At 70.5% G+C, this 43,799-nt stretch carries 40 protein-coding genes, 2 rRNA genes and 1 pseudogene (1 of these 43 cut by a window edge); 29 read left to right on the forward strand and 14 right to left on the reverse strand.

Annotation, left to right across the window (positions count from 1 at the left end):
* Together ASD33_RS04755 and ASD33_RS04760 are read right to left on the reverse strand one after the other, a co-directional pair.
* Positions 1-158, reverse strand: the 5' portion of a protein-coding gene (locus ASD33_RS04755; RefSeq protein ID WP_056553551.1) for a MoaD/ThiS family protein. It extends 97 nt beyond the left edge of the window; only the first 158 of its 255 coding nucleotides appear in the window; its start codon is at positions 156-158; the stop codon falls past the left edge of the window.
* Positions 159-203: 45 nt separating this feature from the next.
* Complete coding sequence (locus ASD33_RS04760; protein ID WP_056553554.1) at positions 204-1,013, reverse strand: alpha/beta fold hydrolase; 810 nt, start codon at positions 1,011-1,013, stop codon at positions 204-206.
* Positions 1,014-1,242: 229 nt separating this feature from the next.
* Between ASD33_RS04760 and ASD33_RS04765 the strand changes: the two genes are divergently transcribed.
* From ASD33_RS04765 to ASD33_RS04790, 6 genes are all read left to right on the forward strand, one after another.
* The gene (locus ASD33_RS04765; protein WP_056553557.1) at positions 1,243-2,070 is read left to right on the forward strand and encodes a response regulator transcription factor; all 828 of its coding nucleotides are present in this window, start codon (positions 1,243-1,245) and stop codon (positions 2,068-2,070) included.
* Positions 2,071-2,094: 24 nt separating this feature from the next.
* Positions 2,095-3,120: a LacI family DNA-binding transcriptional regulator gene (locus ASD33_RS04770; protein WP_056553560.1), complete on the forward strand. Its 1,026-nt coding sequence runs from the start codon at positions 2,095-2,097 to the stop codon at positions 3,118-3,120.
* Positions 3,121-3,313: 193 nt separating this feature from the next.
* Entirely contained in the window at positions 3,314-4,381 is a 1,068-nt protein-coding gene (locus tag ASD33_RS04775) for a trypsin-like peptidase domain-containing protein (protein WP_056553564.1), read from the forward strand.
* 44 nt (positions 4,382-4,425) lie between these two features.
* Entirely contained in the window at positions 4,426-5,154 is a 729-nt protein-coding gene (locus ASD33_RS04780) for a response regulator transcription factor (RefSeq protein WP_056553567.1), read from the forward strand.
* Positions 5,151-6,542, forward strand: a complete 1,392-nt coding sequence (locus ASD33_RS04785) for a HAMP domain-containing sensor histidine kinase (RefSeq protein WP_056553569.1) — start codon at positions 5,151-5,153, stop codon at positions 6,540-6,542. The genes ASD33_RS04780 and ASD33_RS04785 overlap by 4 nt, the downstream gene beginning before the upstream one ends.
* 59 nt (positions 6,543-6,601) lie before the next feature.
* The gene (locus ASD33_RS04790; RefSeq protein WP_056553572.1) at positions 6,602-7,411 is read left to right on the forward strand and encodes a hypothetical protein; all 810 of its coding nucleotides are present in this window, start codon (positions 6,602-6,604) and stop codon (positions 7,409-7,411) included.
* 17 nt (positions 7,412-7,428) lie between these two features.
* Here ASD33_RS04790 and ASD33_RS04795 read toward each other — a convergent pair whose 3' ends face one another.
* Together ASD33_RS04795 and ASD33_RS04800 are read right to left on the reverse strand one after the other, a co-directional pair.
* Positions 7,429-8,286 carry a phosphatidylinositol-specific phospholipase C domain-containing protein gene (locus tag ASD33_RS04795; protein WP_056553923.1) on the reverse strand — a complete coding sequence of 286 codons (858 nt, stop codon included), beginning with the start codon at positions 8,284-8,286 and terminating at the stop codon, positions 7,429-7,431.
* Between the two features lie 134 nt (positions 8,287-8,420).
* Positions 8,421-10,247, reverse strand: coding sequence for a bifunctional metallophosphatase/5'-nucleotidase (locus ASD33_RS04800; RefSeq protein WP_056553575.1), 1,827 nt, complete (start codon positions 10,245-10,247; stop codon positions 8,421-8,423).
* A gap of 164 nt (positions 10,248-10,411) precedes the next feature.
* Between ASD33_RS04800 and mshD the strand changes: the two genes are divergently transcribed.
* The 11 genes from mshD to pstB all read left to right on the forward strand — a co-directional run bounded on the left by mshD (position 10,412) and on the right by pstB (position 22,003).
* Positions 10,412-11,338, forward strand: coding sequence for a mycothiol synthase (gene mshD / locus ASD33_RS04805; RefSeq protein ID WP_056553579.1), 927 nt, complete (start codon positions 10,412-10,414; stop codon positions 11,336-11,338).
* Between the two features lie 97 nt (positions 11,339-11,435).
* On the forward strand, positions 11,436-11,822 hold the full coding sequence (locus ASD33_RS04810) for a GntR family transcriptional regulator (RefSeq protein WP_056553925.1): 387 nt from the start codon (positions 11,436-11,438) through the stop codon (positions 11,820-11,822).
* Positions 11,819-12,664: an ABC transporter ATP-binding protein gene (locus tag ASD33_RS04815; RefSeq protein ID WP_056553582.1), complete on the forward strand. Its 846-nt coding sequence runs from the start codon at positions 11,819-11,821 to the stop codon at positions 12,662-12,664. Before ASD33_RS04810 ends, ASD33_RS04815 begins: the two co-directional genes overlap by 4 nt.
* Complete coding sequence (locus ASD33_RS04820) at positions 12,661-13,611, forward strand: ABC transporter permease subunit (RefSeq protein WP_056553585.1); 951 nt, start codon at positions 12,661-12,663, stop codon at positions 13,609-13,611. Before ASD33_RS04815 ends, ASD33_RS04820 begins: the two co-directional genes overlap by 4 nt.
* Before the next feature lie 199 nt (positions 13,612-13,810).
* Positions 13,811-16,078, forward strand: a complete 2,268-nt coding sequence (locus tag ASD33_RS04825; RefSeq protein WP_056553588.1) for an RNA degradosome polyphosphate kinase — start codon at positions 13,811-13,813, stop codon at positions 16,076-16,078.
* The gene (locus ASD33_RS04830) at positions 16,065-17,147 is read left to right on the forward strand and encodes a CHAD domain-containing protein (protein WP_056553590.1); all 1,083 of its coding nucleotides are present in this window, start codon (positions 16,065-16,067) and stop codon (positions 17,145-17,147) included. The genes ASD33_RS04825 and ASD33_RS04830 overlap by 14 nt, the downstream gene beginning before the upstream one ends.
* Positions 17,144-17,563, forward strand: a complete 420-nt coding sequence (locus ASD33_RS04835; protein WP_056553594.1) for an NUDIX hydrolase — start codon at positions 17,144-17,146, stop codon at positions 17,561-17,563. The genes ASD33_RS04830 and ASD33_RS04835 overlap by 4 nt, the downstream gene beginning before the upstream one ends.
* Positions 17,564-17,896: 333 nt before the next feature.
* Complete coding sequence (gene pstS, locus ASD33_RS04840) at positions 17,897-19,039, forward strand: phosphate ABC transporter substrate-binding protein PstS (protein WP_056553597.1); 1,143 nt, start codon at positions 17,897-17,899, stop codon at positions 19,037-19,039.
* A gap of 104 nt (positions 19,040-19,143) precedes the next feature.
* Positions 19,144-20,127 carry a phosphate ABC transporter permease subunit PstC gene (pstC, locus tag ASD33_RS04845; RefSeq protein WP_056553599.1) on the forward strand — a complete coding sequence of 328 codons (984 nt, stop codon included), beginning with the start codon at positions 19,144-19,146 and terminating at the stop codon, positions 20,125-20,127.
* A complete protein-coding gene (gene pstA, locus ASD33_RS04850; protein ID WP_056553602.1) occupies positions 20,124-21,197 on the forward strand; it encodes a phosphate ABC transporter permease PstA in 1,074 nt (357 codons plus the stop codon). The genes pstC and pstA overlap by 4 nt, the downstream gene beginning before the upstream one ends.
* 29 nt (positions 21,198-21,226) lie before the next feature.
* Positions 21,227-22,003: a phosphate ABC transporter ATP-binding protein PstB gene (gene pstB / locus ASD33_RS04855; protein ID WP_056553606.1), complete on the forward strand. Its 777-nt coding sequence runs from the start codon at positions 21,227-21,229 to the stop codon at positions 22,001-22,003.
* A gap of 96 nt (positions 22,004-22,099) precedes the next feature.
* Here the strand turns inward: pstB and ASD33_RS04860 are convergent, their stop codons facing one another.
* Both ASD33_RS04860 and ASD33_RS04865 read right to left on the reverse strand, forming a co-directional pair.
* Positions 22,100-23,098 carry an inorganic phosphate transporter gene (locus ASD33_RS04860; protein ID WP_056553609.1) on the reverse strand — a complete coding sequence of 333 codons (999 nt, stop codon included), beginning with the start codon at positions 23,096-23,098 and terminating at the stop codon, positions 22,100-22,102.
* Positions 23,099-23,104: 6 nt separating this feature from the next.
* On the reverse strand, positions 23,105-23,725 hold the full coding sequence (locus tag ASD33_RS04865; RefSeq protein ID WP_015035093.1) for a DUF47 family protein: 621 nt from the start codon (positions 23,723-23,725) through the stop codon (positions 23,105-23,107).
* A 192-nt stretch (positions 23,726-23,917) separates the two neighbouring features.
* On the opposite strand from ASD33_RS04865, the gene ASD33_RS04870 reads away from it, so the two are divergent.
* Positions 23,918-24,274, forward strand: coding sequence for a metal-sensitive transcriptional regulator (locus ASD33_RS04870; protein WP_056553612.1), 357 nt, complete (start codon positions 23,918-23,920; stop codon positions 24,272-24,274).
* Positions 24,275-24,342: 68 nt separating this feature from the next.
* Here ASD33_RS04870 and ASD33_RS04875 read toward each other — a convergent pair whose 3' ends face one another.
* Positions 24,343-24,531, reverse strand: a complete 189-nt coding sequence (locus ASD33_RS04875) for a hypothetical protein (protein WP_107103622.1) — start codon at positions 24,529-24,531, stop codon at positions 24,343-24,345.
* Positions 24,532-24,648: 117 nt separating this feature from the next.
* Positions 24,649-25,491, reverse strand: coding sequence for a hypothetical protein (locus ASD33_RS04880; RefSeq protein WP_056553615.1), 843 nt, complete (start codon positions 25,489-25,491; stop codon positions 24,649-24,651).
* A 131-nt stretch (positions 25,492-25,622) separates the two neighbouring features.
* Between ASD33_RS04880 and ASD33_RS33850 the strand changes: the two genes are divergently transcribed.
* Entirely contained in the window at positions 25,623-25,781 is a 159-nt protein-coding gene (locus tag ASD33_RS33850) for a hypothetical protein (protein ID WP_199863440.1), read from the forward strand.
* An 89-nt stretch (positions 25,782-25,870) separates the two neighbouring features.
* Here ASD33_RS33850 and ASD33_RS04885 read toward each other — a convergent pair whose 3' ends face one another.
* Together ASD33_RS04885 and ASD33_RS04890 are read right to left on the reverse strand one after the other, a co-directional pair.
* On the reverse strand, positions 25,871-26,599 hold the full coding sequence (locus ASD33_RS04885) for a phosphatase PAP2 family protein (protein ID WP_056553618.1): 729 nt from the start codon (positions 26,597-26,599) through the stop codon (positions 25,871-25,873).
* Between the two features lie 220 nt (positions 26,600-26,819).
* Entirely contained in the window at positions 26,820-27,848 is a 1,029-nt protein-coding gene (locus ASD33_RS04890; RefSeq protein WP_107103634.1) for a bifunctional lytic transglycosylase/C40 family peptidase, read from the reverse strand.
* 367 nt (positions 27,849-28,215) lie between these two features.
* Between ASD33_RS04890 and ASD33_RS04895 the strand changes: the two genes are divergently transcribed.
* The 6 genes from ASD33_RS04895 to ASD33_RS04920 all read left to right on the forward strand — a co-directional run bounded on the left by ASD33_RS04895 (position 28,216) and on the right by ASD33_RS04920 (position 35,311).
* Entirely contained in the window at positions 28,216-28,524 is a 309-nt protein-coding gene (locus ASD33_RS04895) for a hypothetical protein (RefSeq protein ID WP_024757447.1), read from the forward strand.
* Positions 28,525-28,622: 98 nt separating this feature from the next.
* Positions 28,623-29,459, forward strand: a complete 837-nt coding sequence (locus tag ASD33_RS04900) for a hypothetical protein (RefSeq protein WP_056553621.1) — start codon at positions 28,623-28,625, stop codon at positions 29,457-29,459.
* A complete protein-coding gene (locus ASD33_RS04905; protein WP_056553624.1) occupies positions 29,449-30,765 on the forward strand; it encodes a hypothetical protein in 1,317 nt (438 codons plus the stop codon). The genes ASD33_RS04900 and ASD33_RS04905 overlap by 11 nt, the downstream gene beginning before the upstream one ends.
* Positions 30,762-32,315 carry an SCO6880 family protein gene (locus ASD33_RS04910; protein ID WP_056553627.1) on the forward strand — a complete coding sequence of 518 codons (1,554 nt, stop codon included), beginning with the start codon at positions 30,762-30,764 and terminating at the stop codon, positions 32,313-32,315. Before ASD33_RS04905 ends, ASD33_RS04910 begins: the two co-directional genes overlap by 4 nt.
* Positions 32,316-32,335: 20 nt before the next feature.
* Positions 32,336-33,730 carry an ATP-binding protein gene (locus ASD33_RS04915; RefSeq protein WP_056553630.1) on the forward strand — a complete coding sequence of 465 codons (1,395 nt, stop codon included), beginning with the start codon at positions 32,336-32,338 and terminating at the stop codon, positions 33,728-33,730.
* Positions 33,731-35,311 (forward strand): type IV secretory system conjugative DNA transfer family protein, encoded by a 1,581-nt coding sequence (locus ASD33_RS04920; RefSeq protein ID WP_056553632.1) that lies wholly within the window; start codon positions 33,731-33,733, stop codon positions 35,309-35,311.
* Between the two features lie 42 nt (positions 35,312-35,353).
* Here the strand turns inward: ASD33_RS04920 and ASD33_RS33855 are convergent, their stop codons facing one another.
* Positions 35,354-35,959: a GNAT family N-acetyltransferase gene (locus tag ASD33_RS33855; protein WP_107103635.1), complete on the reverse strand. Its 606-nt coding sequence runs from the start codon at positions 35,957-35,959 to the stop codon at positions 35,354-35,356.
* A pseudogene (locus ASD33_RS35690) lies at positions 35,933-36,481 on the reverse strand (GNAT family N-acetyltransferase); the annotation flags it as partial. The pseudogene ASD33_RS35690 and the gene ASD33_RS33855, both read right to left, overlap by 27 nt.
* Before the next feature lie 135 nt (positions 36,482-36,616).
* Here ASD33_RS35690 and ASD33_RS04930 point away from each other — a divergent pair.
* The 4 genes from ASD33_RS04930 to ASD33_RS04945 are packed head-to-tail and all read left to right on the forward strand — an operon-like array spanning position 36,617 to position 40,251.
* Positions 36,617-37,519, forward strand: coding sequence for an ATP-binding cassette domain-containing protein (locus ASD33_RS04930; RefSeq protein WP_056553635.1), 903 nt, complete (start codon positions 36,617-36,619; stop codon positions 37,517-37,519).
* A complete protein-coding gene (locus ASD33_RS04935) occupies positions 37,516-38,337 on the forward strand; it encodes an ABC transporter permease (RefSeq protein WP_056553638.1) in 822 nt (273 codons plus the stop codon). Before ASD33_RS04930 ends, ASD33_RS04935 begins: the two co-directional genes overlap by 4 nt.
* 13 nt (positions 38,338-38,350) lie before the next feature.
* Positions 38,351-39,586: a histidine kinase gene (locus tag ASD33_RS04940; protein WP_056553641.1), complete on the forward strand. Its 1,236-nt coding sequence runs from the start codon at positions 38,351-38,353 to the stop codon at positions 39,584-39,586.
* Positions 39,583-40,251, forward strand: a complete 669-nt coding sequence (locus tag ASD33_RS04945) for a response regulator transcription factor (protein ID WP_056553644.1) — start codon at positions 39,583-39,585, stop codon at positions 40,249-40,251. The genes ASD33_RS04940 and ASD33_RS04945 overlap by 4 nt, the downstream gene beginning before the upstream one ends.
* A 192-nt stretch (positions 40,252-40,443) precedes the next feature.
* Here the strand turns inward: ASD33_RS04945 and rrf are convergent.
* Positions 40,444-40,540 (reverse strand): 5S ribosomal RNA (gene rrf, locus ASD33_RS04950).
* Positions 40,541-40,623: 83 nt separating this feature from the next.
* Positions 40,624-43,747 (reverse strand): 23S ribosomal RNA (locus ASD33_RS04955).
* Between the last annotated feature and the right edge of the window lie 52 nt (positions 43,748-43,799).

The raw sequence follows: 43,799 nt of genomic DNA on the forward strand, positions 1-43,799 counted from the left end.
AGGAACGAGCACCGCCGGAGGACCTGGACCAGCTCGCCCGGGTGCTTCGCGCGGACCGCGTCGAGCGCCTCCGCCAGGTGCTCGGCGGTGTACGGCTCCTCCGCGACACCGGCGGCGGCCTTGGCCGCGGCCCAGTAGCGGATGGTTCCCGCTGCCATAGCGGCGCTCCCTTCGTTCGTGTGCGCGCCGCCCCCCATGATGGGCTATGCGCGCGTGAGCCAGTCCCCGAGCCGGGCGAGCAGCTCGTCCCCGGCCGCGTTCTCGGCGTGGCCCATGCCCCGCTCCAGCCACAGTTCCGCGTCGGAGGCCCCGGCGAGCATCCGCGGGTGGTCGAGCGGGAAGTACGGGTCCCGGTCGCCGTGCACGACCAGCAGCGGCGTCGGCGCGATCAGCGGCGCCGCGGCCACCGGCGAGAGCGGTACGGGGTCCCAGGCGCGGCTGTCGATCCGGGTGCGGAGCCCGTACCGCCCGACGAGGCGGCCCGCCGGGCGGGTGACCACCCAGTGGAGGCGGCGCATCGGGGCCGTCCCCCGGTAGTACCAGCGGGCCGGCGCGGAGACGGCGGCCACCCGGTCGGCGCGCCCCGGCCCCTCCCGGTCCAGCGCGGCGTGGCGCAGGACCACGGACCCGCCCATGGAGAAGCCGACCGTCGCCACGCGCGCGTGGCCGAGCTCACGGGCCCAGCGGACGGCGGCGGACAGGTCGAGGACCTCCCGGTCGCCGACGGTCGAACGGCCGCCGGAGCCGCCGTGGCCGCGGAAGGAGAAGGTCACGACCGCGGCGGCGCCCCGCTCCGCGAAGGCGCGCGCGGCACGCCGGACGGCGGGCCGGTCGGCCGACCCGGTGAACCCGTGGGCGACGACGACGGCCGTATCGGTGACACTGGCCCGGGACGGTTCGTAAACCGCCTCGATCCGGACATCGTCATCCGTACGCAACATGGCCCGCCGGGAGCCGGAAGTGATCAGAGAGACATCCGCCATATGAAATCCGCCCTCTCCCTCTGAACTCATGTGGGCTATTCTCCTGTGCAGAGGATCCGGGCGACGCAGCCCCCGGGTCCTTTTGCGTTTTCCGACCGTTGTTACGGACGGATGAACAAAAGCTCTCAGGGCGCGAGAGCCGGCAAAGAGCTGTACGGAACGACGTACGAAGCAGTGCCACGTCCTCGCAGGGACCGAGGAGGAACCGAACGATGAGCGAGCGAACGAAGCACGACCGACCGGTGGCAGGAGGAGCACGATGAGCTCCCTGCTGCTCCTGACCAACGCCCTCCAGCCTTCCACCGAGGTGCTCCCCGCCCTCGGTCTGCTGCTCCACAGCGTCCGGGTCGCCCCGGCGGAGGGCCCCGCCCTCGTGGACACCCCCGGCGCGGACGTGATCCTCGTGGACGGGCGGCGCGACCTCCCGCAGGTGCGCTCCCTCTGTCAGCTGCTGCGCTCCACCGGGCTCGGCAGTCCGCTGATCCTCGTCGTCACCGAGGGCGGCCTCGCCGCCGTCACCGCCGACTGGGGCATCGACGACGTCCTCCTCGACACCGCGGGTCCGGCCGAGGTCGAGGCGCGGCTGCGGCTCGCGACCGGCCGCCGGCAGATCGTCGCGGACGACTCCCCCATGGAGATCCGCAACGGCGACCTGTCGGTCGACGAGGCGACGTACAGCGCGAAGCTCAAGGGCAGGGTCCTCGACCTGACCTTCAAGGAGTTCGAGCTCCTGAAGTACCTGGCGCAGCACCCCGGGCGGGTCTTCACCCGCGCGCAGCTCCTCCAGGAGGTGTGGGGGTACGACTACTTCGGCGGCACCCGGACGGTGGACGTCCACGTACGGCGGCTGCGGGCCAAGCTGGGCCCGGAGCACGAGTCGCTCATCGGCACCGTCCGTAACGTCGGCTACCGCTTCGTCACCCCCGAGAAGGTCGAGCGGGCCGCCGAGGAGGCCCGTGCGAAGGAGGAGGCCCGCGCGAAGGAAGGGGCCAGGGCGGGCGCCGGCGTCAAGGACGCCACGGTCGACCCCACCCGTTCGGAGGACAGGAACGTGGCGGATGCCACAGTGCGACCTGCCGGTAGGTAGGTCACCCCGCGTAGACTGCCGCGCGTGGCCAAGGTGACGCGGGATGACGTAGCTCGACTGGCAGGTACATCGACCGCGGTCGTGAGCTACGTCATCAACAACGGACCCCGGCCGGTCGCCCCGGCCACGCGCGAGCGTGTCCTCGCCGCGATCAAGGAACTGGGCTACCGCCCCGACCGGGTCGCCCAGGCCATGGCGTCACGGCGCACGGACCTCATAGGCATGATCGTCCCCGACGCCCGGCAGCCGTTCTTCGCCGAGATGGCGCACGCCGTCGAACAGGCCGCCGCCGAGCGCGGGAAGATGGTCCTCGTCGGGAACTCCGACTACCGCACCGAGCGCGAGGTCCACTACCTGCGCGCGTTCCTCGGCATGCGGGTGTCCGGACTGATCCTGGTCAGCCAGGGCATGAGCGAGCAGGCCGCGAGCGAGATCGAGGCCTGGGACGCGCGCGTGGTGCTGCTCCACGAGCGGCCCGAGGCGATGGACGACGTCGCCGTCGTCACCGACGACATCGGCGGCGCCCAGCTCGCCACCCGTCACCTCCTGGAGCACGGTCACCCGTACGTGGCGTGCCTCGGCGGCGTCCCGAACACCCCGGCCGTCGGCGACCCCGTCGCCGACCACGTCGAGGGCTGGCGGCGCGCCATGCTGGAGGCGGGCCGGTCGGTCGAGGGACGGCTCTTCGAGGCCCCGTACAACCGTTACGACGCCTACCAGGTGGCCCTGAAGCTGCTCTCCGGGCCCGACCGACCGCCGGCCATCTTCTGCTCCACCGACGACCAGGCCTTCGGTGTGCTCAGGGCGGCGCGCGAGCTGCGCATCGAGGTGCCCTCGGAGCTGGCGGTCGCGGGCTTCGACGACGTCAAGGAGGCGGCGCTCACCGACCCGCCGCTGACGACGATCTCCTCGGACCGGCCGGCGATGGCGCGGGCGGCCGTGGACCTGGTCCTGGACGACTCGCTCCGGGTGGCGGGCTCGCGCCGCGAGCGCGTGAAGCTGTTCCCCTCGGGTCTGGTCGTCCGCCGCTCGTGCGGCTGCCACGAGTAGCGGCACGCGAGGGCTGCCCCGGGCAGCCGCGCGGGACCCGTCCGCATCAGCCGCGCGGCTCCCGTCTTCACCGCCGCGGCTCCCGTCTTCACCGCCGCGCGGCACCCGCCTTTACATCGGGCATACAGGGTTCTGTCGGGCTTCTCACCCGGTCCTCAGACGGCTCTCATCTACGGATCCGAGAGTCGTACCCATGACGGACTTCCAGCAGCAGCCGCAGCAGCCTCACCACCCGCCGAGGCCGCCGTACGATCCGACGCAGCCGATCACGACCGAGCCGGGCACCACGGTGTGGCCGTCCGGCGGGCACGTGCCGCCGCCGGTGGGACCCCCCGTCGCCGCCCCGGCAGGCGGCGCCCCCGGTGCCCGGCGCCGCGCCAAGCGCGGGGTCGGCCTCCTGGTCGCCGTGGCCATCGCGGCCGCCGCGGTCGGCGGCGGTACGGCGACGCTGGTCCAGCAGCTCACCTCCGACACCCCCGCCACCGCCTCCACCGCCGTGAGCGGCACCAACGTCTCTGCCCGCGACACCGGCACGGTCGCCGGGGTCGCCCAGGCGGTCTCCCCGTCGATCGTCGAGATCTCCGCGGCCTCGAACGCCGGCAAGTCCACCGGCTCGGGCGTGATCATCACCTCCGACGGCGAGATCGTCACCAACAACCACGTGATCTCCGGGGCCTCCGAGATCACCGTGCAGCTCAGCGACGGGAAGTCCTACCCGGCCTCGGTCGTCGGCACCGACCCCGACAAGGACCTGGCGCTGATCAAACTGCGGGGCGCCTCCGGCCTCAAGACCGCCACCCTCGGCTCCTCGAAGGACGTCAGGGTCGGCGACGAGGTCGTCGCCATCGGCTCCCCCGAGGGCCTGACCGGGACCGTCACCAGCGGCATCGTCTCCGCCCTCGACCGGGACGTGACCGTCGCCAAGGACGAGAGCGGCCAGGACCAGCAGCAGGGGCAGGGGCAGCAGTACGACCCGCGGCAGGGCTGGCCGTTCGAGTTCGGCGGCCGGCAGTTCAACGGCGACACCGGCTCGTCGAAGACGACGTACAAGGCGATCCAGACCGACGCCTCGCTCAATCCGGGGAATTCCGGCGGCGCGCTGATCAATATGAACGGCGAGATCATCGGAATCAATTCGGCCATGTATTCGCCCAGTTCTTCGAGCGGTTCGACGGCCGGCAGCGTCGGTCTCGGATTCGCGATCCCGGTCGACACCGTGAAGGCCGACCTGGACGGTCTGCGGGCGGGCGGCGGCAACTGAACGCCGTACCCGCCGGTGAACGGGCCGCGTGCGACGCTGAGCCCATGACCGACCAGCGACACGAAGCCGAACGCATCCTCATCGTCGACGACGAGCCCGCCGTACGGGAGGCCCTGCGCCGCAGCCTCGCCTTCGAGGGGTACGGGACGCAGGACGCCGTCGACGGCCTGGACGCGCTCGCCCGGATGGAGTCGTACGCCCCCGACCTCGTCGTCCTCGACGTCCAGATGCCCCGGATGGACGGGCTGACGGCGGCCCGCCGCATCCGGGCCTCCGGCTCCACCGTGCCGATCCTGATGCTGACCGCCCGCGACACCGTCGGCGACCGCGTCACCGGACTCGACGCGGGCGCGGACGACTACCTCGTGAAGCCCTTCGAGCTGGACGAGCTGTTCGCCCGGATCAGGGCGCTGCTGCGGCGCAGCTCGTACGCCTCCGCCCGGTCCGGCGGCCCGGCCGACGCCGACGTGCTGTCCTTCGAGGACCTGCGGATGGACCTGGCCACCCGCGAGGTGACCCGGGGCGGGCGGACGGTCGAGCTGACCCGGACCGAGTTCACGCTCCTGGAGATGTTCCTCGCGCACCCGCGCCAGGTCCTCACCCGCGAGCAGATCCTCAAGGCGGTGTGGGGCTTCGACTTCGAACCGAGCTCGAACTCGCTGGACGTGTACGTGATGTACCTGCGGCGCAAGACGGAGGCCGGCGGCGAGCCGCGCCTCGTGCACACGGTGCGGGGCGTCGGGTACGCGCTGCGCGGAGGAGGCGGGGAGTGACCGGTCCCCTGACGTGGTTCCGTTCCCGGCCGCTGCGCTCGCGGCTCGCGCTGCTCACGGCGGTCGCGGTGGCGGTCGCGGTGGCGGCGGTGTCGCTGGCCTGCTGGTTCGTCACCCGGGCGCAGCTGGAAGCCGAGATGGACTCCTCGCTGCGCGGCACCCGGCTCGACCCGAACGGGGTGCAGAGCCTCCTCTCGCTGTGCCGGCAGGGCACGACGCCGCCGCCGGTGGCGGGCTCGTACACCGTGCAGGTGATCCTCGCCAACGGCAGCGTGTGCACCTCCGGCAAGGCCGCGATCCCGGCCGGAGCCGGTGACCTCGCGGTGGCGCGGGGGCAGCTGGAGTACGTCCTGCACACCGTCAAGGACGACGCCGGGCGGGAGATGCGGGTCTACACCTACCCGCAGGAGGGACCGATCGGGCTCGCGGTCTCCGTCGCCCGGCCCCTCGACGAGATCGACAACTCGATGTCCACCCTGCGCTGGGTGCTGTTCCTGGTCTCCGGGATCGGCGTCGTCGGCGCGGGCGCGGCCGGGCTCTGGGTCGCGCGGACCGGTCTGGAGCCGGTGAACCGGCTGACCGGGGCCGTCGAGCACGTGGCCGCGACCGAGGACCTGACCGTCCGCATCCCGGTGGAGGGCGAGGACGAGATCGCCCGGCTGTCCCGCTCGTTCAACGCGATGACGGCGGCGCTCGCGACCTCCCGGGACCGGCAGGCGCAGCTCATCGCGGACGCCGGCCACGAACTCCGTACGCCCCTCACCTCGCTGCGCACCAACGTCGAGCTGCTCGCGCGCAGCGAGGAGACCGGCCGGGCGATCCCGCCGGAGGACCGGCGGGCCCTGATGGCCTCGGTGAAGGCGCAGATGACGGAGCTGGCCGCGCTGATCGGCGACCTCCAGGAACTGGCCCGCCCGGACACGGCCGAACCGGGGCCGCTCGCCGTGGTCCCCTTCCACACGATCCTGCGGACGGCCCTGGACCGGGCGCGGCTGCGCGGCCCGGAGCTGACCTTCGTCACGGACCTGGCGCCCTGGTACGTACGGGCGGACGCGGCGGCCCTGGAACGGGCGCTGGTCAACGTCCTGGACAACGCGGTGAAGTTCTCGCCGCCCCGGGGCACGGTCGAGGTGACCCTGATGCGCGGCGAACTCACGGTCCGCGACGAGGGCCCCGGCATCCCCCCGGACGAACTCCCGCACGTCTTCGAACGCTTCTGGCGCTCCCCCTCGGCCCGCAGCCTCCCGGGCTCGGGCCTGGGCCTGTCGATCGTGGCCCGCACGATCCACCACGCGGGCGGCACGGTGACCCTGGCCCCGGCGACGTCCGGCGGGACGGTGGCGACGGTACGACTGCCGGGGGCACCGACACCGCCACCGGAGCACTGAGGCGCCGGCGGGGGCGGATATCGGGGGCGCCCGGCGGCCGTACCGGGGAGGGTGTCGGCATGGACGAACGCGGCCTCGCCCCCGACGGAACGATCGCGCGCGAAGGCGCCCTGGAGCGGGTGGCCCCGGCGTTCGCGCCGGCCGTCGAGGCCGCCCGCGCACGGATCGCGGCGGTGTTCGGGCCGGACCGCCTGCACAGCGCCTATCTGTACGGCAGTGTTCCGCGCGGCACCGCGATCCCCGGCGTCTCCGACCTCGACCTGCAGCTGGCCCTCCACCGGGAGCCCACGGCGGCCGACCGCGCCGACGCGCGCGCCGTCGAGGCGGGGCTCGACCGCGACTTCCCCGAGGTCGACGGCGTCGGCTTCCTGCTGTCCGGCACCGGGTCGCTGCTCAGCGAGGCCGAACGCCATGACGCGGGCTTCTTCCTCGCCTGCCTCTGCACCCCGCTGCTCGGCCCCGACCTCGCCGCCGGGCTGCCCCCGTACCGGCCGACCTCGCTCCTCGCCCGTGAGACCAACGGCGACCTCGCCCGGCTGCTCCCGGGCTGGCGGGCCCGCGCCGACGTGGGCACCGACCCGCGCGCCCTGGGGCGGAGGGTCGGCCGCCGCCTGGTCCGTACCGGCTTCACCCTGGTCATGCCGCGCTGGGGCGGCTGGACCAGCGATCTCGACCGGTCGGCGGAGGTGTTCGGCGGCTACTACCCGGAGCGCGCGGCGCAGATGCGGCTCGCGGTGACGACGGGCCGGGCGACCGCGCCCGATCCGGCCGTCCTGGACGTGCTCGTCGACGAGCTGGGGCCCTGGCTGGCGGCCGAGTACACGGCGGTGCACGGCGAGAAGACGCCGAGGGCCGGGCAGCCGGCCTGAGCCGGGCGCGGCTCCCCCTAGTTGTGCCGGAGAAGCGCCTCCACCAGCCCCGTGCGGGTGTTGGGGAAGTCCATCGGGACGATTCCCAGGCCCGTCCGGCCGGACATCTCCGCGCCGTCGAGGAAGCCGTGGACGCGGGGGTTGAGGCGGTCGGAGTTCCAGCGGGGCGGCAGGGAGGCCGAGGTGCTGACGAAGTTCACGTAGAGGCGGCCGGGCTGGGCGACGGCCGTGCGGAAGTGTGCCTCGATCTTGGGGTACTTGGCGTCGGGCAGGGCGTTCCAGTCGTCCTGGATGGCGAGGGTGGAGCCGTCCCCCCAGCGCAGTCCGCCGGGCAGGCCGCCGTTGTCGGCGATCAGGACGACCTTGCCGCGGGCCTCTCCGAGCAGCGGCACCCCGTTGCCGATCCGGAAGAGGGAGCGCCAGCCACGTCCGTCGAGGTAGTCGTCGAAGACCGCGCGGAAGGTGGCGTCGGACTCCTCCGAGTACTCCTGCTTGACCCGCATGAGGACGGTCTCGGAGGGGTGGGCGGCGAGGAAGTCCCGGCAGGCGACGAGGACGTCGCCGAACATCATGTTCTGGTACGAGGGTCCGTGGTGGATGGCGAAGGAGCCGCTTGTCACCCGGCATCTGACGTCCAGGAACCGGATGCCGCTGTCCAGCTGCTGCCCGATGGTGGTGTTCTGGCACTCCGACCAGGGCCCGCCGAACCGGGCGCCGGAGTCGTGCGTGCCGGGGATCGTGAGCCGCTGGAGCGGGATGCCGTCGCCGTGCGCCCCCATCCACGCGCGTACGTCCACGGCCGAGGCGGCGGGCGCCCCGAGCATCACTCCGGCCCCTGCGGCGAGGGCCCCCACGAGAAAGCTACGTCGCTCCATGCGCCGCAGCATGACAGGTCCATATCAAAACAGGGAAGGGGGCGACGGACCGCCGAATCCGGCGGTCCGCCACCCCCTTCCCCGGGGCGCCCCTCAGGCCGTGCCCGGGGTGCCCCTCGGGCTGCGCCCGGGTACTACTGCACGACGGTGATGCGGTTCGCCGCCGGGACCGGCAGCGGGGCGGACGCCGAGGAGCGGCTCGCCAGGTAGGCGTTGAAGACGTCCAGGTCCGAGGCGCCGACCAGCTTGTTCGTGCCGGTGGCCAGAGCCGCGAAGCCGTCGCCGCCGCCCGCGAGGAACTCGTTCATCGCGACGCGGTAGGTCTTCGACGGGTCGATCGCCTCACCGTTCAGCTTGATCGTGCCGTCGACGACGCGGTCCGCGCCCGTCTTCGTCATGTCGAGCGTGTACGTGAGGCCCTTCGAGATCTGAAGGATCTTGACGGAGTTCAGGTTGGAGCCGCTGACCTGCTGCTTCAGCGCGGTGATCAGGTTCGCGCCGGTCAGGTCGACCACGTTCATCATGTTGGTGAAGGGCTGCACGGTGAAGGACTCGCCGTACGTCACCACGCCGTCGCCCTCGGCGCCGGACGCCTTGAAGACGAGGTCGGAGCGGATGCCGCCCGGGTTCATCAGGGCCAGCTGCGCGCCGCCCTTGTCCGCGGGGGCCAGGCCCTCCAGCTGCGCGTCGGCGATCAGGTCGCCGAGCGGCTTCTCGTACGCCGTGGAGCCGCGGCCGTTGATGTCGGCGGCGATGAAGCCCTGCGGGCGGTTCGCGACCGGGGCCGCGATCGTCCGCCAGTCCTCGATCAGCTTCGTGACGTCCGCGGCCTTCGGCACGTCACGCGTGACGATGTGGTTGGCCGACGCGACGGCCGTCCGCACGATGTCCTTGGTGGCGCGGTCGTACGTCAGCGTCGTGTCGGTGTACAGCTTGCCGAACGAGGACGCCGAGGTGACCAGGCGCGGCTTGCCCGCCGGGTCCGGGATGCTGCACACGTACGCCTGGTGGGTGTGGCCGGTGACCAGCGCGTCGACCTGCGGCGAGACCTTCTTCGCGATGTCCACGATCGCGCCGGAGACGCCCTCGCCCTCACCGTCGCCATTGCCGTCGCAGTTGTAGTCGACGGCCTGCGAGGCCGGCATGCCGCCCTCGTGGACCAGTGCGACGATGGACTTGACGCCCTTGCGCTCCAGGACCTTCGTGTACTTGTTGATCGTCTCGACCTCGTCACCGAACTTGAGGCCCTTGACGCCCTCGGCGGTGACGACGTTCGGGGTGCCCTCCAGGGTCACGCCGATGAAACCGATCCGGACGCCGTCCTTCTCCCAGATGAAGTACGGGTCGAGCAGCGGCTTGCCGGTCTTCTCGTTCGTCACGTTGGCCGCGAGGTACGGGAAGTCGGCACCCTCGAACTCCTCGCCCTTGACGAAGCAGCCGGCGGTCGGGTGACAGCCGCCGTTCTGCATCCGGGCCAGCTCGACGGCACCCTCGTCGAACTCGTGGTTGCCCACCGAGGTGACGTCCAGGTCCAGCTGGTTCAGCGCACCGATGGTCGGCTCGTCGTGGAAGAGCCCGGACAGCAGGGGCGAGGCACCGATGAGGTCACCGGCCGCCGCCGTCACGGAGTAACGGTTCCCCTGACGCGCCTGACGCAGGTGCGTGGCCAGGTACTCGACACCGCCGGCGTCGATCTTCTCGGCGGTGCCGTCCGCCTTGGTCCGGGTGACCTGCCCGGACGAACCGGCCGGCGGCTCCAGGTTGCCGTGCAGGTCGTTGAAGGACAGCAGCTGGACGTCGACCATCCGGCCCCAGCCCTTGCCGTTGCCCTGCCCGGCGGCGAACACGTCGCCGCTCGCCCCGGCCGACGGCATCGCGGCGACGAGCGCCCCGACCGTCGCAAGTCCCGCCCCAGCGGCCAGAACACGCCGCGCGGTCTTGTTCTTCCTCGGTGTCGCCATCTCTCCCACTCGTCCCCTTGCCCCTTTTGTGGCGTTGACATACGCCCCCGTCTGCCGGTGCAGCCTAGAGTCAACGCGCGTAGCGCAACAGGGGGTAGCGGGTTACAAGACAGTTGCCGCCGCCTTTCCCCGGCGCGGCGGCGTGTCGCCGTAAGGTCGTGCCCATGACTTCCGACGCGGCGCCGGCCCTCGAACCGGGACGGCAGATCCACACGTATGACGAGCTCACGCCCGAGCAGATCCAGGACGTACTGGACCTGCTGGAGGCCGCCGACAGCGCCGACGGCGTCCACGCGGTCTCCGAACAGGGACGGCTCTACCTCCGCCACGGCAGCCGCGAAGGCGTCCGCCACTTCCTGCTCACCGTCGGCGCCCACCTCTACGGCTACGCCCAGCTGGAGGAGACCGACCCCATCGAGGCCCCCGCCGCCGAGCTGGTCGTCCACCCCTCCCACCGGGGCCGCGGCCACGGCCGGGCGCTCGGCACCGCCCTGCTCGCCGCCTCCGGCAAGCGGCTGCGCGTCTGGGCGCACGGCGGCAAGTCGGCCGCCCGGCACCTCGCGCAGGTCCTCGGGCTGACGCTCTTCCGCGAACTGCGCCAGCTGCGGCGCCCGCTCGCCCCGCTCGACATCCCCGAGCCGGCGCTCCCCGAGGGCGTCACCGTCCGTACCTTCGTGCCCGGCCAGGACGACACGGCCTGGCTCGCGGTCAACGCGACCGCGTTCGCCCACCACCCGGAGCAGGGCTCGCTCACCCAGCGCGACCTGGACGACCGGATGGCGGAGCCCTGGTTCGACCCGAAGGGCTTCTTCCTGGCGGAGAAGGACGGCAAGCTGGTCGGCTTCCACTGGACGAAGACGCACGGCGAGGAGCAACTCGGGGAGGTCTACGTGGTCGGCATCCTGCCGACCGCCCAGGGCGGCGGCCTCGGCAAGGCGCTGACGGCGATCGGCCTGCGGCACCTGGCGGCGCAGGGGCTGCCGACGGCGATGCTGTACGTGGACGCCGACAACACGGCGGCGGTGACGGTGTACGAGCGGCTGGGCTTCGTCACGCACGAGGTGGACCTGATGTACCGCACGGAGTCGTAGAACCGTAAGTCCGGTTCACCAGGGGGCGGTTGACACCGCCCCCTTCTTTGCACCACCCTTCCACTACTTGATTAGTGAAAGGGTGGTGGAAGGGATCGTGGTCGAGTACCGCATCGACCGGCGCAGTGGCGTCGCCACCTACCTCCAGATCGTCCAGCAGACGAAACAGGCCCTCCGGATGGGCCTCCTGGAACCCGGCGACCGACTGCCCACCGCACGCGAGGTCGTCGAAGCGACGGCCATCAACCCCAACACGGTCCTCAAGGCCTACCGCGAACTCGAACGCGAAGGCCTGGTCGAGCCCCGCAGGGGCCTCGGCACCTTCGTCCGCGCCACGCTCGGCACGAACCCGGCCGACTCGCCCCTACGCGGCGAACTCGCCGACTGGGCCCGCCGGGCACGAGCGGCGGGACTGGAGCGGGAGGACGTGGCCGCGCTCTTCACATCCGTACTGAGGGAACACTTCGAGGGGGACGACGCATGACAAGGGACGGCATCGCGCTGGAGGCCGATCTCCTGGGCAAGAAATACCGAGGGCGGGGCCACCGCTGGGCCCTCAGGGAATGCGACTTCGCCCTCCCCACCGGACGCGTCTGTGCCCTCGTCGGCCCCAACGGCTCTGGCAAGTCCACCCTCCTCTCCCTCGCCGCAGGGCTCCTTCGGCCCACCGAGGGCACGATCCACGCCCCGGCCCGCGAACACCTCGCGTACGTCGCCCAGGACAAGCCGCTCCACCCCCGGCTGAGCGTCGCCGACACCCTGCGCATGGGCCGCGAGCTCAACCCCGGCCGCTGGGACGAGGCCGCCGCCCGGCGGGTCGTCGCCGACGAACTCGACCCGCGCGCCCTCGTACGCGACCTCTCCGGCGGCCAGCGCACCCGCGTCGCCCTCGCACTCGCCCTCGGGAAACGCGCCGAACTGCTGCTCCTCGACGAGCCGATGGCCGACCTCGACCCGCTCGCCCGGCACCAGCTGATGGGCCTGCTCATGGCCGACGCCGCCGAACACGGGACCACCGTCGTCATGTCCTCCCACATCCTCACCGAGTTGGAGGGCGCCTGCGACCACCTCCTCCTGCTGCACGGCGGACGGATACGGCTCGACGGACCCGTCGACGACCTCCTCGCCGCCCACACCCTGCTCACCGGCCCGGTCGGCGACCTCGCCCCGCACACGGTCGTCGAGTCCCGCACCACGGGCCGTCAGCTCACCGCGCTGATCCGCCACGAGGGCCCGGTCGAAGGCCCCTGGGAGACGACGGAACCCTCCCTGGAGGAACTCCTCCTGGCCCATCTCCGCACCCCCTCCGAAGGAGTCCCGGCATGAGCAGCCTCGCCCTGAAGGGCCCCTACTGGGTGACGGTCCGCCAGTACCGACGGACGCTGCGGCTGACGGGAGCCCTGGTGATCCTGGCCCTGGCGACGATCGGGGGGCTGCGGATCTGGGACGCCCAGACCCCGGACACGTACATGCAGGGCCGCTACCTGGTCCCGTCCAACGAGAATCACGGCTTCGGCATGCTCCGATGGGCCATGGAGTACCTCTCCCTCGGCATGGTCTTCCTGCCGCTCCTCGTCGGGGCCTTCGTGGCCGGCCCCCTGGTCGCCCGCGAGCTGGAATCGGGGACGTACAAGCTCTCCCTCACCCAGTCGATCAGCCCGGACCGCTGGCTCGCCTCGAAGCTGCTCACCACGTCCGTCGCCTCCGTCGCGGCCACACTTGCCCTCATCGCCGTCCACCGGATCGGCTGGGGTCGGGTCTCGGGCTTGTGGCAGCTCCATTGGTCGGACCGGGGCTCGTACGAGGCGACCGGAAGCGTCCTCGTCGCCTATGTCCTCCTCGCCGTGGCCATCGGCGCGCTCCTCGGACAGCTCATCCGCCGCACGCTCCTGGCGATGGCCGCGACCGGCCTGGTCACGGGCGCGGTCCTGCTCGTCCTCGGCTCCCTCCGGTGGAGCTTCCTCCCGGTGCTCACGGTCACCGGCCCCGTCGGACCGGAAGCCCGCCACCTCAACGTCCCCGACAACGGGCTCATGATGGACATGGGCATGCTCTTCCGTGACGGAGGGCGAACCACCGAGTGGCTCTGCTGGGACCCGTCGCAGGACCAGAGCGCCTGCCTCGCGGCGAAGAACATCACCGGCCAGTACGTCGACTACCACCCCCAGTCCCACTTCTGGCCCACCCAGCTCATCGAGACCGGCATCCTCCTCGCCCTCACCGCCCTCGTCGCCTTCGCCGCCTTCCGCGTCCTCCGGACCCGCCACCCCTAGAAAATCCCCGCGGGCGGGGCCCGCACACGGCCCCGCCCCCGATTCCCGTACGACATGTCGTCGTTACCGGCCATTCAGACGCGCTTGCGACGCTCACGCAATGAAGCGCTCCGTGTCCGCCCTCCCCAAGGGGAGACTTCCCTCCCCCACGGCCCGCTCCGACGCGCCCGACCACCCCTTCGCGCGGAAGAATGGGGCCATGAGCCAGCAGCCCGCCGAGGTCCCGGTCCAGTCCTCCGCCACGTCGTCCGCCCCCGTGTCCGGAACGGCGCCCGCCGCGCCGTCCCTGGGTTCCCTCACCGCGCACCGCGCGCAGATCGTGAACGGCGCCGTCGTCACCGGCCTCGACGCCGACCTGGACTCGGATCCCGACACCTACGAGGACGACGGCACACTCGGCGACGAGCTGCCGCAGGGGCGCTTCCTCGACCGGGAGCGCAGCTGGCTCGCGTTCAACGAGCGCGTCCTCGAACTCGCCGAGGACCCGACGACCCCCCTCCTCGAACGGGCGAACTTCCTCGCGATCTTCGCCTCGAACCTCGACGAGTTCTTCATGGTCCGGGTCGCCGGCCTCAAGCGCCGCATCGCCACCGGCGTCGCCACCCGCTCCGCCTCCGGCCTCCAGCCCCGCGAGGTCCTCGACCTGATCTGGACGCGCTCGCGCGAGCTCATGGCCCGGCACGCCGCCTGCTACCAGCAGGACGTCGCCCCGGCCCTCGCCGACGAGGGCATCCACCTCATCCGCTGGCCCGAGCTCACGGAGAAGGAGCAGGCGCGGCTCTTCACCCTGTTCCGGCAGCAGATCTTCCCGGTCCTCACCCCGCTCGCCGTGGACCCGGCGCACCCCTTCCCGTACATCTCCGGCCTGAGCCTCAACCTCGCCGTGGTCGTACGCAATCCGGTCAGCGGCCACCGCCACTTCGCGCGCGTGAAGGTGCCCCCGCTGCTCTCCCGCTTCCTGGAGGCCTCCCCGCAGCGGTACGTCCCCCTGGAGGACGTCATCGCGGCGCACCTGGAGGAGCTGTTCCCCGGCATGGAGGTGCTCGCGCACCACATGTTCCGGGTGACCAGGAACGAGGACCTGGAGGTCGAGGAGGACGACGCCGAGAACCTGCTCCAGGCCCTGGAGAAGGAGCTCATGCGGCGCCGCTTCGGCCCGCCGGTGCGCCTGGAGGTCGAGGAGTCCATCGACCCCTACGTCCTCGACCTGCTGGTCCGCGAGCTGAAGGTCTCCGACGCCGAGGTCTACCCGCTGCCGGGCCCGCTGGACCTGACCGGGCTCTTCGGGATCTCCGGGCAGGACCGGCCGGAGCTGAAGTACCCGACGTTCGTCGCCGGCACTCACCGCGACCTCGCCGAGGTCGAGTCGGCGTCCGCACCGGACGTCTTCGCGGCGCTGCGCGAACGGGACGTCCTGCTCCACCACCCGTACGACTCGTTCTCGACGTCCGTGCAGGCCTTCCTGGAGCAGGCGGCCGCCGACCCGGACGTCCTCGCGATCAAGCAGACCCTGTACCGCACCTCCGGCGACTCCCCGATAGTCGACGCCCTCATCGACGCGGCCGAGTCCGGCAAGCAGGTCCTGGTCCTCGTCGAGATCAAGGCCCGCTTCGACGAGCAGGCCAACATCAAGTGGGCGCGGAAGCTGGAGGAGGCCGGCTGCCACGTCGTCTACGGCCTCGTCGGCCTGAAGACCCACTGCAAGCTGTCGCTGGTCGTCCGGCAGGAGGGCGAGCTGCTGCGCCGCTACTCCCACGTCGGCACCGGCAACTACCACCCGAAGACGGCCCGCCTCTACGAGGACCTGGGCCTGCTCACCGCCGACCCGCAGGTCGGCGCGGACCTGTCCGACCTCTTCAACCGGCTCTCCGGCTACTCCCGCCGCGAGACGTACCGCCGTCTGCTCACCGCCCCGAAGTCGCTGCGGGACGGGCTGGTCTCCCGGATCACCAAGGAGATCGCCCACCACCGCGCCGGCCGGCCCGCGTACGTGCGGATCAAGGTCAACTCGATGGTCGACGAAGCGATCATCGACGCCTGCTACCAGGCCTCCCGGGCCGGAGTCCCCGTCGACATCTGGGTCCGCGGCATCTGCGCCGTGCGCCCCGGCGTCACCGGGCTCTCGGAGAACATCCGGGTCCGCTCGATCCTCGGCCGCTTCCTGGAGCACTCCCGGGTCTTCGCCTTCGGCAACGGCGGCGAACCCGAGGTCTGGTTCGGCAGCGCCGACATGATGCACCGCAACCTGGACCGCCGGATCGAGGCCCTCGTACGGGTCTCCGACCCGGCGCACCGGGCGGCGCTCACCCGGCTCCTGGAGACCGGGATGTCCGACACCACCTCCTCCTGGCACCTCGGCCCCGACGGGAACTGGACGCGGCACGCGACCGACCCCGAGGGCCGCCCCCTACGGCACGTCCAGGAGATGCTCATCGACGCGCGGAGGCGCCGGCGTGCACAACCCTGACCATGCGCAGGACGTCTCGGCGGGCGAGGTCCTGGCCCCCTACCTGCACGCCCGTGCCGCGGACTTCCTCCGCGGCCTCCGGCTCCACGGCGAGAGCGGATCCGACACGGCCGGAGCGGAGGAGGCGGCCCGCACCCTGCGCGGCGCCGCCCGCCGGATCAGCGGCACCCTCCACACCTTCCGGCCGCTGCTCGACACGGCCTGGGCGGACCAGCTCCGCACCGAGCTGGTCTGGCTGTCGGGCACGCTGGCCGTGGAGCAGGCCTGCACCTCCCGGCTGTTCCGCCTGGTGGACGCGCTGTCCCGGCTGTCGAACGGCTCGGGAGGCCCGTCACCGGCCGTCGGTACGACACCGGGCAGGGGCGCGGCCAAGGCGGCGGGCGCCGGCGGCACCCAGCTCAACGGCGCCGGCGCCCCCCAGGACCCCGTCCCCGCCGCCCGCGGCAGCGAGTCCGCCGGGCTCACCGTCGGCGCGGCACGGGCCGGCGCCCTGCTGGAACGCCAGCTCACCCTGGCCCGGACACGCGCCCACTCGGCGTCCCTCCAGGCGCTGGGCTCGGCCCGGTTCCACGCCCTCGCCGACGCCGTCGCGCTCCTCGCCTCCGAGGTGCCGCTCGGCCCCGTCGGCACCGCGCCCGCCGTCGAGGTCCTGGACGGGCCCGCCGAGCTCGCGGAGCGGCGCCTCCTGGAAGCGGTGGCCGCGCTGCCCCTGACGCGCGCGGCCCACCCGTACAACGCGGAGGCGCTCGCGCTCGCCGCCGGGGAGCACCAGGACGCGCCCTGGCACCACACCCGGCTGCTGCTCCGGCTGCACCGGTACGCCACCGAGGCCCTGCACACCGGCGGCGAACCCGACTCCGTCCTGTACGAGGCCGCCCGCGCCCTGGACCGCCACCGCGACGCCGCGGAAGCCGCCGCGGCCGCCGCCGCCGCGGCCCGCACCCCGCGCATCGCCCCGGCGACCGCGTACGCCCTGGGAGTCCTCCACGCCGACCAGCGCCACGAGGTCGAAGCGGCCCGCTTCGCCTTCCAGCGCACCTGGCGAAGAACGACGGCACCGGTCCCGTGACACAGCCGCGCCGGGATCCGGTCCGTGCCGCCGGGTGCGTGCTCTGGCGCCCGGCGCCCACCGGTCACGGCATCGAGATCGCGCTCGTGCACCGGCCGAAGTACGACGACTGGTCGCACCCGAAGGGCAAGCGGAAGCGCGCGGAGACCGCGGAGGCCTGCGCGCTGCGCGAGGTGTACGAGGAGACGGGGCAGCGCTGCGAGCCGGGCCCCCGGCTGCCGACGGCCCACTACACGGTGGACGGCCGTCCCAAGGAGGTCGACTACTGGGCGGCCCGCGCCCTCGGCGGTGCGTTCGTCCCGAGCCACGAGGTCGACGCCCTCGTCTGGCTCCCCCCGGCCGAGGCCCGCGCCCGCCTCAGCCGGCCCCGGGACCGCGAACTCCTGGACGCGGCCATGGCGACCACCCACCACTGAGCCGGGCCCGAGCCCACGCCCGGGCGCAGACCGACACCCACGGCGACCCTGCCCGGCGCCCGTCACCCCCGCACGCCCCGGCCTGATCTCTCCCCTCCGCCGCCTCACCCCCGGCCGGCCTCCCGCCGCCCACCCGAGCCCCCGCACCCGGGCTTCCGGCACGGTTCACTTTCCGTTCACTCTCCTCCGTCGACCGCTTCACCTGTTCTGCCTAATTTCGGCCTTACACGGTGCACAGAGCACAGCGACGCACCACCCACCGACACACGCCGCCGTAGAACGTTCAGGACACCCGGTCCGCGACAGGGCGGCTTCTGGAAGGAACACCCGCAAGTGAAGCTTTCGCGCAAGAACGGGCTTCGCGCCTCCGCGATCGGTGCCCTCGTCGTCTCCGGCGCCTTCGTCCTCTCGGCGTGTGGCTCGGACAACAACACGGAGACCCCGGCCAAGGAAAACGGCACCAAGACCTCCGCCGCGGCGTCCACCATCAAGTGCGACGGCGCCAAGGGCCAGCTGCTCGCCGCGGGCTCCAGCGCGCAGGAGAACGCGGTCGACCTCTGGGTCAAGAACTTCCAGGCCGCCTGCTCGGGCGTCGAGGTCAACTACCAGGGCATCGGCTCCGGCGGTGGCATCACCAAGTTCAACCAGGGCCAGGTCGCCTTCGCGGGCTCCGACTCCGCCCTGAAGGACGAAGAGGTCGCCGAGTCCAAGAAGATCTGCAAGGGCGGCACCGGCGTCAACCTGCCCATGGTCGGCGGCCCCATCGCCATCGGCTACAAGCTGGACGGCGTGGACAACCTGGTCCTGGACGCCCCCACGATCGCCAAGATCTTCAACATGAAGATCACCAAGTGGAACGACCCGGCGATCGTCAAGCTGAACCCGGGCGCGAAGCTTCCCGACTCCACCATCCAGGCGTTCCACCGCTCGGACGAGTCCGGCACCACCCAGAACCTGGGCAAGTACCTCTCGACCGCCGCCGCGGCCGACTGGAAGTACGACCCGAAGACCAAGTCGTGGCCCGCCCCGGACGGCCAGGCCGCCAACGGCTCCTCCGGTGTCGCCCAGGCGGTGAAGAACGCGGAGGGCTCCATCGGCTACTTCGAGCTCTCCCACGCCACCGCCAACAAGATCTCCACGGTCAGCGTCAACACCGGCGCCTCCGCCCCGGTCGCCGCCACCTCGGAGAACGCCTCCAAGGCCATCGCCGCCGCGAAGGTCAAGGGCACCGGCAACGACGTGGCCCTCTCCCTCGACTACACCACCAAGGCCGAGGGCGCCTACCCGCTGGTCCTCGTCACGTACGAGATCGCCTGCGACAAGGGCAACAAGGCGGAGACCCTGCCGACCCTGAAGGCGTTCCTCAACTACGCGATCAGCGAGGAGGGCCAGAAGGTCCTCACCGACGCCGACTACGCGCCGATGCCGGCCGAGATCGCGGCCAAGGTCCGCGCCATCGTCCCGACCCTGTCCTGACCCCCGGCCGGGGGCGGCCCCCTCACCTCCCGTGGAGGAGGCCGCCCCCGGCATCCGGTGCACCGCCGCCAGGAGCCGCAAGGCTCCGCAGACCGGAGAATCCGATGGTTACCTCGACACCACCCGCCATAGAGAAGAACAGGAGCAGGCGCGCCAAGAGCGCTGCCCGCCCCGGGGACCGCGTCTTCAGCGGCCTCTCCAAGGGCTCCGGCATCACCCTGCTCGTCATCATGGCCGCCATCGCGGCCTTCCTGACCTACCGCGCCGTCCTCGCCATCTCGAAGGACGAGGCCAACTTCTTCACCACCTTCGAGTGGAACCCGGCCGGGAACCCGCCGGTCTTCGGCATCGCCGTCCTCGCCTTCGGCACGATCGTGTCCTCGGTGATCGCCATGGCCATCGCCGTACCGGTCGCGATCGGCATCGCGCTCTTCATCTCGCACTACGCCCCGCGCAAGCTGGCCAAGCCGCTCGCGTACGTGGTCGACCTGCTCGCCGCGGTGCCCAGCATCATCTACGGCCTCTGGGGCGCGATCTTCCTCGTCCCCTACCTGGACGGCCTCAACCAGTGGCTGGACCAGTACCTGGGCTGGACGTACATCTTCGACAAGTCCGCCGACGGCGTCGCCCGCAACCTCTTCACCGTGGGCATCCTGCTGGCGATCATGGTCCTGCCGATCATCACCAACGTCACCCGTGAGGTCTTCCTCCAGGCCCCGAAGATGCACGAGGAAGCCGCGCTCGCCCTCGGCGCCACCCGCTGGGAGGTCATCCGCATGTCGGTGCTGCCCTTCGGCCGCTCCGGCATCATCTCCGCCTCCATGCTGGGCCTCGGCCGCGCACTCGGCGAGACCATGGCCGTCGCCGTGGTCCTCTCCCCCAGCTTCGTCCTCTCGGGCCACCTGCTCGACCCGGGCGGCGGCACCTTCGCGCAGAACATCGCCGCCAAGTTCAACGAGGCGAACGAGTTCGGCCGGGACGCGCTGATCGCCTCCGGTCTCGTCCTCTTCGTCATCACCCTGCTCGTCAACGGCGGCGCCCGCTGGATCATCGGCCGCCGCAAGGAGTACTCGGGGGCCGCGGCATGAGCCACGCCATACAGGATCGTCCGGTCTCGGTGGCCACGCCCCGCGGATCCCTCTCCCACGCCCGGCTCCCCCGCTGGACCCCGCTCGCGGTCGCGGTCGGCTCGGTCGCCGGAGGCATCGGCATCGGTCTCGCGGCCGGCTGGCACAGCAAGGTCCAGTGGGGCCTGATCGCCGCGCTGCTCTTCGTCCTCGTCACCTTCGCCGTGACCACCAAGGTCGAGGGCCGCCGCCAGGCCAAGGACCGCGTCGCCACCAGCCTCGTCTGGGTGTGCTTCGTCCTCGCCGTCATCCCGCTGCTCTCCCTCGGCTGGGTCACGATCAGCAAGGGCGCGCAGGTCCTCGACTTCTACTTCCTGACCCACTCGATGAACGGCGTCCTCGACACCGAGGCCGGCGGCGGCGTCTACCACGCGCTGCTCGGCACCATCGAGCAGGTCGGCATCGCGACCGTGATCGCCGCGCCGATCGGCCTGCTGACCGCGGTCTACCTGGTCGAGTACGGCAACGGGAAGCTCGCCAAGGCCGTCACCTTCTTCGTCGACGTCATGACGGGCATCCCGTCGATCGTCGCCGGCCTCTTCGTCCTCGCCACCTGGAACCTGATCCTGGGCTTCGGCCCCTCCGGTTTCGCCGGCGCGATGGCCCTCGCCATCCTGATGATGCCGGTCGTGGTCCGCTCCACCGAGGAGATGCTCAAGCTCGTCCCGAACGAGCTCCGCGAGGCCTCCCTCGCCCTCGGCATCCCCAAGTGGCGCACCATCCTGAAGGTGGTCCTGCCCACCGCGATCGGCGGCATCACCACGGGCGTCATGCTCGCGGTCGCCCGTATCACCGGTGAGACCGCCCCGGTCCTGCTCCTCGTGTTCGGTACGAAGCTCATCAACCCGAACCCCTTCGAAGGCGCCCAGTCCTCCCTGCCGCTCTACGTGTACGAGCAGTACGCGGTCGGCACCGACGCAGCCGTGGCCCGCGCCTGGGCCGCAGCGCTCGTCCTGATCGCCTTCGTCATGATCCTCAACATGGTGGCCCGCGGCATCGCCCGCTGGAAGGCCCCCAAGACCGGCCGCTGACCAGCGTCCACCTCTGGAAGTGAATTGATATGGCCAAGCGAATCGACGTCAGCGGCCTCTCCGCCTACTACGGCGCCCACAAGGCGATCGACGACATCTCGATGACCGTCGAGCCCCGCTCCGTGACGGCCTTCATCGGCCCCTCCGGCTGCGGCAAGTCCACCTTCCTCCGCACCCTCAACCGGATGCACGAGGTCACCCCCGGCGGCCGCGTCGAGGGCAAGGTGATGCTGGACGACGAGAACCTGTACGGCACCAACGTCGACCCGGTCGCCGTGCGCCGCACGGTCGGCATGGTGTTCCAGCGCCCCAACCCCTTCCCCACCATGTCGATCTTCGACAACGTGGCGGCGGGCCTGCGGCTCAACGGCAACTACAAGAAGTCCCAGCTCAACGACATCGTCGAGAAGTCCCTCAAGGGCGCCAACCTCTGGAACGAGGTCAAGGACCGCCTCAACAAGCCCGGCTCCGGCCTCTCCGGCGGTCAGCAGCAGCGCCTGTGCATCGCCCGCGCCATCGCGGTCGAGCCCGAGGTCCTGCTGATGGACGAGCCCTGCTCGGCCCTCGACCCGATCTCGACGCTGGCGATCGAGGACCTCATCGGCGAGCTGAAGGAGCGCTTCACGATCGTCATCGTGACGCACAACATGCAGCAGGCCGCCCGTGTCTCGGACCGTACGGCCTTCTTCAACCTGGCGGCCGTCGGCCAGCCCGGCAAGCTGATCGAGCTCGACGACACCGAGCGGATCTTCTCCAACCCGAGCGTCCAGGCGACCGAGGACTACATCTCCGGCCGCTTCGGATAAAGACTCGTCTGCGGTGCTGCATGGCGGTGCCACCGTACGACGAAGGGCCCGGCTCCCCCACAGGGGAGCCGGGCCCGACCATTTCGTCCCGGACGGTCAGCCGAAGAACAGCTGCACCACGTAGTAGCTCAGCGCCGCGACCACCGCGGCCGCCGGCATCGTGATGAACCATCCCAGGATGATGTTCTTCGCGACGCCCCACCGGACCGCGTTGACGCGCTTGGTCGCGCCCACGCCCATGATCGCGGAGGTGATGACATGGGTCGTCGAGATCGGCGCGTGGAAGAGGAACGCCGAGCCGAACATGATCGACGCACCGGTGGTCTCCGCCGCGAAGCCCTGCGGCGGGTCCAGCTCGATGATCTTCCGGCCGAGCGTCCGCATGATGCGCCAGCCGCCCGCGTACGTACCGAGCGAGAGCATCACGGCACAGGCGATCTTCACCCACACCGGGATGTCGTCCCCGGCGTCCTGCACATCGGCGATGACCAGGGCCATCACCACGATGCCCATGGTCTTCTGCGCGTCCTGCAGACCGTGGCCGAGCGCCATGCCGGCCGCCGACACCGTCTGCGCGATGCGGAAACCGCGCTTGGCCTTGTGCGGGTTGGCCCGGCGGAACATCCACATGATCGCGCACATCACCAGGTAACCGACCACGAGGCCGACCACCGGCGAGATGAACATCGGGATGACGACCTTGTCGAGCACCCCGCCCCAGATGACCTCGGTCCCGCCGGCGAGCGCGGCGCCCACCATGCCGCCGAACAGCGCGTGCGAGGACGAGGACGGCAGACCGAAGTACCAGGTGACCAGGTTCCAGATGATCGCGCCGACGAGCGCGGCGAAGAGGATGCCCATCCCCTTGTCGCCGTGCGGGGTCTCGATCAGACCCTCACTGACCGTCTTGGCGACACCGCTGCCCATGAAGGCACCGGCGAGGTTCATCACCGCCGCCATCGCGAGGGCCGCCCGGGGGGTCAGCGCACGCGTCGACACCGAGGTGGCGATGGCATTGGCGGAGTCGTGAAAGCCGTTCGTATACGTGAAGCCGAGCGCGACACCGATGGTCACGATCAGAGCGAAGGTGTCCACGAAGCCTCAGGACTCCTTGACCGCGATGGTCTCCACCGTGTTGGCCACGTGCTCGAACGCGTCGGCCGCCTCTTCCAGCACATCCACGATCTGCTTGAGCTTGAGCACCTCGATGGCGTCGTACTTGCCGTTGAAGAGCGTCGCCAGAAGCTTGCGGTGGATCTGGTCGGCCTGGTTCTCCAGACGGTTGACCTCGATCCAGTACTCGGTGAGGTTGGCCATGGTCCGCAGGTTCGGCATGGCCTCGGCGGTCAGCTCGGCCGCCCGCGCCAGCACCTCGATCTGCTGCTCGACGCCCTTGGGAAGCTCCTCGACGTTGTAGAGGACGACCAGGTCGACGGCCTCCTCCATGAAGTCCATGATGTCGTCGAGGGAGGACGCGAGGTTGTAGATGTCCTCGCGGTCGAAGGGCGTGATGAACGAGGAGTTCAGCTGATGGAAGATGGCATGGGTCGCGTCGTCGCCGGCGTGCTCCGCTGCCCGCATCCGCTCCGCGATCTCGGCCCGGGCGGAAGGCTCCGCCCCGAGCAGTTCCATCAGGAGCTTCGAGCCCGTGACGATGTTGTCCGCGGACGCGGCGAACATGTCGTAGAAGCTCGTCTCCCTGGGGGTCAGACGAAATCGCACGTGAGGTCCTCGGGGTGCTGGGTTTCGGTCAGGCTGATGCTAGGCGCATCATCCGGCCACGGCTAACCGGCGTCTCTCAGTGTCGCCCATCAGGCACAGTGAACAGCACGGACCCCCGCCCGGATCGGCGGGGATCGGTACCATATACCCACGAGGGGTATACACCCCCTTAATGGACAACGGGAGGACGCGATGACGACCACCGAGGCGGACCAGGTCACCCCCGAGGCCGTCGAGGCCGTCGAGCCGGCCGACCACGAGCACGGTGTGCACGGCTACCACAAGCAGAAGGACGAGCACCTCAAGCGGCTCCGCCGGATCGAGGGCCAGATCCGCGGTCTGCAGCGGATGGTCGACGAGGACGTCTACTGCATCGACATACTCACGCAGGTCTCCGCCTCCACGAAGGCGCTCCAGTCCTTCGCGCTCCAGCTCCTGGAGGAGCACCTGCGGCACTGCGTCGCGGACGCCGCGGCCAAGGGCGGCGAGGGCATCGACGCCAAGGTCGAGGAGGCCACCAAGGCCATCGCCCGCATGCTGCGCACCTGAGCAGCTCCCGTCCGCCGGCGTGGGCGGAGCCGTACCCTCCCCTCCGCAGGCGCGGGCGGAGCCGTACGTCAGCGGTGGTCCTCCGCCGCCCGCTCCGCCGCCACCCGCAGCACCTCGTCGATGCGGTCGGCGCTGAGCCGCTCCCCGTCCGCGGCCGAGGCCGCGATGATCAGCTCGCCGCAGAGCTCTATCTCGGCGAGGGCGACGCGGTCCGGGTCTGCGGGCACGGTCGCTGTACCGGGCGGGGCCACGCGCATCCACCTCTTCCTGCCGGCGTCGGTCTCCCAGCGGTCTCCCAGCGTAGGGACGGCGGCACACACCGCGCATGACACGTCCGGACCATTTGCCGATGGCCCCGGCGGCAGCGGCCCAGGTCAGGCCTTGATCTTCCCGGCGTAGATGTCACGGTGGTCCGGCAGCGTCACCTCGACGGGCACCCCGAAGCCGTACAGCAGGGTCGTCGACGCGACCGCGACCGTCCGCCCCCGGTTGCTGAAACTGAACTGGTGGCGCACCTTCCGCAGCCGCCCCTCCCCGTCGAGGTACGCGTCGAAGGGCACGGTGTCCTTGGTGAACCCTTTCGCCGCCGCGGCGAGCGCTCCCCGCAGCTGCGGCGAGGCGACCCGGGCGGCCCGGGCGATGTCCGTGACCCCCCGGTAGTGGCTGACTTTCACCCCTGCCAGATCGACCTCGCCGAGGTACGTGACCTCCCGGACGCCCCGCAGCAGCTCGACCGCGGCGGCCGGATCGGTGGCCCCGCCGGTGACCAGGTTCCCGTCGTCGAGGGTGGTGGTGTCCACCCGGACCCACTTGTCGGCGGGCACCCCGGCCCCCCGGTTCTTCATGTAGAGCGCGCCGGGGGTGAGCAGCTCGGTGATCGGCCGGTGCGCGCTCGTCCCGGCGGCGTCCTTCGGCAGCACCACCTGGAGCCGGCCGGTACGGCGCCGGAAGTCGTAGCGGCCCTCACCCCTGATGGTCACCCGGGTCCCGCCCGCCGCCATCTCCATGGAGGTGGTGGCCTTGGAGGTGCCGGCCTTCGTCAGCACCCCGGCCGCGTCCCGTACGGCGACGGCGGGATCGCCCGTCGGCTTCGGGTCCTCGGGGGCCGCGCACCCCGTGACCGCCCCGGCCCCCACGAGGGAGCCGACCAGGACGGCGGTGACGGCGAACGCCCCGCGCCCACGACCGTGCGGACGCCCGTACCGATGCACCACCATCGCCTGCCAACCCCCAACGCCTCACCGCTGTTTGCCCGGGACCCGCCCTCCCCACGGGCCCCGCGGGTCCGGGGGCACCCGATCCCATAACGACGGTCCGGGCGCGCCGTCACGCGCAGTACGGTGGTGGGGTGCACGCGCAGTCCCACCACACGACGACGACGGAGCGCGGCTCGTTCGCGCTGGCACGCTGCAGCTGCGGCTGGACGGGCCCGGCGCGAAGATCCAGAGACCGTGCCCGCACGGACGCGGCGGACCACCTGCGCACGACGACGGGCGAACAGCTCTGAGCGAGGCGGCGGGAGACCGCTGAGCGGGGGCGCGGGAGGCCTCCGGGTGGGGGCGACGGCGGGCGAGGACGCCCGAGCCGCGGTACCCGTTACGCCGCGAGGTCGTTCCTGCCGTTGTCCGGGCCGGTGGCCTGGCCGTTGACGCGCGGCTCCGGGATGCCGACCGCCTCCGGGCGCCGCGGCGCCTCGGCCCGGCGGGAGCGGACCAGCCGGGCACCGCGCGGCGAGCGGGCGACGGCGGACAGCAGCGGGGTGAGCAGCGCGAGCGCGAGCGGCGCCAGGAGCAGCGCCACCGCCGTACCGAGGGCGAAGCCGCCGATCACGTCGGTCGGGTAGTGCACACCCATGTAGACGCGCGCGAAGCCCTCGGCGAGGGCCAGTCCGATGGCGGCGAGCCCGAACCTGCGGTGGGCGACGAAGACCCCGACGCCGAGCGCCATCGCGAGGGTGGCGTGGTCGCTGACGAAGGAGAAGTCGGTCTTCCCGTCGACGAGGACCTCGAGGCCCTGGTGCTCCTTGAACGGGCGGGGGCGCTCGACGAAGCCGCGGATGGGGATGTTGACCAGGAGCGCGATCCCGGCCGCCAGCGGGGCCCAGACGAGTCCGGCGACGGCGGAGACGGAGTCGGCGAGGGTGCCGCGCCGGCGGACGCTCCACCAGCACCACAGCATCACCAGCACCATCGCGAGCATGATCCCGTACTCGCCGACGAACTCCATGACACGGTCGAACCAGGGCGGGGCGGCCTTGGCCAGCCCGTTGATGTCGTAGAGCAGGCCGACATCGGGGTTCGAACCGTCCGATGCGAGTACAGCCATCTGCTGCGGCCCCTTGCTCTCGTGTCTGTGTGTCCGGTTTCCAACCCCCGTGGTCAGAGCGCTCGGATCAGGGAACGAGTCGCCCGAGGCGCACGTTCCGTCTCTCAGGTGGATCATGACGACGTTATCGAAGAGTGACGGTTCTCCGCAGCTCAGGGCCCCTGCATGACGGAGAGTTCCGGCCATGTCCAGTACGGCCCCGACGGCCCGTCTCCTCCGCTCACCCCTCCGGGAAATGGGTCGGCAGCGCCGCCGCGCCCTCCTTGGTGACCCGGGTCGCGCCGAAGTAGTCCGGGGTGTCGATCCGGTCGAAGCGGATCACCGCTCCGGTGCGCGGGGCGTCGATCATGTACCCGCCGCCGACGTAGATGCCGACGTGCCGGATGGCCCGGGAGTCGGTCAGGTCGTCGGAGAAGAAGACCAGGTCGCCGGGGAGCAGTTCGTCGCGCGAGGGGTGCGGTCCGGCGTTGTACTGGTCGTTGGCGACGCGCGGCAGCTGGACGCCGACGCTGTCGAACGCGGCCTGGGTGAGGCCCGAGCAGTCGAACCGGCCGTTCTGCGCGGCCGTCCCGGTCCCGCCCCAGAGGTACGGGGTGCCGAGCTTCTGCTGCGCCCAGTGGATCGCCCCGGCCGCCTGCCGGGAGGGATCGACCCGGCCCAGCGGCCGGGCGAAGCTCTTCTCCAGGGACCGGATGATCCGCACGTAGTTCTGGGTCTCGCTGATGGGCGGGACCCCGCCGTTCCTGATGACCCGGTACGCGCCCGCGTTGTACGCCGCCAGCATGTTGTTCGCCGGGTCCCCGGGCACGTCCTTCACGTAACCGGCCAGCTCGCAGTCGTACGAGGCCGCCGAGGGGATCGCGTCCTTGGGGTCCCAGATGTCCCGGTCACCGTCCCCGTCGCCGTCCACGCCGTGACCGGCCCAGGTGCTGGGGATGAACTGGGCGATGCCCCGGGCGTCCGCGGAGGAGACGGCCCGCGGGTTCCAGCCGCTCTCCTGATAGAGCTGGGCGGCGAGCAGGGCCGGGTTGATGGCGGGGCAGAGGTTCCCCCACCGCTGCACGAGCCCCTGGTAGAGCGCCGGTACGGAACCCTTGGCGAGGGCCACGGTGCCGTTCTTCGCGCCGCCCGCGCCGCCGACGAGACCGGCCGCCGCCGAGTACGTACCGACGACGATCAGGACGACGAAGCCGAGACAGACCCCGAACGCCCCACCGCCCACCAGCCACGCCTTGCCGGCCCTACGCACCGTCAACCACCCCTCGGCCCATGCCAGTACGCCCCCGGGGGACAGTCTAGGTCGCCCGGTGCCCGCCGGGGCCGCTTGCGCGACACCCCCCGGTCACCTCGCCCCTGACGCCGCCCCAAGAGTGCAACAACGACAATCATTGCCCGGAGTCACTCTCCGTGATACACAGAGTGACCATACGCTTCCTTGCATAGAAACCGGCCGCACCACCGCAGGTCAAGACGGTCAAGTCGGTCAGATGTGCGGGGATCGGGTAAAGAGAGCCGCCAAGCCGTCACACGCGAGCGGTTTCATCAGCGAAGATAGGGCGATGACCCATGCCGTCCGGCAGGGCCAAACCAACTACCCCACAGGGGCGGTGAGTTACATGTACCTGGCGGCTGAAAAGGGCGACATCACCACCATCATCGGTGGAATCGCCCCGAACTGGGGGCCTTTCGGGAGCCTGGGCAACGAGGCCAAGGTGATGATCGAGGTCGTGATGGCCGTGGCCATCCTGCTCTGCCTCGGCATCGCCATCTGGGGAGCGGCCAAGCAGCGCATCGGCGCGACCGCCCTCCGGGACACGTTCAGCGCGGAACAGGGCAAGGGCCTGATCGTGGCCGGCCTGACCGGAGTCTTCATCATCGGCTCGCTGGGGACGCTGTTCACCATCGTGTACGGGATGGCCGTCTGAGTCCCCGTCGGACCCCGTCCTCCTGAGAATGCGTTCCTGATGTCCAGTCATGTTGCAGCACTGCCCGTACCGCGAACCAGTGAGGGGGCGTACCCGGCATGAGTCCCGGTGACGAGCACGACAGCTTCGGCGGCGTGGGCGGCTCGGGCCAGACCCGGACCCGCCTGCCCGAGGGCAACAGCGGCGACGTCTACGGCGGCGCCCGCCGCCCCGTCCGCAGCTCCCGCTCCCTCATCACGGTCGTGGGCGTGGTCGTCCTCCTCGTCGCGGCCATCGCCTTCGCCAACCGCGGCGGCGGCGAACCGGCGGACGCGGCGGGCCCCTCCGGCACCACCGCCGGCAAGGCGGCCCCCACAGCGGCGACGGGCGTCCGCCCGGTCACCGGCAAGAACGGCCGAATCCCCACCGGCTACACCCACGACGACCAGGGCGCCCAGAGCGCGGCGACGAACTACGCGGTGGCGCTGGGGTCGGCCGGCATGTTCCAGGACGGCCCCCGCGAGGACATCGTGCGCGCCACCCACGACCCCGCCGTCACGGACGACCTGGTGAAGCGGCTCGACGCCTCCTACACCGCCGACTTCCTCACCGGGATCGGGCTCGACGCGAGCGGCACCGCGCCCTCAGGCCTGACCTTCGTCTCCCGCACCATCCCCGTCGGCGCCAAGGTCCGGGACTACACCGACACCTCCGCGACGGTCGACGTCTGGTGCACCGGCCTGGTCGGCCTGGCCGGCGTCGGGTCGACCAAGCCCGTCACGTCCACCTGGTTCACCCTCACGCAGAAGCTCACCTGGGTCGGCGGCGACTGGCGCATCAGCTCGTCCAGCCAGACCGAGGGCCCGACCCCGGTCAACGGGGACAACCGCGCGTCCATGGCCGACGAGATCGCCGAGGCCGTCGAGGGATACGGAGGCTTCACCTATGCCCGCTAGCCGCAGACTGGCGGGCCGTGCGACGGCCACGCTCACCGCCGCGTTCCTCGCCGCACCGTTCCTCTTCTCCTCGTACGCCCAGGCGGCGCCCACGCCGACCCCGACGGGTCCCACGCCGAGCCCGAGCGCCACGGACAACAAGTGCGCCCTCATCGTGGGCCAGGCCAGGGAGCTGTGCGAGCGAGGCCAGAGCGGCGGCGCCGCCAACACCCCCGCCACCGACCCCACCGCCGCCGTCGACCCCCTCTCCTCCCTCGCCCGCGGCTGCGCCGACGCCGCCATCGCGACCATCGACTACCTCTCCAAGGCCGTCAAAGAGACCGCCGACGTCGACTTCACCAACCTCGAGTTCCTCGGCCGCTACGCCATCGTCTTCGCCGCCGCGACCTTCCTCACCCTGCTCCTCTGGCTCCTCGCGGTCGCCAAGCGCGCCATCCGCGGCGTCCCCCTCACCACCGCCTTCTCCGAGGCCATCGGATTCCTCTGGCTGACGGTCCTCGCCTCCGCCTTCACCCCGCTGATCCTCTACACCGTCGTCAATGCCACCGACGCCGTCACCGAGGTCATCGCCTCCGGCACCGGCCAGCAGACCGACGTCTTCTTCGGCAGCTTCAAGCAGGCCCTCCAGAAGGGCGACAGCATCGGTGGCGGCCCCATCATGCTGATCATCGTGTCGCTGGTGACCGTCCTCGCCGCCGGCGTGCTCTACCTGGAGCTGTTCCTCCGCGCCGTGATGCTGTACGTCGGCGCCCTCCTCGGCGTCGTCGTCTACTCCGGGCTCGTCGACAAGAACATGTGGGGCCACGTCCGCCGCTGGGCCGGCATCATGATCGCGATCATCATGGTCAAACCGGTCATCGTCATCGTCCTGGGCCTGGCCGGCGCACTCTCCTCCGGCACCGGCCCCGACTCGTTCTCCGCCGTCGTGTCCGGCCTCGCGATCATCCTGCTCGCGATCTTCGCCTCCGCGATGATCTACCGCTTCGTCCCCGGCTTCGGCGACGAGATCGCCGCCTCCCGCAACAACCGCCTGCACCGCGCCGGTGAGAACGCGGCCGCGGCCGTCATCTCCTCCCCCGCGTCCCTCGTCTCCCAGGGCATCAAGACGCACAGCTCCCGCGGCGACGGCGGCGGCCAGTCCCCCCAGGCCGCCCGCGCCGCCAACCCGATGTCCGGCGGCATGGCCGCCCACAGCAGCCGCGGCGGCGGTGGCGGCGCGACTCCCCCGCCCGCCCCCCGCAGCAGCAGTCCCACCGCGGGTACCCCGCACAGCAACCGCAAGAACTCTGGAGGTGCAGGGCGTTGACGACCCAGTCCCAGCCGGTCGCGCCCCGCCGTACGTATCTCGTGGGCCGCGCCCGGCCGAACGCGATCGTCGGCAAGAACCGCGAGACCGGCGAGATCGCCCTGATCATCGCCGGCGCCTTCCTCGGCATGATGAGCGGACTCCTCGTCCCTCTCCTCCCGCTGCGGATCGCACTCCTCGCAGGCCTGCCCATGGTCGCCATCGCCGCCGTGTACGTCCCGTACAAGCACCGCACCTTCTACAAGTGGTTCGAGATCAACCGCAGCTACAAGCGGATGCTCAAGCGCGGCACGGCCTACCGCTCCGTCGTCACCGAGGCCGGCACCCGCCTCGACGGCCGCGAGGTCGAGGTCGGCCCGCCGCCCGGCATCGGCCGCGTCGGCTGGCTCGCCGCCCCCTTCGGCCCCGACGAGATCGCCGTCCTCCTGCACGCCGACCGCCGCACCGTCACCGCCGCCATCGAGATCGAGGGCCCCGGCGTCGGCCTGCGCGACAGCGAGGACCAGGAAGCCCTGGTCGACCGCTTCGGCACCCTCCTCAAGCACGTCGCCAACGGCGACGGCTTCGTGACCCGCCTCCAGATGCTGGCCCGCACCCTCCCCGCCGACCCCGACGCCCACGCCAAGGACGTCGGCCAGCGCGGCGACCCGCACGCCCCCGCGTGGCTCATGGAGTCGTACGACCAGCTCCAGTCCATGGTCTCCACCTCCAGCGAGCAGCACCGCGCCTACCTCGTCGCCTGCATGCACTACACGCGCGAACTCGCCGCCGAGGCCAACGCCATGGCCCGCGCCGCCCGGCACGCCTCCGGCGCCCGCAGGCTCGACCGCGACGCCGGCCTCGCCGTCGTCATGGCCCGCGAGCTCACCGACATCTGCGCCCGCCTCGCCGAGGCCGACATCCGCGTCCGCCAGCCCCTCGGCCAGTCCCGGCTCGCCTCCCTCGTGCACTCCATGTACGACCCGGACCACCCCATCGACCACATCCAGGCCATGACGAAACGAAACGCTTGGCCGGCCGAACTCGACGCGATGGAACCGACGTACCTCCAGGCCAAGACCCGCGAGTCCTCCACCCGCGCCCCCTGGTGCCACGCCACCGCCTGGGTGAAGGAATGGCCGATGACCCCGGTCGGCGTGAACTTCCTCGCCCCGCTCCTCGTCCACACCCCGGACGTCATCCGTACGGTCGCCGTGACCATGGACCTGGAGCCCACCGAGGTCGCCATCGAGCGGATGCTCACCGAGAAGACCAACGACGAGGCCGACGCCAGCCGCGCCGCCAAGATGAACCGCACGGTCGACCCGCGCGACATCGCCGCCCACGGCCGGCTCGACCAGCGGGGTGAAGATCTCGCCAGTGGCGCGGCCGGAGTGAACCTCGTCGGGTACATCACGGTGTCGTCGCGTTCGCCCGAGGCCCTGGCCCGGGACAAGCGCACGATCAGGGCCTCCGCCGGCAAGTCGTACCTGAAGCTGGAGTGGTGCGACCGCGAGCACCACCGGGCCTTTGTGAACACCTTGCCGTTCGCGACCGGCATCCGCCGCTAGGGCCGAAGGGGCACAGACCGATGCGAGATCCGCTGTCCGTCCTCACCGATGCCTTCACCTCCTTCGTCCTCGGGAAGGTGGAGACGACCCGCCTGCCCGTCCGCACCTCCACCGGGCAGGCCCAGGCCGTCTACCTGCCGACCGCCGCACCCGGCCTCGGCGACTCCGGCGTCATCATCGGCCGCGAGGTCTACAGCGGGAAGGGGTACATCTACGACCCCTTCCAGCTGTACGGGCAGCAACTGCCCGCCCCGCACTGGCTGGTCCTCGGCGAGTCCGGCAACGGCAAGTCGGCGCTGGAGAAGACGTACGTGCTCCGCCAGCTCCGCTTCCGCGACCGGCAGGTCGTGGTCCTCGACGCCCAGGGCGAGGACGGCGTCGGCGAATGGAACCTCATCGCCCAGGAGCTGGGGATAACCCCCATCCGCCTGGACCCGATGGTCGCCAACGACTCCGGGATCCGCCTGAACCCGCTCGACCCGTCGATCACGACCACGGGCCAGCTCGCCCTGCTCCGTACGATCATCGAGGTGGCCATGGGCCACGGCCTCGACGAGCGCTCCGGCTTCGCGCTCAAGGTCGCCCACGCCTACGTCACCGAGCACACCACCGACCGGCAGCCGATCCTCACCGACATCGTCGAGCGCCTCCGCCACCCCGAGGCCGAGTCCGCCGAGGCGATGAACGTCGACATAGACGACGTACGAGCCTGGGGCCTGGACGTCGCCCTCGTCCTGGACCGGCTGGTCGACGGTGACCTCCGGGGCATGTTCGACGGCCCGACGACCGTCGGCATCGACCTCGACGCGCCCCTGATCGTCTTCGACCTCTCCCACATCGACCGCAACTCCATCGCCATGCCGATCCTCATGGCGATCGTCGGCGTCTGGCTGGAGCACACCTGGATCCGCCCCGACCGGAAGAAGCGCATCTTCCTGGTCGAGGAGGCCTGGCACATCATCAACAGCCCCTTCGTGGCCCAGCTGTTCCAGCGGCTGCTGAAGTTCGGCCGACGCCTCGGCCTGTCCTTCGTCGCCGTCGTCCACCACCTCTCCGACGTCGTCGACGGAGCGGCGGCCAAGGAAGCGGCGGCGATCCTCAAGATGGCCTCCACCCGGACCATCTACGCCCAGAAGGCCGACGAGGCACGCAACACCGGCCGGGTCCTCGGCCTGCCACGCTGGGCGGTCGAGATCATCCCGACCCTCACCCCCGGCATCGCGGTCTGGGACGTCAACGGCAACGTGCAGGTGGTCAAACACCTCATCACCGAACGGGAACGCCCGCTCGTCTACACGGACCGCGCCATGACCGAGTCCTCGGCCACCGATCCGGAACTGGAGTGGGAGACGGAACAGCGCGCGATCCTCATCGAGCAGCAGATGAACGGCACTTCGCAGTCGACGGTGGCATAGATGGAATCGGCACGGAAGGGAGGGGGCGGAGGCGGAGGCGTCTCCGACGGGCTGCTGCTCAGCCTCTTCGCCCTCCTCCTCTGCCTCACGGTCCTGGTGTGGACGGCGACCGGCCTCTCCGGTCTCTTCTCCCACGGCGCCTGGCCGCAGGGCGTCGCCTTCACGGGCACCCCGTCGGCCCTGCGCTCCCTGGCGACGGCCCCGACGGACCTCCCGGCGGCCTGGCCGTCCACCCCGCCGGGCCAGCTGTCGGGGTACGGCCTGTTCTGGGGCCTGCTGATCGGCGAGGCGATGATCCTCCTCGTCCTCGCGGTCTTCGCCCTGGGCACGGTGGCCCGCTGGCGAGCGGTCAGGGCGAACAGGAAGGCGGGCGTGTACACCCCGGACCGGGAGCCGGCCCGCGAGGAGCCCGTACGGGAATCCCGCAGGCCCGTACGGGAGTTCCCGGAGCCCGTACGGGAGACCCCGGGGCCCGCAGCACCCCAGGACCCCCTACGGAAGCCGGAGAAGCCCGTACGGGAGCCCGCGGAGCCCCTACGGGAACCCGCGCCCCCGGCCCCCCGCCGCCCGGCGACGGAACACCCGCCGACCCCCACCCCGGCCCCGACACCAGCCCCGGCTCCCGCACCGCCCCCGAGCCCAGCCTCCACAGGAAGCACCCGCACCCTCTACGGCCCCCCGGAAGCCCGCCGCCCCGCCGCCGTACAGGCGATCCGGGACGCCGAGGGCGCGGTCCTGGTCGTCACCTCCGACCCCACCGTCTGGTCCGCCACCAAGGACGCCCGCGGCAAACTCGGCCCGGTCCTCGTCCACGACCCCGGCCACCTCTGCGACACCCCGGCCCGCCTCCACTGGTCGCCCTCCGAACACTGCGAGGACCCGGAGACCGCCAAGCAGCGCGCGGTCGCCCTGCTGGCCCCCGTATGCCCACACGCCCGCCTGGACGCGGCCACCGCCGACACCGCGGAAACGCTCCTGCGCTGCTGGCTGCACGCCGCCGCCGTCGACGGACGCCCCTTCCGCCAGGTCCACCGCTGGGCACAGGGCGCGGGCGCCCACGAACCGGTACGCATCCTCCGCAGCCACCCGAAGGCCGCCTCCGGCCACGCCGGACTCCTCGAAGCGGCCCTCACCGCCCACCCGGAAAGCCGCCGCCTGGCCCAGGAACTGACGGCCCGTGCGCTCTCCGCGCTCTCCTCGGTCCACATCAGGGAAGCCTGCACCCCGAATCGAACGGATTCGCTGGCCCTGGCATCTTTCCTCCCCGAAGGGGGCACCCTCTACGTGGTGGGGGAACCGATCGAGGATCCCCGCACCCACCCCGGCGCGATGCCGCTCCTCACGGCGCTCGCCGCAAGCGTGGTCGAGCACGGCCGCCGCATGGCCGCACGGTCATCCGACGGTCGGCTCGACCCACCACTGACGCTCGTCCTCGACGACGTCGCCGCCGTGGCCCCGCTGCCCCAGCTCCCCGAGCTGCTCGCCACCGGCCACACCCAGGGCCTCCCGACCCTCGCCCTGCTCCGCTCCCGCGAACAGGCCCGCTCCCGCTGGCCGGAGTACTCCCCGCACCCCGCCTGAGGGTGTCGTGTCCGGCCGCCGGCCCGACACGACACCCGCCCCTCAGACCGGCCGCCGCAGCTCGTGCTCCAGGTCCCGGGGCTCACCCGAACCCAGCGTGTCCGCCCGGCCGCCCGTCGCCACGAAACCGAACCGGCGGTACACGGCCGCCGCCCGCTCGTTCTCCTCGTGCACGAACAGCCGGACCCGCTCCACCAGCGGCGCCGGCCGCGCCCACGACCACTCCACGGCCACCCGCAGCAGCGCGTCCACCAGACCGCCGCCGCGTGCCTCCGGACGCACGTACACACCCACCACATCGGTCTGCGGCACCGTCACCACGTCACCGAAGAGCGTCCGCCCGTCCTCCGGCCGCTCCACCAGCACCGTCACCGTGCCGACCCAGCGCCCGTCGGCCGCCTCGGCCACGAACTGCCGGATCCACGTGCCCCGGTCCTCCGAACCGCCCTCGGCCCGCTCCTGCCAGAAGGCGTCCGGCCGGGCCGCCGCCTCCTCGTACGACTCCACGAAGGCCAGCGCCGCCACCGGGTCCCGCAGGGCCGCGAGCCGCAGCTCCCGCACCCGCTCCCACTCGTCGGAACGGATCGCCCGCAGCGCGTACTCCCCGTGCCGGACGGTCGGCCGCCCCACCTCGTACTCGACCTCCATCGCCCTGTCGTGCCCCGGCACCGGCACCCGCACGCCCGAGGCCGTGAACCCGAACCGCTCGTAGAAGGCGGCGGCCCGCGCGTTGTCCTCGTGGACGTACAGCCGCGCCCGCTCCACCGGCTCCGGAAGCGCCCAGGACCACTCCAGGGCCGCCCGGAACAGCGCGTCGACCGCACCCGTCCCACGGACCTCGGGGCGCACATAGACACCGACGATGTGCGTCTGGTCGGCCTTCGGCACCGGCCCGAACGTCAGCTCCGCCCCGGCCCGTTCCACCAGCACCGAGACGGTCCCGACCCAGCGCCCGTCCGTGGTCTCGGCCACGAACTGCCGCACCTTCCCGTCACCCGAGTCCGACGCGGCCGCCGCCCGGTCCCGCCAGAACTCGTCCGGACGCGCGACGGCCGCCTCGTACGTGTCGAGGAACGCCAGGTGCGCGACCGGATCCCGCAGGGCCGCGAGGCGGATCTCGCGGGTCCGCTCCCACTCGTCGGCACGGATGACACGTATCGAAAGGTCCATGGCCCGATCCTCCGACGCCCCCACCCCCGCCGACAAGGCCTTTTCCCCCTCGTCGTACCCCGGTACTACGCCCGCCGCCCCGCCCCCGCCCCCGGTCGGACGCCCGGCCGCCCGCCGCTCCCTACCGTCGAAGACATGATCCGAGCAGAGAACCTCACCAAGAGGTACGGGGACACCACCGTCGTCCGCGACCTCAGCTTCACCGTCCACCCGGGCACCGTCACCGGCTTCCTCGGCCCCAACGGCGCCGGAAAGTCCACCACCCTCCGCATGATCCTGGGCCTCGACGCCCCGACCCGCGGCCACGCCACCGTCGACGGACTCCCCTACGCCCGGCACGGCGCCCCGCTCACCCGCGTCGGCGCCCTCCTCGAAGCCCGCTCCGTGCACCCCGGCCGGACCGCCCACCACCACCTCACGGCCCTCGCCCACACCCACGGCATCCCCGCGGCGCGGGTCGAGCGGGTGCTCGCCCTGACCGGTCTCACCCAGGTCGCCCACAAGCGCGTGAAGGGCTTCTCCCTCGGCATGGGCCAGCGCCTCGGCATGGCCGCCGCCCTCCTCGGCGACCCGGCCACCGTCGTCCTCGACGAACCGGTCAACGGCCTCGACCCCGAGGGTGTCCTCTGGATCCGCACCCTCCTCAAGTCCCTGGCCGCCGAGGGCCGTACCGTCCTCGTCTCCTCGCACCTGATGAGCGAGATGGCACTCACCGCCGACCACCTGATCGTCATCGGCAAGGGCCGGCTCCTCGCCGACACAACGGTCGACGAACTCGTCCGCACCTCCGGCGGCAGCTCCGTCAGGGTCGTCACCCCCGAGGCCGACCGGCTGCGCGGCCTCCTGCCGGGCGCCGGGATCACCGTCGATGCCCCCGACACCCTTCTCGTCACCGGCCCGGACGCCCCGGAGATCGGCCGCACGGCCGCCGCCCACGGCGTCCCCCTCCATGAACTCACCCCCCAGGCCCCGTCCCTGGAGCAGGCGTTCATGGCCCTCACCCACGACTCCGTCGAGTACCAGGGAGCCCCCGCATGACGACCACCACCCTCCCCGAGGCCACCCCCGACACCACCCCGAGGACCCCCGGCACCGGGACCGTCACCCTCGCCCGGGTCGTCCACTCCGAGTGGCACAAACTCCGGACGCTCCGCTCCAGCTGGATCACGGTCCTCACCGCCGCCGCGCTCGTCCTCGGCGTCGGCGTCCTCATGGGCACCACGTACACCTCCGACGGCGGCGACTCCGACGTCGACACCGTCGTCCTCACCCTCTACGGCTCCCAGCTCGGCGCCATCGCACTCGCCGTCCTCGGCATCCTCGTCACGGCCGGCGAGTACGCGACGGGCACGATCCGCGCCACCCTCACCGCCGTCCCCACCCGCCTGCCCGTCCTGTGGGCGAAGGCCGCCGTCTTCACCGGCACCGTCCTCACGGTCACCTTCGTCACCAACGTGCTGACCTTCCTCGCCGCACAGGTCTTCCTCTCCGACACCGACCAGGCCGCCTCCCTCACCGACGACGGCGTCCTCGCCGCCCTCGCGGGCAACGCCGTCGGCCTCACCCTCCTCGGTCTCATCGCCCTCGGTCTCGGCGCGGGCCTCCGCTCGGTGCCGGGCGCGATCGGCGCCTTCGTCGGCGGGGTCCTGATCGTCCCCGAGATCCTCGGGATGCTCCCTTACGGGGCGATGGAGACGGCCGTCCGGTACTTCCCCACCCAGGCGTCCGGCGTCCTCGGCTCCGCCACCCCGCTGCCGGACGCCGCCTCCCCCGGCGCCGCGCTCCTCGCCCTGCTCCTGTGGGCGGCGGTGGCACTCGTGGTCCCCGCGCTGTTGCTCAAGCGCCGGGACGTATGAGGATGATGACGGGGTGACCACGCACACCACGGGAACGACTGGCCTCAGCGGACGCGTCCAGCACCTGCTCACCCTGGTCCGCGCCGCCGACGCCCGCCGCCCCTGGATCTGGGACGCCGCCCTGACCCTCTTCTGGACCGGGGCGGCGCTCGTGGACGCGTCGGGCGGCTGGCGGACCACCGCCCCCGACCCGACCGTCCCCACCTGGCTGGTGGTCGTCCTCAGCCTGTGCCTGGCCCTCCCCCTCTTCCTGCGCCGCCGCCGGCCGATGGCCGTGCTGACCGTGATGGCCTGCGCGGCACTCGGCAGCGCCGTCTCGGGCGCCTTCCTCCAGGCCGTGTACCTCCAGCTGATCCCGCTCTTCCACCTCGCGCTGGTACGCCGGCCGCGCACCCTGCTCTGGGCCCTCGCCCTGCTCCTGCCGCCGCTCGTGACGGGCGCCGTCCTGTATCCGCGCGGCAGCTGGGACCAGCACGTCGTCCCCACCCTGTCGACGTACGCGCTGGTCTCCCTCCTCGGCATCGTCGTCCGTTCCCGCAGGGACCACACCGCCGCCCTGGTGGACCGGGCCCGCCGTCTGGAGATCGTGCGCGACCAGGAGATCCGGCTCGCGGCGGCGGCCGAACGCACCCGGATCGCCCGCGAGATGCACGACATCATCGGCCACAACCTCTCGGTCATCACCGGCCTCGCCGACGGCGGCCGTTACGCGGCGGCGAAGAGCCCCGAGCGGGCCGCCCAGGCCCTCGACGCCATCGGTACGACGAGCCGCGAGGCCCTCGCCGAACTCCGCCGCCTGCTCGGTGTCCTGCGCGACGACGAGCAGGAGGCGGCCCGCGACCCCCAGCCGACCCTCGCCGACCTCGACACCCTGATCACGGGCGTACGCAAGGCGGGCCTGCCGGTCCGTTACGAGGCCCACGACGACGTCCCGAACGCCCAAGTCCTCCCGCCGGGCGCCCAGCTGACGGTCTACCGGGTGATCCAGGAGGCCCTGACCAATACCCTGAAGCACGCGGGCGAGGGGGCGAAGGCGACCGTTCTGCTGACGTACACCGCGCGGGAGGCCAGGGTGGAGATCACGAACACGAGCACGCGCACCCCCGCCCCGGCCTCGTCGCCGGGCCAGGGGCTCACGGGCATGCGGGAACGCGCGGCGCTCTACGACGGCACACTCGACAGCGGCCCCCTGCCGGCCGGCGGCTGGCAGGTCAGGCTCCGACTCCCCCGGGAGGACTCCCCCTCGTGACGACCGTTCTCATCGCCGACGACCAGCCGATGCAGCGTTTCGGCTTCCGCATGCTGCTGGAGAGCCAGGACGACATGACAATCGTCGGGGAGGCCTCGAACGGCACCGAGGCGATCCGCCTGGTCGACCGGCACCACCCCGACGTCGTCCTGATGGACATCCGGATGCCGGGCCTGGACGGCATCGAGGCCACCCGCCGCATCATCGCGACGGGCGCCCGCAGCCGGATCCTGATCGTCACGACCTTCGATCTCGACGAGTACGCGTACGACGGCCTGCGCGCCGGCGCGAGCGGCTTCCTGGTGAAGGACGCCCAGCCGGAAGAGCTGCTGGCCGGCATCCGCGCGGTGGCGAGCGGGGACGCGGTCGTCGCCCCGAGCCTCACCCGCCGCCTCCTGGACGCGTACATCCACCACCTGCCGCAGTCCCCCGCGGCCGATCCCCACCCGGAGGACCCCCGTCTCGCCTCCCTGACGGAACGGGAACGCGAGATCCTCACGGTCATCGGCCAGGGCTGGACGAACACGGAGATCGCCGAACGGTTCCACCTCGCGGAGTCGACGGTGAAGACCCATGTGGGCCGCATCCTGTCGAAGACGGGCGCCCGGGACCGGGTGCAAGCGGTGATCCTGGCCTACGACACCCAGCTGGTCACGCCGGCCTGACCCGGAAGGGTTCCGGAAGGTTCCGGAACCCTTCCGGGCCGTAAACGCAGAAAAGCCCCGCACCATGAGGTGCGGGGCTTTCCCACAATGATTGTTCGGCGGCGTCCTACTCTCCCACAGGGTCCCCCCTGCAGTACCATCGGCGCTGAAAGGCTTAGCTTCCGGGTTCGGAATGTAACCGGGCGTTTCCCGTCCTACTCTCCCACAGGGTCCCCCCTGCAGTACCATCGGCGCTGAAAGGCTTAGCTTCCGGGTTCGGAATGTAACCGGGCGTTTCCCTAACGCTATGACCACCGAAACTCTATGAAGTTAACCAACCGGATATCRGCACGGTTCGTTACTTCAGAACTAACACAGTGGACGCGAGCAACTGAGGACAAGCCCTCGGCCTATTAGTACCGGTCAGCTCCACCCATTACTGGGCTTCCACATCCGGCCTATCAACCCAGTCGTCTACTGGGAGCCTTACCCTCTCAAGGAGGTGGGAATACTCATCTCGAAGCAGGCTTCCCGCTTAGATGCTTTCAGCGGTTATCCCTCCCGAACGTAGCCAACCAGCCATGCCCTTGGCAGGACAACTGGCACACCAGAGGTTCGTCCGTCCCGGTCCTCTCGTACTAGGGACAGCCCTTCTCAATATTCCTACGCGCGCAGCGGATAGGGACCGAACTGTCTCACGACGTTCTAAACCCAGCTCGCGTACCGCTTTAATGGGCGAACAGCCCAACCCTTGGGACCGACTCCAGCCCCAGGATGCGACGAGCCGACATCGAGGTGCCAAACCATCCCGTCGATATGGACTCTTGGGGAAGATCAGCCTGTTATCCCCGGGGTACCTTTTATCCGTTGAGCGACGGCGCTTCCACAAGCCACCGCCGGATCACTAGTCCCGACTTTCGTCCCTGCTCGACCCGTCGGTCTCACAGTCAAGCTCCCTTGTGCACTTACACTCAACACCTGATTGCCAACCAGGCTGAGGGAACCTTTGGGCGCCTCCGTTACCCTTTGGGAGGCAACCGCCCCAGTTAAACTACCCATCAGACACTGTCCCTGATCCGGATCACGGACCGAGGTTAGACATCCAGCACGACCAGAGTGGTATTTCAACGGCGACTCCACAACCACTGGCGTGGCTGCTTCAAAGTCTCCCACCTATCCTACACAAGCCGAACCGAACACCAATATCAAACTGTAGTAAAGGTCCCGGGGTCTTTCCGTCCTGCTGCGCGAAACGAGCATCTTTACTCGTAGTGCAATTTCACCGGGCCTATGGTTGAGACAGTCGAGAAGTCGTTACGCCATTCGTGCAGGTCGGAACTTACCCGACAAGGAATTTCGCTACCTTAGGATGGTTATAGTTACCACCGCCGTTTACTGGCGCTTAAGTTCTCAGCTTCGCCACACCGAAATGTGACTAACCGGTCCCCTTAACGTTCCAGCACCGGGCAGGCGTCAGTCCGTATACATCGCCTTACGGCTTCGCACGGACCTGTGTTTTTAGTAAACAGTCGCTTCTCGCTGGTCTCTGCGGCCACCCCCAGCTCAGAGTGCAAGACTCATCACCAGACGTGGCCCCCCTTCTCCCGAAGTTACGGGGGCATTTTGCCGAGTTCCTTAACCATAGTTCACCCGAACGCCTCGGTATTCTCTACCTGACCACCTGAGTCGGTTTAGGGTACGGGCCGCCATGAAACTCGCTAGAGGCTTTTCTCGACAGCATAGGATCATCCACTTCACCACAATCGGCTCGGCATCAGGTCTCAGCCTCAATGTGTGACGGATTTGCCTATCACACGGCCTACACCCTTACCCCGGGACTACCACCGCCCGGGCTGGACTACCTTCCTGCGTCACCCCATCGCTTACCTACTACCACCTTGGGTCAGCGGCTCCACCACTTTCCTTTCCCCGAAGGGTCCGGAACGGCTTCACGGCCTTAGCATTAATGGGCTCGATATTGGGCGTTTCAAAGCGGGTACCGGAATATCAACCGGTTGTCCATCGACTACGCCTGTCGGCCTCGCCTTAGGTCCCGACTTACCCTGGGCAGATCAGCTTGACCCAGGAACCCTTAGTCAATCGGCGCACACGTTTCTCACGTGTGTATCGCTACTCATGCCTGCATTCTCACTCGTGAACCGTCCACAACTCGCTTCCGCGGCTGCTTCACCCGGCACACGACGCTCCCCTACCCATCACAGTCCCCGTTGGGGGTAYGTACTGCAATGACACGACTTCGGCGGTACGCTTGAGCCCCGCTACATTGTCGGCGCGGAATCACTTGACCAGTGAGCTATTACGCACTCTTTCAAGGGTGGCTGCTTCTAAGCCAACCTCCTGGTTGTCTCTGCGACTCCACATCCTTTCCCACTTAGCGTACGCTTAGGGGCCTTAGTCGATGCTCTGGGCTGTTTCCCTCTCGACCATGGAGCTTATCCCCCACAGTCTCACTGCCGTGCTCTCACTTACCGGCATTCGGAGTTTGGCTAAGGTCAGTAACCCGGTAGGGCCCATCGCCTATCCAGTGCTCTACCTCCGGCAAGAAACACACGACGCTGCACCTAAATGCATTTCGGGGAGAACCAGCTATCACGGAGTTTGATTGGCCTTTCACCCCTAACCACAGGTCATCCCCCAGGTTTTCAACCCTGGTGGGTTCGGTCCTCCACGAAGTCTTACCTCCGCTTCAACCTGCCCATGGCTAGATCACTCCGCTTCGGGTCTTGAGCGCGCTACTGAATCGCCCTGTTCGGACTCGCTTTCGCTACGGCTTCCCCACACGGGTTAACCTCGCAACGCACCGCAAACTCGCAGGCTCATTCTTCAAAAGGCACGCAGTCACGACCCATTGAGTAAACTCAATGAGCGACGCTCCCACGGCTTGTAGGCACACGGTTTCAGGTACTATTTCACTCCGCTCCCGCGGTACTTTTCACCATTCCCTCACGGTACTATCCGCTATCGGTCACCAGGGAATATTTAGGCTTAGCGGGTGGTCCCGCCAGATTCACACGGGATTTCTCGGGCCCCGTGCTACTTGGGTGTCTCTCAAACGAGCCGTCAATGTTTCAGCTACGGGGGTCTTACCCTCTACGCCGGACCTTTCGCATGTCCTTCGCCTACATCAACGGTTTCTGACTCGTCTCACAGCCGGCAGACTGTGAAAGAGAGATCCCACAACCCCGCATGCGCAACCCCTGCCGGGTATCACACGCATACGGTTTGGCCTCATCCGGTTTCGCTCGCCACTACTCCCGGAATCACGGTTGTTTTCTCTTCCTGAGGGTACTGAGATGTTTCACTTCCCCTCGTTCCCTCCACATGCCCTATGTGTTCAGGCATGGGTGACAGCCCATGACGACTGCCGGGTTTCCCCATTCGGAAACCCCCGGATCAAAGCCTGGTTGACGGCTCCCCGGGGACTATCGTGGCCTCCCACGTCCTTCATCGGTTCCTGGTGCCAAGGCATCCACCGTGCGCCCTTAAAAACTTGGCCACAGATGCTCGCGTCCACTGTGTAGTTCTCAAGCAACGACCAGCCACCCATC

It is taken from the genome of Streptomyces sp. Root1304, assembly GCF_001426405.1.
Lineage (GTDB): Bacteria > Actinomycetota > Actinomycetes > Streptomycetales > Streptomycetaceae > Streptomyces.

Coding starts and splice junctions, on each gene's coding strand:
- ASD33_RS04790 (WP_056553572.1), top strand. CDS start 6,602: ATGGACGAACGCGGCCTCGCCCCCGACGGAACGATCGCGCGCGAAGGC.
- ASD33_RS04920 (WP_056553632.1), top strand. CDS start 33,731: ATGGAATCGGCACGGAAGGGAGGGGGCGGAGGCGGAGGCGTCTCCGAC.
- ASD33_RS04875 (WP_107103622.1), bottom strand. CDS start 24,531: ATGCGCGTGGCCCCGCCCGGTACAGCGACCGTGCCCGCAGACCCGGAC.
- ASD33_RS04870 (WP_056553612.1), top strand. CDS start 23,918: ATGACGACCACCGAGGCGGACCAGGTCACCCCCGAGGCCGTCGAGGCC.
- ASD33_RS04930 (WP_056553635.1), top strand. CDS start 36,617: ATGATCCGAGCAGAGAACCTCACCAAGAGGTACGGGGACACCACCGTC.
- ASD33_RS04800 (WP_056553575.1), bottom strand. CDS start 10,247: ATGGCGACACCGAGGAAGAACAAGACCGCGCGGCGTGTTCTGGCCGCT.
- ASD33_RS04900 (WP_056553621.1), top strand. CDS start 28,623: ATGAGTCCCGGTGACGAGCACGACAGCTTCGGCGGCGTGGGCGGCTCG.
- ASD33_RS33855 (WP_107103635.1), bottom strand. CDS start 35,959: ATGGAGGTCGAGTACGAGGTGGGGCGGCCGACCGTCCGGCACGGGGAG.
- ASD33_RS04905 (WP_056553624.1), top strand. CDS start 29,449: ATGCCCGCTAGCCGCAGACTGGCGGGCCGTGCGACGGCCACGCTCACC.
- ASD33_RS04795 (WP_056553923.1), bottom strand. CDS start 8,286: ATGGAGCGACGTAGCTTTCTCGTGGGGGCCCTCGCCGCAGGGGCCGGA.
- pstB (WP_056553606.1), top strand. CDS start 21,227: ATGGCCAAGCGAATCGACGTCAGCGGCCTCTCCGCCTACTACGGCGCC.
- ASD33_RS04915 (WP_056553630.1), top strand. CDS start 32,336: ATGCGAGATCCGCTGTCCGTCCTCACCGATGCCTTCACCTCCTTCGTC.
- ASD33_RS04765 (WP_056553557.1), top strand. CDS start 1,243: ATGAGCTCCCTGCTGCTCCTGACCAACGCCCTCCAGCCTTCCACCGAG.
- ASD33_RS04895 (WP_024757447.1), top strand. CDS start 28,216: ATGTACCTGGCGGCTGAAAAGGGCGACATCACCACCATCATCGGTGGA.
- ASD33_RS04885 (WP_056553618.1), bottom strand. CDS start 26,599: ATGGCTGTACTCGCATCGGACGGTTCGAACCCCGATGTCGGCCTGCTC.
- pstA (WP_056553602.1), top strand. CDS start 20,124: ATGAGCCACGCCATACAGGATCGTCCGGTCTCGGTGGCCACGCCCCGC.
- ASD33_RS04935 (WP_056553638.1), top strand. CDS start 37,516: ATGACGACCACCACCCTCCCCGAGGCCACCCCCGACACCACCCCGAGG.
- ASD33_RS04825 (WP_056553588.1), top strand. CDS start 13,811: ATGAGCCAGCAGCCCGCCGAGGTCCCGGTCCAGTCCTCCGCCACGTCG.
- pstC (WP_056553599.1), top strand. CDS start 19,144: ATGGTTACCTCGACACCACCCGCCATAGAGAAGAACAGGAGCAGGCGC.
- mshD (WP_056553579.1), top strand. CDS start 10,412: ATGACTTCCGACGCGGCGCCGGCCCTCGAACCGGGACGGCAGATCCAC.
- ASD33_RS04815 (WP_056553582.1), top strand. CDS start 11,819: ATGACAAGGGACGGCATCGCGCTGGAGGCCGATCTCCTGGGCAAGAAA.
- ASD33_RS04820 (WP_056553585.1), top strand. CDS start 12,661: ATGAGCAGCCTCGCCCTGAAGGGCCCCTACTGGGTGACGGTCCGCCAG.
- ASD33_RS04760 (WP_056553554.1), bottom strand. CDS start 1,013: ATGAGTTCAGAGGGAGAGGGCGGATTTCATATGGCGGATGTCTCTCTG.
- ASD33_RS04780 (WP_056553567.1), top strand. CDS start 4,426: ATGACCGACCAGCGACACGAAGCCGAACGCATCCTCATCGTCGACGAC.
- ASD33_RS04880 (WP_056553615.1), bottom strand. CDS start 25,491: ATGGTGGTGCATCGGTACGGGCGTCCGCACGGTCGTGGGCGCGGGGCG.
- ASD33_RS04775 (WP_056553564.1), top strand. CDS start 3,314: ATGACGGACTTCCAGCAGCAGCCGCAGCAGCCTCACCACCCGCCGAGG.